Annotated in this window: 52 protein-coding genes; 32 read left to right on the top strand and 20 right to left on the bottom strand. The window is 61.2% G+C overall.

The features are described from left to right. Positions 1 to 260: 260 nt before the first annotated feature. The 4 genes from rhtA (at position 261) to AACU78_RS11375 (ending at position 3067) form a co-directional block, all read left to right on the top strand. Positions 261 to 1148, top strand: a complete 888-nt coding sequence (gene rhtA / locus AACU78_RS11390) for a threonine/homoserine exporter RhtA (protein WP_106580606.1) — start codon at positions 261 to 263, stop codon at positions 1146 to 1148. Positions 1149 to 1313: 165 nt separating this feature from the next. After that, positions 1314 to 1595 (top strand): hypothetical protein, encoded by a 282-nt coding sequence (locus AACU78_RS11385; RefSeq protein ID WP_106580605.1) that lies wholly within the window; start codon positions 1314 to 1316, stop codon positions 1593 to 1595. A 113-nt stretch (positions 1596 to 1708) separates the two neighbouring features. Continuing rightward, positions 1709 to 2440, top strand: coding sequence for an SDR family oxidoreductase (locus tag AACU78_RS11380; protein WP_106580604.1), 732 nt, complete (start codon positions 1709 to 1711; stop codon positions 2438 to 2440). A 36-nt stretch (positions 2441 to 2476) separates the two neighbouring features. Beyond that, positions 2477 to 3067, top strand: a complete 591-nt coding sequence (locus tag AACU78_RS11375; RefSeq protein WP_106580603.1) for a 2-hydroxychromene-2-carboxylate isomerase — start codon at positions 2477 to 2479, stop codon at positions 3065 to 3067. On the opposite strand, the gene AACU78_RS11370 is transcribed toward AACU78_RS11375, so the two are convergent. After that, positions 3060 to 4040: a zinc-dependent alcohol dehydrogenase family protein gene (locus tag AACU78_RS11370; RefSeq protein ID WP_106580609.1), complete on the bottom strand. Its 981-nt coding sequence runs from the start codon at positions 4038 to 4040 to the stop codon at positions 3060 to 3062. The genes AACU78_RS11375 and AACU78_RS11370 overlap by 8 nt on opposite strands. A gap of 124 nt (positions 4041 to 4164) precedes the next feature. On the opposite strand from AACU78_RS11370, the gene AACU78_RS11365 reads away from it, so the two are divergent. After that, complete coding sequence (locus AACU78_RS11365; protein ID WP_106580602.1) at positions 4165 to 5073, top strand: LysR family transcriptional regulator; 909 nt, start codon at positions 4165 to 4167, stop codon at positions 5071 to 5073. Here the strand turns inward: AACU78_RS11365 and AACU78_RS11360 are convergent. The 3 genes from AACU78_RS11360 to AACU78_RS11350 form a co-directional block, all read right to left on the bottom strand. Then, a complete protein-coding gene (locus AACU78_RS11360) occupies positions 5066 to 6874 on the bottom strand; it encodes an aminopeptidase P family protein (RefSeq protein WP_106580601.1) in 1809 nt (602 codons plus the stop codon). The two genes, AACU78_RS11365 and AACU78_RS11360, sit on opposite strands and share 8 nt — an antisense overlap. A 49-nt stretch (positions 6875 to 6923) precedes the next feature. After that, on the bottom strand, positions 6924 to 8084 hold the full coding sequence (locus AACU78_RS11355) for a cysteine desulfurase family protein (RefSeq protein WP_106580600.1): 1161 nt from the start codon (positions 8082 to 8084) through the stop codon (positions 6924 to 6926). A 233-nt stretch (positions 8085 to 8317) separates the two neighbouring features. Continuing rightward, on the bottom strand, positions 8318 to 8587 hold the full coding sequence (locus tag AACU78_RS11350; RefSeq protein WP_106580599.1) for a hypothetical protein: 270 nt from the start codon (positions 8585 to 8587) through the stop codon (positions 8318 to 8320). A 399-nt stretch (positions 8588 to 8986) separates the two neighbouring features. Between AACU78_RS11350 and msuE the strand changes: the two genes are divergently transcribed. The 4 genes from msuE (at position 8987) to AACU78_RS11330 (ending at position 13203) form a co-directional block, all read left to right on the top strand. Then, entirely contained in the window at positions 8987 to 9550 is a 564-nt protein-coding gene (msuE, locus tag AACU78_RS11345; RefSeq protein WP_106580598.1) for an FMN reductase, read from the top strand. A 9-nt stretch (positions 9551 to 9559) separates the two neighbouring features. Then, entirely contained in the window at positions 9560 to 10702 is a 1143-nt protein-coding gene (gene ssuD / locus AACU78_RS11340; RefSeq protein ID WP_106580597.1) for an FMNH2-dependent alkanesulfonate monooxygenase, read from the top strand. 198 nt (positions 10703 to 10900) lie between these two features. Beyond that, entirely contained in the window at positions 10901 to 12088 is a 1188-nt protein-coding gene (locus AACU78_RS11335; RefSeq protein WP_106580596.1) for an acyl-CoA dehydrogenase family protein, read from the top strand. A gap of 11 nt (positions 12089 to 12099) precedes the next feature. Then, the gene (locus AACU78_RS11330) at positions 12100 to 13203 is read left to right on the top strand and encodes a sigma-54 interaction domain-containing protein (protein WP_106580595.1); all 1104 of its coding nucleotides are present in this window, start codon (positions 12100 to 12102) and stop codon (positions 13201 to 13203) included. On the opposite strand, the gene AACU78_RS11325 is transcribed toward AACU78_RS11330, so the two are convergent. Continuing rightward, positions 13192 to 13557: an antibiotic biosynthesis monooxygenase gene (locus tag AACU78_RS11325; RefSeq protein WP_106580594.1), complete on the bottom strand. Its 366-nt coding sequence runs from the start codon at positions 13555 to 13557 to the stop codon at positions 13192 to 13194. The genes AACU78_RS11330 and AACU78_RS11325 overlap by 12 nt on opposite strands. 99 nt (positions 13558 to 13656) lie before the next feature. On the opposite strand from AACU78_RS11325, the gene soxR reads away from it, so the two are divergent. Further along, on the top strand, positions 13657 to 14106 hold the full coding sequence (soxR, locus tag AACU78_RS11320; RefSeq protein WP_106580593.1) for a redox-sensitive transcriptional activator SoxR: 450 nt from the start codon (positions 13657 to 13659) through the stop codon (positions 14104 to 14106). Positions 14107 to 14228: 122 nt separating this feature from the next. Here the strand turns inward: soxR and AACU78_RS11315 are convergent, their stop codons facing one another. From AACU78_RS11315 to AACU78_RS11305, 3 genes are read right to left on the bottom strand one after another with little or no spacing between them, the layout of a single operon-like run. Then, positions 14229 to 14999: a MetQ/NlpA family ABC transporter substrate-binding protein gene (locus AACU78_RS11315; protein ID WP_106580592.1), complete on the bottom strand. Its 771-nt coding sequence runs from the start codon at positions 14997 to 14999 to the stop codon at positions 14229 to 14231. A 28-nt stretch (positions 15000 to 15027) separates the two neighbouring features. Continuing rightward, positions 15028 to 15693: a methionine ABC transporter permease gene (locus AACU78_RS11310; RefSeq protein WP_106580591.1), complete on the bottom strand. Its 666-nt coding sequence runs from the start codon at positions 15691 to 15693 to the stop codon at positions 15028 to 15030. A 3-nt stretch (positions 15694 to 15696) separates the two neighbouring features. Next, the gene (locus AACU78_RS11305) at positions 15697 to 16920 is read right to left on the bottom strand and encodes an SfnB family sulfur acquisition oxidoreductase (protein WP_106580590.1); all 1224 of its coding nucleotides are present in this window, start codon (positions 16918 to 16920) and stop codon (positions 15697 to 15699) included. A 223-nt stretch (positions 16921 to 17143) separates the two neighbouring features. Between AACU78_RS11305 and AACU78_RS11300 the strand changes: the two genes are divergently transcribed. From AACU78_RS11300 to AACU78_RS11285, 4 genes are all read left to right on the top strand, one after another. Then, complete coding sequence (locus AACU78_RS11300; protein ID WP_106580589.1) at positions 17144 to 17602, top strand: VOC family protein; 459 nt, start codon at positions 17144 to 17146, stop codon at positions 17600 to 17602. 238 nt (positions 17603 to 17840) lie between these two features. Next, positions 17841 to 18716, top strand: coding sequence for an alpha/beta fold hydrolase (locus tag AACU78_RS11295; protein ID WP_106580588.1), 876 nt, complete (start codon positions 17841 to 17843; stop codon positions 18714 to 18716). 95 nt (positions 18717 to 18811) lie between these two features. Further along, positions 18812 to 20122: a dicarboxylate/amino acid:cation symporter gene (locus AACU78_RS11290; RefSeq protein WP_106580587.1), complete on the top strand. Its 1311-nt coding sequence runs from the start codon at positions 18812 to 18814 to the stop codon at positions 20120 to 20122. A gap of 78 nt (positions 20123 to 20200) precedes the next feature. Then, positions 20201 to 21115, top strand: a complete 915-nt coding sequence (locus AACU78_RS11285; protein WP_200625112.1) for a LysR substrate-binding domain-containing protein — start codon at positions 20201 to 20203, stop codon at positions 21113 to 21115. Here the strand turns inward: AACU78_RS11285 and AACU78_RS11280 are convergent. From AACU78_RS11280 to leuC, 6 genes are all read right to left on the bottom strand, one after another. Next, entirely contained in the window at positions 21096 to 22328 is a 1233-nt protein-coding gene (locus AACU78_RS11280; RefSeq protein WP_106580585.1) for an MFS transporter, read from the bottom strand. The two genes, AACU78_RS11285 and AACU78_RS11280, sit on opposite strands and share 20 nt — an antisense overlap. Next, on the bottom strand, positions 22325 to 23050 hold the full coding sequence (locus tag AACU78_RS11275; RefSeq protein ID WP_106580584.1) for a 2OG-Fe dioxygenase family protein: 726 nt from the start codon (positions 23048 to 23050) through the stop codon (positions 22325 to 22327). The genes AACU78_RS11280 and AACU78_RS11275 overlap by 4 nt, the downstream gene beginning before the upstream one ends. A 4-nt stretch (positions 23051 to 23054) precedes the next feature. After that, positions 23055 to 24425, bottom strand: a complete 1371-nt coding sequence (locus AACU78_RS11270; protein WP_256587074.1) for an ATP-grasp domain-containing protein — start codon at positions 24423 to 24425, stop codon at positions 23055 to 23057. Between the two features lie 20 nt (positions 24426 to 24445). Then, positions 24446 to 25600 carry a KamA family radical SAM protein gene (locus AACU78_RS11265; RefSeq protein WP_106580583.1) on the bottom strand — a complete coding sequence of 385 codons (1155 nt, stop codon included), beginning with the start codon at positions 25598 to 25600 and terminating at the stop codon, positions 24446 to 24448. A gap of 427 nt (positions 25601 to 26027) precedes the next feature. Further along, positions 26028 to 26642, bottom strand: a complete 615-nt coding sequence (leuD, locus tag AACU78_RS11260; RefSeq protein WP_106580582.1) for a 3-isopropylmalate dehydratase small subunit — start codon at positions 26640 to 26642, stop codon at positions 26028 to 26030. Then, on the bottom strand, positions 26639 to 28057 hold the full coding sequence (gene leuC, locus AACU78_RS11255) for a 3-isopropylmalate dehydratase large subunit (RefSeq protein ID WP_106580581.1): 1419 nt from the start codon (positions 28055 to 28057) through the stop codon (positions 26639 to 26641). The genes leuD and leuC overlap by 4 nt, the downstream gene beginning before the upstream one ends. A gap of 290 nt (positions 28058 to 28347) precedes the next feature. Between leuC and AACU78_RS11250 the strand changes: the two genes are divergently transcribed. From AACU78_RS11250 to AACU78_RS11215, 8 genes are read left to right on the top strand one after another with little or no spacing between them, the layout of a single operon-like run. Further along, positions 28348 to 29547, top strand: a complete 1200-nt coding sequence (locus tag AACU78_RS11250; RefSeq protein WP_106580580.1) for a PepSY-associated TM helix domain-containing protein — start codon at positions 28348 to 28350, stop codon at positions 29545 to 29547. After that, positions 29547 to 30083, top strand: coding sequence for a thiamine pyrophosphate-binding protein (locus tag AACU78_RS11245; protein ID WP_106580579.1), 537 nt, complete (start codon positions 29547 to 29549; stop codon positions 30081 to 30083). The genes AACU78_RS11250 and AACU78_RS11245 overlap by 1 nt, the downstream gene beginning before the upstream one ends. Then, entirely contained in the window at positions 30080 to 30409 is a 330-nt protein-coding gene (locus tag AACU78_RS11240) for a hypothetical protein (RefSeq protein ID WP_106580578.1), read from the top strand. Before AACU78_RS11245 ends, AACU78_RS11240 begins: the two co-directional genes overlap by 4 nt. Then, positions 30406 to 30966, top strand: a complete 561-nt coding sequence (locus AACU78_RS11235; RefSeq protein ID WP_106580577.1) for a DUF6162 family protein — start codon at positions 30406 to 30408, stop codon at positions 30964 to 30966. Before AACU78_RS11240 ends, AACU78_RS11235 begins: the two co-directional genes overlap by 4 nt. Before the next feature lie 20 nt (positions 30967 to 30986). After that, on the top strand, positions 30987 to 31907 hold the full coding sequence (locus AACU78_RS11230) for a metal ABC transporter substrate-binding protein (protein ID WP_106580576.1): 921 nt from the start codon (positions 30987 to 30989) through the stop codon (positions 31905 to 31907). Further along, positions 31904 to 32650 (top strand): metal ABC transporter ATP-binding protein, encoded by a 747-nt coding sequence (locus AACU78_RS11225; protein WP_106580575.1) that lies wholly within the window; start codon positions 31904 to 31906, stop codon positions 32648 to 32650. The genes AACU78_RS11230 and AACU78_RS11225 overlap by 4 nt, the downstream gene beginning before the upstream one ends. Next, positions 32647 to 33546 carry a metal ABC transporter permease gene (locus AACU78_RS11220; protein WP_106580574.1) on the top strand — a complete coding sequence of 300 codons (900 nt, stop codon included), beginning with the start codon at positions 32647 to 32649 and terminating at the stop codon, positions 33544 to 33546. The genes AACU78_RS11225 and AACU78_RS11220 overlap by 4 nt, the downstream gene beginning before the upstream one ends. After that, entirely contained in the window at positions 33546 to 34502 is a 957-nt protein-coding gene (locus AACU78_RS11215) for a metal ABC transporter substrate-binding protein (protein WP_106580573.1), read from the top strand. Before AACU78_RS11220 ends, AACU78_RS11215 begins: the two co-directional genes overlap by 1 nt. Before the next feature lie 170 nt (positions 34503 to 34672). On the opposite strand, the gene AACU78_RS11210 is transcribed toward AACU78_RS11215, so the two are convergent. After that, on the bottom strand, positions 34673 to 35386 hold the full coding sequence (locus AACU78_RS11210) for a UTRA domain-containing protein (RefSeq protein ID WP_106580572.1): 714 nt from the start codon (positions 35384 to 35386) through the stop codon (positions 34673 to 34675). 353 nt (positions 35387 to 35739) lie between these two features. Here AACU78_RS11210 and AACU78_RS11205 point away from each other — a divergent pair, with 353 nt between their 5' ends. From AACU78_RS11205 to AACU78_RS11180, 6 genes are all read left to right on the top strand, one after another. Next, positions 35740 to 36807, top strand: coding sequence for an ABC transporter substrate-binding protein (locus AACU78_RS11205; protein ID WP_106580571.1), 1068 nt, complete (start codon positions 35740 to 35742; stop codon positions 36805 to 36807). A gap of 204 nt (positions 36808 to 37011) precedes the next feature. Next, positions 37012 to 37818 (top strand): alkaline phosphatase family protein, encoded by an 807-nt coding sequence (locus AACU78_RS11200; RefSeq protein WP_106580570.1) that lies wholly within the window; start codon positions 37012 to 37014, stop codon positions 37816 to 37818. Next, positions 37797 to 38660, top strand: coding sequence for an ABC transporter permease (locus AACU78_RS11195; RefSeq protein WP_371924211.1), 864 nt, complete (start codon positions 37797 to 37799; stop codon positions 38658 to 38660). The genes AACU78_RS11200 and AACU78_RS11195 overlap by 22 nt, the downstream gene beginning before the upstream one ends. Beyond that, positions 38647 to 39447 (top strand): ABC transporter permease, encoded by an 801-nt coding sequence (locus AACU78_RS11190; RefSeq protein WP_106580568.1) that lies wholly within the window; start codon positions 38647 to 38649, stop codon positions 39445 to 39447. The genes AACU78_RS11195 and AACU78_RS11190 overlap by 14 nt, the downstream gene beginning before the upstream one ends. Continuing rightward, positions 39444 to 40433 (top strand): ABC transporter ATP-binding protein, encoded by a 990-nt coding sequence (locus AACU78_RS11185; protein WP_010565203.1) that lies wholly within the window; start codon positions 39444 to 39446, stop codon positions 40431 to 40433. Before AACU78_RS11190 ends, AACU78_RS11185 begins: the two co-directional genes overlap by 4 nt. A 30-nt stretch (positions 40434 to 40463) precedes the next feature. Further along, a complete protein-coding gene (locus AACU78_RS11180; RefSeq protein WP_106580567.1) occupies positions 40464 to 41117 on the top strand; it encodes an HAD family hydrolase in 654 nt (217 codons plus the stop codon). Between the two features lie 151 nt (positions 41118 to 41268). Here the strand turns inward: AACU78_RS11180 and AACU78_RS11175 are convergent, their stop codons facing one another. Next, complete coding sequence (locus tag AACU78_RS11175) at positions 41269 to 42231, bottom strand: zinc-binding dehydrogenase (RefSeq protein WP_106580566.1); 963 nt, start codon at positions 42229 to 42231, stop codon at positions 41269 to 41271. A 138-nt stretch (positions 42232 to 42369) separates the two neighbouring features. Between AACU78_RS11175 and AACU78_RS11170 the strand changes: the two genes are divergently transcribed. Further along, on the top strand, positions 42370 to 44451 hold the full coding sequence (locus tag AACU78_RS11170; RefSeq protein ID WP_234452694.1) for a carboxy terminal-processing peptidase: 2082 nt from the start codon (positions 42370 to 42372) through the stop codon (positions 44449 to 44451). Between the two features lie 118 nt (positions 44452 to 44569). Next, the gene (locus tag AACU78_RS11165) at positions 44570 to 46339 is read left to right on the top strand and encodes a bifunctional diguanylate cyclase/phosphodiesterase (RefSeq protein WP_106580607.1); all 1770 of its coding nucleotides are present in this window, start codon (positions 44570 to 44572) and stop codon (positions 46337 to 46339) included. On the opposite strand, the gene AACU78_RS11160 is transcribed toward AACU78_RS11165, so the two are convergent. The 4 genes from AACU78_RS11160 to AACU78_RS11145 all read right to left on the bottom strand — a co-directional run bounded on the left by AACU78_RS11160 (position 46336) and on the right by AACU78_RS11145 (position 48658). Further along, complete coding sequence (locus AACU78_RS11160) at positions 46336 to 46707, bottom strand: hypothetical protein (RefSeq protein WP_010565198.1); 372 nt, start codon at positions 46705 to 46707, stop codon at positions 46336 to 46338. The two genes, AACU78_RS11165 and AACU78_RS11160, sit on opposite strands and share 4 nt — an antisense overlap. Further along, on the bottom strand, positions 46704 to 47042 hold the full coding sequence (locus AACU78_RS11155; protein ID WP_106580564.1) for a helix-turn-helix domain-containing protein: 339 nt from the start codon (positions 47040 to 47042) through the stop codon (positions 46704 to 46706). Before AACU78_RS11155 ends, AACU78_RS11160 begins: the two co-directional genes overlap by 4 nt. Positions 47043 to 47138: 96 nt before the next feature. Continuing rightward, positions 47139 to 47594, bottom strand: a complete 456-nt coding sequence (locus AACU78_RS11150; RefSeq protein ID WP_058420139.1) for a YkvA family protein — start codon at positions 47592 to 47594, stop codon at positions 47139 to 47141. Between the two features lie 323 nt (positions 47595 to 47917). Beyond that, a complete protein-coding gene (locus AACU78_RS11145; protein WP_106580563.1) occupies positions 47918 to 48658 on the bottom strand; it encodes an FKBP-type peptidyl-prolyl cis-trans isomerase in 741 nt (246 codons plus the stop codon). Positions 48659 to 48905: 247 nt separating this feature from the next. Here AACU78_RS11145 and AACU78_RS11140 point away from each other — a divergent pair, with 247 nt between their 5' ends. Together AACU78_RS11140 and AACU78_RS11135 are read left to right on the top strand one after the other, a co-directional pair. Beyond that, a complete protein-coding gene (locus AACU78_RS11140; protein WP_106580562.1) occupies positions 48906 to 50714 on the top strand; it encodes a di-heme-cytochrome C peroxidase in 1809 nt (602 codons plus the stop codon). Positions 50715 to 50743: 29 nt separating this feature from the next. Further along, positions 50744 to 51874: a catalase family protein gene (locus tag AACU78_RS11135; RefSeq protein WP_106580561.1), complete on the top strand. Its 1131-nt coding sequence runs from the start codon at positions 50744 to 50746 to the stop codon at positions 51872 to 51874. Positions 51875 to 52029 lie beyond the last annotated feature (155 nt).

Here is a 52029-nt window from a genome sequence, read left to right as displayed (position 1 = left end):
ACTCGCTGTCGAATTCTGCGTAACTCTTTGTTTACCAAGGAGTTTTCCGTTTCGACTGCGCCGGAAGTGGGGCGAATTATAGACTTCCAGAATCTGCCGTCAACCCTTAATTTTGCTTTTCTATCAAACAACCCGAAAACTTAGTCACACCTTATATATAGGCGCCCAAGAACCAGAAACTGAGCAATATATTGCTCAAAGCTCACCGGTTGAGCATCATATGCCCTGCCTCTCCACCACGACTTTGGACAAACACCCCAATGACCACCCCACCCCGCAGCCTGGCATCGGCGTTGTTCCCGGTCGGCCTGCTATTAATAGCCATGGCGTCCATCCAGTCCGGCGCCTCGCTGGCCAAAAGCATGTTTCCCATTGTCGGCGCCCAGGGCACCACGACCCTGCGCCTGATATTCGCCAGTGTGATCATGCTGCTTCTGCTACGCCCATGGCGCGCCAAGCTCACAGCCAAGTCCCTGCGTACCGTTGTCATTTATGGCATGGCACTGGGTGGCATGAATTTCCTCTTCTATATGTCCTTGCGCACAGTGCCCCTGGGGATCGCAGTAGCGCTGGAATTCACAGGCCCGCTCGCCGTTGCGATCTACGCTTCGCGCCGGGCGGTGGACTTTCTATGGATAGGCCTCGCGATCGCCGGGCTTCTACTGCTCATACCCATAGGCGAAGCCAGCAGCGGTATCGATCTGACGGGGGCAGCCTATGCCCTTGGCGCAGGTATCTGCTGGGCGCTCTATATTCTGTTTGGCCAAAAGGCCGGCAACGACAATGGTGTCCAGACCGCAGCACTCGGCGTAATGATTGCTGCGTTGTTCGTCGCGCCCATTGGCATTGTCCACGCAGGCGCCGCGCTGCTGACGCCTGCACTCATCCCCGTCGCCCTGGCTGTCGCCATCTTGTCCACGGCGCTGCCCTATACCCTGGAAATGGTCGCACTCACTCGCCTTCCTGCCCGCACCTTCGGCACCCTGATGAGCATCGAGCCTGCATTCGGCGCGCTTTCCGGGCTGTTCTTCCTGCAAGAGCACTTGTCGCTGGCACAGTGGCTGGCCATCACCTGCATTATCCTGGCCTCTGTAGGCGCTACGCTGACGATGCGCAATGAATCCAAACCGCTGGTGCCGGCCGATTGATCGCTATCAAAGGTAGCTCTGGTATTTGCCGCTTATTTAGGCCATGTTTAGGCCGTAAATGAATGTCTTTCATGGAGAATTTCGACAAGGACAGCTGAACGCTACAATCGAGAGCGAGTAGAGCCTGCATCGAGCCTTTTTGCGAAGCGGCTATTAAGGATAGTGATGAAAAGAATATTGATACTGTTCATGGTCGTGGGCATTGCGGGCTGTGCTGCGACCACCAAGACAGAAGTGAAACGGGGCAAAAAAGGGCTGCATATCAACTGTTCAGGGCTGTCCTCCTCCTGGGACGAGTGCTACACCAGCGCAGCCAATTCATGCGGTGCCAAGGGCTACCGGGTTATCGCCAAGTCCGGTGACAACTCCGAGGAGCCTGGGGACTACCCCTTCGGCCTCAACCCTGCCGGCTACACCAGTCGCAGCATGATCGTCATCTGTAAGTGAACGCCCGAGCAGTCTTCATCCGACTGCTCCCCTTTGTGAATATCTGATCTCGACCCGGCCCTTTGCGACGTTGCGGCTACACTCCTGCTCGACTATCGAGCAACGGAGTTCCCATGACAGAAAACAACAAAATCGTATTGGTAGTGGGTGCCGGTGACGCCACCGGCGGCGCCATTGCCAAGCGCTTCGCGCGCGAAGGCTACGTGGCCTGCGTCACCCGCCGCAGCGCGGACAAGCTGCAGCCCTTGGTCGACAGCATCCAGGCGGCCGGTGGCCGAGCCCACGGCTTTGCCTGTGATGCACGCAAGGAAGACGAGGTCATCGCGCTGATCGAACAGATCGAAAGCGAGTTAGGCCCGATCGAAGCGTTCGTCTTCAATATCGGCGCCAACGTGCCTTGCAGCATCCTTGAAGAAACCGCGCGCAAGTACTTCAAGATCTGGGAGATGGCCTGCTTCTCCGGCTTCCTGAATGCGCGCGAAGTGGCCAAGCGCATGGTCACCCGCAACCGCGGCACCATCCTGTTTACCGGCGCTACCGCGGGCTTGCGCGGCGCTGCAGGTTTCGCCGCGTTCGCCGGCGCCAAGCACGGCATTCGCGCACTCGCACAGAGCATGGCGCGAGAGCTGGGCCCCAGGAATATCCATGTCGCCCACGTAGTGGTCGACGGCGCCATCGACACCGACTTCATTCGCGACAACTTCCCGCAAAAATACGCCCTGAAGGATCAGGACGGTATCCTCAACCCCGAACACATCGCCGATAACTATTGGTACCTGCACAGCCAGCCGCGCGACGCCTGGACGTTTGAACTGGACCTGCGCCCCTGGAATGAACCCTGGTAAGCACGCCTTCACAACAATAAGCAGCGAGCATCGACCATGAGTAAAACCCTGGAATTCTTCTTTGACCTCGGCAGTCCCGCCACTTACCTGGCCTACACCCAACTGCCTGCCCTGTGCGCTGCAACCGGCGCGACCCTGGTGTACCAGCCGATGCTGCTCGGAGGCGTGTTCAAAGCCACGGGCAATGCATCCCCCGTCACCGTGCCGGCCAAGGGCCGGTACCTGTTTAACGACTTGGCGCGGTATGCCCAGCGCTACAACGTGACGCTCAAGTTCAACCCGCATTTCCCCATCAATACCCTGATGCTGATGCGCGCAGTGACCGGCATGCAGCTTCACCAGCCCGAGCGCTTCCAGGGCTTCATCGACTGCCTGTTCCGCGCCCTCTGGGTCGAAGGTCGGAATATGGGCGACCCCGCTGTGGTGGCGGCGGTGTTGACCGAAGCCGGTTTCAACCCGGAAGAAGTGCTGGCCCTGGCCAATGACGAAAGTGTGAAAGCCGCCCTCAAGGACAACACGGAGCAGGCCGTTCAGCGCGGCGTGTTCGGTGCGCCCAGTATGTTTGTAGGCAACCAGCTGTTCTTCGGTCAGGACCGTCTGGATTTTGTGCGCGAAGCCCTCAGCTAATCGCTATCGCCAATCGCCCCCGAGCGCCGCTTGCGAGCAAATCGTAGGCGGCGTTTGCCGTCTGCAGGTCGAATTCATGCGGGTCCATGATCGGCTTGAGCTTGCCCGCATCGATCAACCTGGCCGCGTCAGCCAGTATCTGTCCGTGGTGCTCACGCCCTTTGCCCGTCAACAACGGCAATAAAGTAAAGACACCGGAATACGTCGCCCCGCGAAACGATAGCGGCGCCAGGCTGTGCTGCCCCCAGCCCAGGCAGCTGACCACGTGGCCGTGATACGCCTTGGCGGCTAGAAAGGAGGCATCCAGCGTCTCGCCACCGACGGTGTCATACACAATGTCAAACCCTTCACCCGCCGTATGCTGCGCTACGTAGTCTTCGACCCTGTGGTGCTGATAGTCGATAAAAGTAGCGCCCAAGCCCTCTATCGTCGCCCGGTGCCTGGCGGACCCGGTCGCATACACATCGGCGCCGCAGGCAACCGCCAACTGCACCGCGACATGCCCTACACCCCCGGCGCCCCCCTGGATCAACACCTTGTGGCCCAAGCCTACGTGCGCACGGTCCACCAACCCTTCCCATGCAGTGATCAACACCAGCGGCAATACCGCCGCTTCACGCATGCTCAGGGCCTGAGGTTTTTTTGCCAGCAGGCGTGCATCGACCACCGCGTATTCCGCCAACGAACCCTGCACGCCACCGATACCCGTCGCAAGCGCATACACCTCATCGCCCACGCGCCACTCCCGCACCGCGGGGCCAACCGCCTCGACAATCCCGGCAAGGTCCATGCCGATGACGGCCGGCAAGGGCTGACGGGCATGTGCGGCTTGGCCTGCGCGAATTTTCGCGTCCAGCGGGTTAAGGCCACTGGCCTTGATCCTGACCAGCACCTGCCCGGCACCCGCCACGGGTCTGGGCATCCTGGTCAAACGCAGCGGCGCGTCTGCAGCGTCCACAATCAAAGCGTGCATATCAGTCATGTCGGCGATCTCGATTCGTTGAGGAGTGAGGCCAATGATCGGCCCACCGACTCATGCCGATAAGACGCTAAAAAGCTATAGTGCCTATGCGCATATGGCATGAATCGGACAGCTCATGGACAAACTCAATGCAATGGCAATATTCGTTCGCGTGATCGAACGCGGCAGCTTTTCCGCCGTCGCCCGGGAAATGCAGACCACTCAGCCGACCATCAGCAAAGTACTGCGCGCCCTGGAACGCGAACTGGGCGGCAAGCTGATTGCCCGCAGCACTCGCCACTTGTCTCTGACTGACGAAGGTCAGCGCTACTACCACCATTGCCGTGAAATTCTCACAGCCGTCGATGCGGCGGAACACAGCTTCCAGACCGGCAGGGAAACCATCGCCGGCCCGTTGCGCGTCGGCTCTTCGGTGAGCTTTGGCCGCCTGCATATCGCCTCGCGGCTGAGCGGTTTCCTGCAGCACTACCCTGACGTGCAAGTCGACCTGCAACTCAGCGATCAACTTCAGGACCTGGTCAGCGAAGGCCTGGACGTGACCCTGCGCATCGGCGAACTGCGCGACAGCGGCTTGATTGCGCGGCAGATCGGCATCACCCACCGTGTCACCGTAGCCAGCCCGGCGTACCTGGCGCGGCACCCCGCCCCGCTTACCCCGCAAGCGCTCACGCAGCACAACTGCCTGCTGTTCAACCTGCTGAGCAGCCAGAATCAATGGATCTATGACAAGGACGGCGCGCGACATACGGTGCGCATCACCGGCAACGCCCAGAGTAATAACTCCGAGGCGGTGCGCGAGATGGTGCTAACGGGGCTCGGCATTGCACTGTCGCCCCTGTGGCTGTTCGCTGACGACTTGATAGCCGGCCGCGTGGTTGCGGTGTTGCAGGACTACACCCCGCTGTCACTGCCCATTTACGCGATCTCGGCGCCCAATCGCCGCCAGTCGGCCCGGGTCAAGGCGTTCGTCGACTATATGGCAGACGCCCTGGCCCAGGCGCCCGAACTGCAACCGATCAAATAGCCGCTGTACGCACCTGCAACCATTCCAGCGCAGCGCCGCTGAGCAGCGGGCTGAGCCGCTCGCGCACCTGGGCGTGGTAAGCGTTGAACCACTCGCGCTCGTCCGCCGTCAGCAGCGACGGCGCCAGGCAACGGGTGTCGATCGGGCACAGGGTCAGGGTTTCGAACTTGAGAAACTCACCAAACTCGGTCTTGCCCGCTTCACGGTTCAACACCAGGTTCTCGATGCGCACGCCCCAACGACCCGGGCGATAAGTGCCCGGCTCAATCGAGGTGATCATGCCCGGCTGCATCGCCGTTTGCGGCGCGGTGGCGGCCTGGTAGGCAATCACTTGCGGGCCCTCATGCACATTCAGGAAATAGCCTACACCGTGACCCGTGCCGTGGCCGTAGTCCACGCATTCGGCCCAGATCGGCGCACGCGCAATGGCGTCCAGCAGCGGCGACAGAATGCCCTTGGGAAACTGCGCACGCGACAAGGCAATCACGCCCTTGAGCACCCGTGTGCAGTCACGCTTCTGCTCTTCGCTCGGCGTGCCGATCGGCACCATCCGCGTGATGTCCGTGGTGCCACCCAGGTACTGGCCACCCGAATCGATCAGCAGCAAGCCATCGCCTTCGATCAGCGCGTGTTCTTCTTCAGTGGCGTGGTAGTGCGGCATCGCGCCATTGGCGTTAAAGGCCGCGATGGTGTTGAAACTCAACGACACATAACCTGGACGACGGGTACGCGCCGCCGTCAGGTGTTCATCAATAGTCAATTCGGTAATGCGCTCACGGCCCAGCGCGCTGTCCAGCCAGGCGAAGAATTCGCACAACGCCGCGCCGTCCTGCTCCATGGCTTGGCGGATATGCTCGGCGTCCGCCAGGCTCTTGCGCGACTTGGCCAGCGTGGTCGGGTTCAGCCCTTCGACCAGCTTGACGCCGGCATCGAGGTTTTCCAGCAAGCCGGCCGTGACCCGCGCCGGGTCAACATGCAAGCTCGCGCCCGACGGCACAGCCCGCAGCGCATCCGCCACTTCGCTGTAGTCGCGCAGGGTCACACCCTCTTGCTCCAGCACCGCGCGTAACTCGGCATCGACCTTGCTCAGCGCCACAAACAAGGTGGCCTGCTGCTGATTGATCAAGGCAAACGACACAAACACCGGGTTGAACGACACATCGCCGCCACGCAGGTTAAACAGCCAGGCGATGTCATCCAGGGTGGCGATAAAGTGCCAGTCGGCCCCCTTCTCTTTCAGGCTGGCTCGCAGCGCAGCGAGCTTCTCGCCACGGCTGACTGTCGCCTGCGGCGGCAGGTGTTGATAGATCGGCTGGTTCGGCAAGGCCGGGCGGTCTTGCCAGACTTCATTGAGCAAATCGATATCGGTACGCAGACGCGCGCCGCGCTCTGCCAGCTTGCCGCCCAGGGTACGCGCCGAGGCCACGGCCATGACCGCGCCATCCACCGCCACCACAGCGCCTTCGGGGGTTTGCTCAGCCAGCCATTCCAGCGGGCCGGGTTGGCCGGGCTGCAACTTCACCAGCTCGATACCGCTGCCCTTGAGTTCCTTGGTCGCCTGTTCCCAGTAACGGCTATCGGCCCAGACACCGGCGAAATCTGCGGTGACAATCAGCGTGCCCACCGAACCATGAAATCCCGACAGCCATTGCCGCCCCTGCCAGTAACCCGGCAAGTACTCGGACAAGTGCGGGTCGGCCGACGGTACCAACAGGGCGTGGATGCCCTCGCGGCGCATCAGTTCACGGGTGTGCGCCAGGCGCTGGGGAACCGTTCCATGGGTCAAAGGCTGCGTACTCATTGTGTCTCCTGCTAACCACTAATAATTGTTATGTGTTGCGAATGAAAAATCAGACCGCCCAGAACGCCGGGGCACTGGCGAGTGCGGCTTTGATCAACTGCACGGCCTGATCGATGTCCTGTTCGGTGGTAAACCGGCCCAGGCTCAGGCGAATGGTACGGCCAGCGCTGCGCGCGTCATGGCCCAGGGCCAGAAGCACGTGGGACGGCGCGTTGCTCGCAGAATTACACGCCGAGGTCGCCGAGAACGCCAGGCCGGCACTGAGTGCGGCGGAATTGAACTCACCTTCACTGAACGTCAGGCTGAGCGTATGAGGAATGCGCTGTGTGGCGCTGCCGTTGAGGCGTACGCCCGCGACTGTTTCCAACTGATCGAGCAGGCGCTGGCGCAAGGCGACGATGGTGGCCTTTTCCTCGGCGAAGGACTGCGCCGCCAAGGCAAACGCGGTGCCCATGCCCGCAATCTGATGGGTCGCCAGGGTGCCGGAGCGCAGGCCGCCTTCGTGACCACCCCCGTGAATCTGCGCCAACACTTTTTGCTGCGCTCGCGGGCCGACATACAACGCGCCGATGCCCTTGGGGCCGTACAGTTTGTGCGCAGAAAACGACATCAAATCGACCGGCCATTCAGCCAGGTCGATCGCGACTTTGCCGGCACCTTGCGCGGCATCCACATGCAGCAGCGCGCCATGCTCACGCAACCGTGCGCCGATGGCAGGGATGTCGTTCAAGGTGCCCAATTCGTTATTGACCAGCATCAGGGACACCAGAAAGGTGTCGTCACGTAACGCTTCACTCACCGCGGTGGCGCTGATCAGCCCATCGGCGTCCGGCACCAGATAAGTGACGGCCACCCCGGCTTCCTGCAACTGACGCGCGGTGTCCAGTGTGGCCTTGTGTTCGATCTGGCTGGTAATGATGTGCCCGCCCGCCACCCCGCGCGCCTGGGCCACGCCCTTGATCGCGAGGTTGTTGGATTCAGTCGCGCCGGAGGTCCAGACGATCTGCTCAGCGCTGGCACCGACCAGCTCGGCGACCTGGCGCCGCGCCTGTTCAACCGTTTGCCGGGCCGCCTGGCCGTACGCATGGGAACTGGACGCGGGGTTACCGAAATTGGCATTGAAGCCCAGACACTCGACCATCACCTGGATGACCCGCTCATCCACCGGCGTGGTGGCGGCGTAGTCGAAATACAACGGACGTTTATTCATGACGTTTAAGACTCGCAGAGCGTGTTCCCGAGAGCAACGTCTCAGGGGCATCAACCGGAACAGAGGTCGTCAGGTTTAACCGATCGAATGCCATTAAAGAAGAACAACTTTATGCAAATGTGCGTAGGAACGCTCCTGAAATTCAGCTTAACAGGCTGAAGTAGCCCAATGGCAAACAAAAAGCCCGAGGTTCCTTAGGGGAATCCTCGGGCTTTTTGCTGCTGAGCGCCGGCTCAACTGGGACGACCATGCAGCACCACGCTGCGTTCGGCGTTCATTTCGCCTTGGTGATCAAAACCGAAAGGCTTCTGTGGCTGAGCGGTCAGTGCGGCGCGCTGCTGCTGGTATTCATCAAACGACAAGCCGCGACGGCTCAGCGCTTCAAGGGCCAATTGCTTGGTTTCTTCAGCCGTGTAAGGGCGGGATTCAGGTGATGGATGGGTCGCGCAGCCGGCGAGGACGGCGCTGACAACCAGTACGGAAACAGCCAGAAAATGGTTCATGGTGGAGGCCCTGCGAAGGAGGTTTCGAGTCAATGAACACAGGCTACTCCCGCCTCTGCACGGTGAAAAATCACCCGCCGTGATAGTCGCTATCAACCGTTCAGAGACCTGCGATAGCCAGCAATGCATATTCATTTAAGATCTATAAATATGGAAATACGTTCATTTACGGAATAAACCTAACCCTCTATAAATAGCCCATCTCGAATCAACACTGTTCGCCACGCAACTGTTGCACCAGCAACAGTCATTCAACAAAACACCAGTCAGCCAACAGCTTCACTTTTCAGCAGTGAGCCTGAAGCCCACGCCCATCAAGGCTTCCAGCCGTTGGTACAGCTCTTGCTCAACACGTTCCACTTCACCCGCTAAGTACCCCTGTTGATAAAGGAACTGTTCATGACCCGTCCCCTGAATGTCGTTGCCCTCTCCGGCGGAACCTGGCGCCCGTCGCGCACCCTGGTGCTGACCCAGGCCGTGTTGGCCGAACTGGCGACGTTGCTGCCGATCCAGACCACGCTGATCGAACTGGGCGACATCGCCCGGCCATTGGGCGGTGCCCTGTCGCGTGACGAACTGCCGGCCGAGGTTGAATCGCAACTGTTGGCCATCGAACAGGCCGACCTGCTGATCGTCGCCGCACCGGTGTACCGCGGCTCCTACCCCGGCCTGCTCAAGCACTTGTTCGATCTGGTCGGCCTCAACTCGCTGATCAACACGCCGGTATTGCTCGCCGCCACCGGCGGCAGCGAACGTCACGCGCTGGTGCTCGATCATCAGCTGCGCCCGCTGTTCAGCTTCTTCCAGGCACTGACCTTGCCGATCGGTGTGTACGCCACCGAAGCCGACTTCACCGACTACCAAATAACCAGCGAGCCCTTGAAGGGCCGCATACGCCTTGCCGCAGAACGCGCAGCACCTTTGTTTGCCGCGCACTCCCCCTCTCTGCTGAAAATCGCTTAAGGATTTGTCATGGATGTTTTCTGGTTTCTGCCGACGCACGGCGACGGTCACTACCTGGGCACCACCCAGGGTGCACGCCCGGTCACCCTCAATTATCTGAAACAAGTGGCGCAGGCGGCTGACAACCTGGGCTACTACGGCGTGCTGATTCCTACCGGTCGTTCGTGCGAAGACTCCTGGGTCATCGCCTCGGCGCTGGTGCCGTTGACCGAACGCCTGCGTTATCTGGTGGCGATTCGTCCGGGCATCATCTCGCCCACCGTCTCGGCGCGCATGGCCGCCACACTGGATCGGCTGTCCAACGGTCGCTTGCTGATCAATGTGGTGACTGGCGGCGACCCCGACGAAAACCGCGGTGACGGCAGTTTCCTAGACCACAGCGAACGCTACGAAGTCTCTGACGAATTCCTGCAGATCTGGCGCCGTGTGTTGCAGGGCGAATCGGTAGATTTTGAAGGCAAACACCTGCGCGTACAGAACGCCAAGGCCCTTTACCCACCGGTGCAGAAGCCATATCCGCCGCTGTACTTCGGCGGTTCTTCAGACGCCGCCCACGACCTGGCTGCCGAACAGGTGGACGTGTACCTGACCTGGGGCGAGCCGCCCGCCGCCGTCGCGGAAAAACTCGCGGATGTGCGTGAACGCGCCGCACGCCACGGCCGCACCGTCAAGTTCGGCATTCGCCTGCACGTGATCGTGCGCGAAACCGAAGAAGACGCCTGGAAAGCCGCCGACAAACTGATCGAGCACATCAGCGACGAGACCATCGCGGCCGCGCAAAAATCCTTCTCGCGCTTTGACTCCGAAGGGCAGCGCCGCATGGCCGCCTTGCACGATGGGCGCCGCGACAACCTGGAAATCGCCCCTAACCTGTGGGCCGGCGTCGGCCTGGTCCGAGGCGGTGCCGGTACAGCATTGGTCGGTAACCCGCAGCAAGTCGCCGAGCGCATCCAGGAATACGCCGACCTGGGTATCGAGAGCTTTATTTTCTCCGGCTACCCGCACCTGGAAGAGGCCTATCGCTTTGCTGAGCTTGTGTTCCCGCTGCTGCCGGAACCCTACGCCAGCCTCGCCGGGCGCGGCATCACCAACCTCACCGGCCCGTTTGGCGAAATGATTGCCAATGATGTGCTGCCCAAAACAAAGGCCTGAGCACGCTGAAATCGGCCTGATAGGGCAACTGCTTTTCTGTGGAAGCCGGGCTTGCCCGCGATACAGGCGACTCGGTGTTTGAGTGAACCCCGGTTGATGCCATCGCAGCGGTGCGACGACTCGACAAGCCAGCGCCCACACTTGAGCTGCATTGCCAGACCTACAGCGCACGGCTTCTGAGCCAATTGAGGAAACCCCGTGACAGCCAACCCCCACAGCGTCCTGCCATCGCCACTGCAAACCGCCAAACTGCTGGCCGCCGAATTCGCCCTCACCGCTGTTGAGCGCGACGAGCGTGGCGGCACCCCGAAAGCCGAACGTGACGCCCTGCGCCACAGCGGCCTGCTGGCCCTGAGCATACCCACGCAGTACGGCGGCCTCGGCGCGCGTTGGAGCGAAACCCTGGGCATCGTGCGCGAATTCGCCAAGGTCGACAGCTCCATCGCCCATGTCTTTGGCTTCCACCACTTGATGCTCGCCACCGTGCGCCTGTTTGCCCGCCCGGACCAATGGCAACCCTGGTTCGAACAGACCGCGCGCAAAAACTGGTTCTGGGGCAATGCCCTCAACCCTCTGGACACGCGCACGGTGGTCAAGGATTTCGGCGGCTGGCGCGAATTCTCGGGCAAAAAAAGTTTTTGTTCCGGCGCCAGCGACTCGGAAATGCTCATCGCTTCGGCGGTGGATGAAAGTGCCGGCGGCAAACTGTTGATCGCGGCCATCCCCAGCGGGCGCAGCGGCATCACCTTGCACAATGACTGGAACAACATCGGCCAGCGCCAGACCGACAGCGGCAGCGCCAGCTTTGAACGGGTGCGTGTCGAAGAATCGGAACTGCTGCTCGATCCAGGCCCACTGAGCACGCCCTTCGCCTGCCTGCGCCCACTGATCGCGCAACTGACGTTCACGCACATGTTTCTCGGGATTGCCGAGGGCGCCTTTGAAGAAGCGCGCAACTACACCCTGACCGAAACCCGCTCATGGCACAAATCCACGGCCAACGATGTACGCCAGGACCCTTACGTGCTGCACCACTACGGCGAGTTCTGGGTGGCGCTGGAAGGCGTGCGCCTGCTGGTCGAGCGCGCCGCCGATCTGCTCGACCGGGCCTGGGCCAAAGGCGCCAAGCTCAGCGAGCACGAACGCGGCCAACTGGCCATCGCGATTGCCACCGCCAAGGTCGCCGCCACCCGCCAGGGCCTGGAGATATGCAGCCGGCTGTTTGAAGTCACCGGCGCGCGCTCCACCCACGCCTCACTGCGCCTGGACCGCCACTGGCGCAACCTGCGCACACAAACCTTGCACGACCCGGTGGACTACAAACTTCACGAACTGGGGGAGTGGGCGTTGAACCAGTCCCTGCCGATTCCCACGTTCTATTCCTAAAAGAGGTGCCCATGCAGCTTTTAACCTTACCGCCCTCGCCCGCCCTTGCGACCTCGATCCGCGCCACGGCCCAGGTCTTCGAAGACCCCAAATCCCAGGCCCTGCTCGACCACATCCAGCAAGTGGCGCCCAGCGAAGCGAGCGTGCTGATCATCGGCGAGACCGGCACCGGTAAAGAGCTGGTGGCACGCCACATCCATAACCTGAGCGCGCGCCGCAACCGGCCGTTCGTGGCGGTCAACTGTGGCGCATTCTCCGAGTCGCTGGTGGAAGCCGAACTGTTCGGCCATGAAAAAGGCGCGTTTACCGGTGCCCTGAGTGCCAAGGCCGGCTGGTTCGAAGAGGCCGACGGCGGCACCTTGTTCCTCGATGAGATCGGCGACTTGCCGATGGCGATCCAGGTCAAGCTGCTGCGCGTGTTGCAGGAGCGTGAAGTGGTGCGCCTGGGCTCACGCAAGAGCATTCCTATCGATGTGCGGGTACTGGCGGCTACCAACGTGCAGTTGGAAAAGGCCATCAACGCCGGGCATTTTCGCGAAGACCTCTACTACCGCCTCGACGTGGTCAGCCTGGAACTCAGCCCGCTGCGCGAGCGCCCCGGCGATATCCTGCCGCTGACCCGGCACTTCATCGAAGCCTACAGCCAGCGCCTGGGTTACGGCCCGATCACCATCAGCCGCGAGGCCGAGCACAAACTCAAAAGCTACAGTTGGCCGGGCAATATCCGCGAGCTGGAGAACGTGATTCACCACACCCTGCTGATCTGCCGGAATGGCGTGATCGAGCGCGATGATCTGCGCTTGTCGAACATGCGCATCGAGCGCCAGGACGACAGCCAGCACGGCACCGACAACAGCGCCGAAGCCCTGCTGGCGCGCGCGTTTCAAAAGCTCTTCGAGGAACAGGCCGGCGCCCTGCATGAGAAGGTCGAGGACGCGTTATTGCGCGCCGCCTACCGCTTCAGCCATTACAACCAGGTGCACACCGCCAACCTGCTGGGCCTGAGCCGCAACGTCACACGCACACGCCTGATCAAGATCGGTGAGCTGGCGGTAAACAAGCGCAGGCCCGGTGAAAACGTGCAAGGCGAGCGCATGTTGCACCTATCCATTTAGGCGACAGTGCAACGCGTTGTCATGGCTGCGCTCAAAGCTGCGCAGTACCTGGAACGAGTCAAAGGTCACCGCCGTGGCCTGGTGGGCGCGGATCAGCGTCCAGAAATCTTCCTCGCCATGCTCAAAGCATTTGAAGGCTGCCTCGCCGTCCTCGCGCGAGCGCCATTGCAGGTAGTTGAGCACCCGCCGGCCGTCGTCGCTGACCTGCACACTCGCATTGATAAAGCCGCCATGGCCCTGGGCCAGGCGCTCGCTTTGGGTGGACAAGGCCGCCACCAGCGCGAGTTGCTGCCGGGGCTCGATCTGAAATTCGATCAATTGAGTGAAGCTGCGATTCTTCTCTGATACCTGCATGAACACTCCCCTTTCTGCGTAGGCAAAATCTTGCGATTCGATGCCACGCAGGGTAAAACCTCTAGTTAAGTCAAGGTCAAGCATTGTTTCGGAGTTTTCATGCTCAACAAAGCACTCACCGTCGGCCAATTGGCCGCCCGCAGTGGCGTGGCGGTTACGGCCCTGCATTTTTATGAGTCCAAGGGGCTGATCAAGAGCCAGCGCAATGCCGGCAACCAACGGCGCTACCCACGGGATGTGTTGCGCCGGGTGGTGGTAATCAAGATCGCCCAGCGTTTGGGCATTCCGCTGGCGACAATTGGCGAGGCACTTAAAACCTTGCCGGACGAGCGCACGCCCACCACTGAAGACTGGGAACGCTTGTCGGCGCTGTGGCGAGAGGACCTGGACGCTCGGATCAACAAATTATTGCTGCTGCGCGACAAGCTCAGCGGGTGTATCGGCTGTGGGTGTTTGTCGCTGGAGGCATGCCCGCTGCGCAATCAGGATGACCAGCTCGGCGAGCGCGGGCCGGGGGCGCAGTTGCTGGAACCGACGCCACCCTCCTGACCTGCAGACTTGATCAATGTGGGCGCTGGCTTGCCTGCGATGCAGGCACCTCGGTACCCCAGGCACACCGTGGTGATGCTATCGCAGGCAAGCCTGCGCCCACATTTGATCTCAGTTGAGGCTCAGAAGCCGGGCGCGATCTGGCCTTTGTAGCGCGTCAAAATAAACTGGCGCACTTCGTCGGAGTTCAACGCCTTGGCCAGCTTCTGGATGCGCGGGTCGTTGATGTTATCCGGCCGCGCCACCAGGTACTCGACGTACAGCGACTTGCCCTTCTCCACAATCAATGCACTGTTGGTATCAATCCCCGCCTCCAGCGCGTAATTGGCGAACACAAACGCCAGGTCCACCTGGCTCACCGAGCGGGCCAGCAAGGCGCCTTCCAGTTCGCGGATTTTCAGGTGCTTGGGATTTTGCGCAATATCCCGCGGGGTGCTGAGGGTGTTGCTCGGGTCCTTGAGTTTGATCAGCCCGGCTTCATCCAGCAGCACCAGCGCGCGGCCGGTATTCACCGGGTCGTTGGGGATCGACACGGTGGCGCCGTCCTGCAATTCAGCAATGTTCTTGATCCGCGTCGAATAAGCGCCAAACGGCTCGATGTGCACGCCCACTACCGGCACCAGGTCGGTGTGGCGAGTCTTGTTGTAATCATCCAGAAACGGCCGGTACTGGTAGTAGTTGGCGTCGATGTTCTTCAGCGCCAGCTGCTGGTTGGGCTGGATAAAGTCGGTGAAGACTTTGATCTGCAGGTCCACGCCTTCCTTGGCCAGCACCGGTTTGACGAACTCGAGGATTTCCGCATGGGGCACGGGGGTCGCGCCCACCACCAACGTCTCGTTGGCGAACGCATTGAACGACAGGACAGCGGCCAAGATGGCCAGGGACTTTTTCATGAATGCTCCACGATCAGCTTTATAAGAATTAACGGCGGCTGTAGCGCGCCACCAAACGGTCACCGGTCATCTGCAGGGCCTGCACCAGCACCAGCAAAAGCAGCACGGTGACCACCATTACGTCGGTCTGGAACCGCTGGTAGCCGTAGCGAATTGCCAGGTCGCCGAGGCCACCGCCACCGATCACGCCGGCCATGGCGGTGTAGTCCACCAGCACAATGGCGGTCACGGTCACCGCCGCCAGCAGCCCGGCGCGGGCCTCCGGCAGCAGCGTGTGGCGGATCACCTGCCAGGTGCTGGCGCCCATGGACTGGGTGGCCTCGACCACGCCGCGGTCGACTTCGCGCAACGCGGTTTCCACCAGCCGTGCAAAAAATGGCGTGCAACCCACCACCAGCGGTGGGATGGTGCCCGGCACCCCGAGTGAGGTACCGACCAGCAAGGTAGTCAGCGGGATGAGCACAATCAGCAGGATGATGAACGGCAGCGAACGCAGCACGTTGACTACCACCGACAACAGCCGATACACCACCCGCGCTTCGTGCAATTGATGCTTGCCGGTCAGAAACAGCAGCACGCCCAGCGGCAACCCCAGCAACACGGTAAAACCCAGGGCGGCGCCGAGCATGCTCAGGGTTTCCAGGCAGGCTTGGCCGATGTCGGCCCAATAAATGTGCTTGAACAATTCGGCCATGGCTTATGACCAGTCGTGACGTGGCGGCTTGGTGCCATTGAGCAACCAGTTGCCTACCACGTGGTATTTCCAGCGCACCGGGTCGTGCAGCGTGTGCACCCGCGCATTGCGCCAGTGGCGGTCGAAGTTGTGTTTTTTCAGCGTCGAGCGCGTACCGCCCAGTTCGAACAATTTGTTGCTGGCTTCGATGGCAATCTCGGTGGTCAGCACCTTGGCCCGCGCTACGGCCAGGGAGGCCTGGGCGACGTTGTCTTCATTCGGCGCCGGGCGTGCCGCGTCCAGGGCCAGACCGGCGCGTTCCAACAAGGCTTCGGCAGCTTCCAGGCGAATATCCAGGGCACCGACCTGAATGATGGTCAGCGGGTCTTCACTGGCTTTTTCCACCCCGGCGTCGATCCACGGCCGGGCGAATTGCTGCACGAACTGCACGGTGTCGCGCAAGGCGGCGCGGGCGATCCCGGCATCGATGGCGGCGGTGGTCAGCTGTGCGAAAGGGCCGGCCAGGGTCGGGGAATCGTAGGATTTGTGCGTAGGAAACAGATTGAAGGCCGGCACCCGCAGGTCCTGTGCAAGCACGGTGCCGCTGGAGGTGGTGCGCTGGCCCATGCTGTCCCAGTCATCGACGACCACCAGCCCTTCGGTGCCGCGTTTTACGAAAGCCAGCTGTGCATGTTGCTGCTCATCCAGCGCCAGCACCGCCAGCCAGTGGGCGTACAGCGAACCGGTGCAATAACCTTTGCGGCCGTTGATCACATAGCCGTCGCCCGCGCGCCGAACGGTGGCCTGAATGTCCTGCACGTTCTTGCCGCCGGTTTCCGACAGCGCATTGGCAAAACGATGGCCCTGCAGCGCCAGGCCAAAAAAATGCGCCTGCTGCTCGGCAGTGCCTTGCAGGCGGATATCTTCCAGCAGGCAGTAATGGTTCTGCGGGATTTGCCCCAGCGACGGGTCGGCCGCCGAGATAATCGCAATCACCTGGGCCAGCACCGCGTAGGACACCTGGGCGCCACCAAACTCGCGCGGCACGCTGATGCCCCACAGGCCGCTGTTGGAATACAGGTCCACCACCTCGGTGGGCACCTGACGGGTGCGGTCACGTTCGGCGTCGTGCTCCAGCAGTACGGCGGCGACTTGGTGGGCGACGGCAATCGCCTGGGCTTCATCGCGGATCAGCTCGGCGTGGGGCGTGTGAATGGGGTAATCGGCAGCTACAGGCAGTACAGGCATACAACGCTCTCGGGCGAATGGTTTGCCTGGTCTATTGCAGCTTCTGTGCCGCGCCCTGAAACCGGGGGTTTGCCCACGGCAGCGAGGCCCGGAGCCGCTTGCAGCGCAGCAATCTGCCTGTTCACTGTTGCCGGGCCAACACTCGTCGGCTAGCTGCAGGCCGCGCGATACGTGGCCTATAGTGAAAAAGCCTGCCTCCACAACCACCACCAAGGAGAACGATATGAGCGTTAAACCTATCCCAGAGGGTTATCACAGCGTCACGCCCTATATGGGCATCGACAACGCGAGCGAAGCCATCGAGTTTTATAAGAAAGCCTTCGGCGCCACCCAGGTCATGCGCCTGGACATGCCCGACGGCAAAGTCGGCCACGCCGAGCTGCGCATTGGCGATTCGGCGCTCATGCTCGGCTCGCCCTGCGCAGACATGGCCCTGCGTAACCCGGCTGAGCACACTAGTGTCGGTCTGCACCTGTACGTGAACGACGTGGATGCGCAATTCGAACAAGCCGTGGCGGCCGGTGCCAGCGTGGTGTCCGAGCCCAAGGACCAGTTCTATGGCGACCGCTCGGCGAGCGTGAAAGATCCGTTCGGGCACCTGTGGTTTTTGGCTACGCGCAAGGAAAACCTGACCGAAACGCAGATCCGGGAGCGGGCGATGGCGATGTTCAAGCAAGGTTGAAATCTCAACATCAATACATATCCCATGTGGGCGCTGGCTTGCCTGCGATGCAGGCACCTCGGTAAGCCAGCAAGACCGCGGCGATGCCATCGCAGGCAAGCCAGCGCCCACAGCAGTGCTCAGTGTTTGAAAGGTTGAGGCTCCTACACACTTCATGAACACCCCCTCCACGCTTTCCCCCTTGCCCCGCACGCCGCGTGATTCCAGGATGCAGGCAATCATCACAAGGAGTCATTCCATGTTCGCCGGATTCCAAAAAGACCAGTGCCACGTCAATGGCGTGGACATCAGCTACCGCAAAGGCGGTACAGGTCCCGGTCTGCTCCTGCTGCACGGGCACCCGCAAACCCACGTCATCTGGCACAAAGTCGCCGAACAACTGGCCGAGCATTTCACCGTGGTGGCGGCCGACCTGCGCGGTTATGGCGACAGCAGCAAGCCGCTGGCTGATGGCCTGCACGCCAACTATTCGAAACGCGAAATGGCCCGCGACGGCGTCGAACTGATGCAGGCCCTGGGCTTCGAGCAGTTCTCGGTACTCGCCCACGACCGAGGCGCCCGCGTCGCGCATCGCCTGGCACTGGACCATCCCGACGCCGTGCAGCGCATGGTGCTGCTGGACATCGCACCCACCCTGTCGATGTACGCCCAGACCGACGAAGCCTTCGCCCGCGCCTACTGGCACTGGTTCTTCCTGATCCGCCCGGCGCCGTTGCCGGAAGCGCTGATCGAGAGCAACCCCGAGCTGTACCTGCGCAGCGTGATGGGCAGCCGCAGTGCCGGGCTCAAGCCGTTTACCGATGAGGCCTTCGCCGAATACCTGCGCTGCCTGCAGCTGCCGGGCACCGCTCGCGGCATCTGCGAAGACTACCGTGCCGCCGCCGGCATCGATCTTGAACACGACCAGGCGGATATCGACGCTGGCCACCACATGAACCTGCCGTTGCTGGTGATGTGGGGCGCCGAAGGCACCGTCGGCCGCTGTTTCGAGCCGCTCAAGGAATGGCAGAAAGTCGCCACCGACGTGCGTGGCAAGGCCCTGCCGGCCGGCCATTACATTGCCGAAGAAGTGCCTGAGCTGTTGCTGGGTGAAGTCCTGACCTTTCTGCGCTGAATGCTGTAACCCCGTGACCTGAAAGACCCGCCTCGCAGGCTGCTGATGGCCTGCGACGGGTTCTGCTTGCCCAAAAAACGATTGAGATAATAACAATGACACTCAAAAAACTGCTGGGAACCCTGTATGTGCAGGTGCTCATCGCTATCGCGCTGGGTGTGTTGATCGGCCATCAATGGCCGCAAGTCGGCATCGACCTCAAGCCCTTGGGCGACGGGTTTATCAAGCTGATCAAGATGATCATCGGCCCGATCATCTTCTGCACGGTGGTCTCCGGCATCACCAGCATGCACGATGTGAAACAGGTCGGTCGGGTCGGCGGCAAGGCGCTGTTGTACTTCGAAATCGTCTCCAGCATTGCCTTGCTGATCGGCATTCTCTCTGCACACCTGCTGCACCCCGGCGTGGGCTTCAACATCGATGTGAAGACCCTGGACAGTTCGGCCATCGCCGGTTTCGTCGGCCAGGCGCAGCACAGTGAAGGCGTCACCGGCTTTCTGCTGAATGTTATCCCGGGCACGTTTTTCGACGCTTTCGCCAAGGGCGAGATCCTGCCGGTACTGTTTATTTCCGTATTGTTCGGCCTGGGCCTGGTAATGGTCGGCGAAAAGGCACGGCCGCTGGTGAGCATGATCAACCAGGCCAGCGAGGTGTTTTTCCGCATCGTCGGCATGATCAGCCGCGTCGCCCCGATCGGCGCCTTCGGCGCCATTGCCTTTACCATCGGCAAGTACGGCGTGGGCTCGCTGCTGCCGCTGCTGAAGCTGGTCGGCACCTTCTACCTCACCGCGTTCTTCTTTGTCGCAGTGGTGCTGGGCAGCATCGCGCGTTACGCCGGTTTCAGCATTTTCAAACTGATGGGCTATATCAAGTCGGAGCTGTTGATCGTACTCGGCACCAGCTCCTCGGAATCGGCGCTGCCGCAACTGATCCAGAAACTTGAAAGCCTGGGTGCCTCCAAAGGTGTGGTGGGCATCGTGGTGCCTACCGGCTACACCTTCAACCTCGACGGCACCAACATCTATATGACCCTGGCCGTGCTGTTCCTGGCCCAGGCGACCAATACACACCTGCCGCTGGAACAACAACTGACCTTGCTGGCGGTGGCCATGCTCACCTCCAAGGGCGCCGGTGCAGTGGTCGGCGCCGGCTTCGTGGCATTGGCCGCCAGCCTGGCGGTGGTGCCAACGGTGCCGGTGGCGGCGATGGTGTTGATCCTGGGCGTTGACCGCTTCATGGCTGAATGCCGCTCGCTGACCAATATCATCGGCAACGCCGTCGCAGCCCTGGTGGTGGCGGCGTGGGAAGGTGAGCTGGATCGCGAGAAAATGGCGCCCATCGCCCTCAAGCGCGGCCGCCATGCGCGGGCGGCCCAGGCGGCACAGGCGAAGATCGCTGCCGAATAAGCAATAACGCCCGGGCGTGCCGGAAGGCGCGCCGATCCGGTGCTATTCTGGCGGCTCATGCCGCCACGTCTGTTTCTGATGACCCATAAGAAAGATACCGTGCCCCTACCCGAAGACCTGCGGGTGTTCCTGACCGTGATCCGCAAGGCTGGCTTTGCCGCCGCCGCCGATGAACTGGGGCTGTCGCCTGCGTATGTCAGCAAGCGCATCCAGATCCTCGAAACCACTTTGGCCACGCGCCTGCTGCACCGTACCAGCCGCCGCATCGCCTTGACCGAAGACGGTGAGCGGGTGCAGCGCTGGGCCGTGCGCATCCTCGAAGATTTTCAGCAACTGGCCGATGAGCTGTCTGACGCCCACGACAGCCCGCGTGGCCACCTGCACCTGTGCAGCAGCTTCGGTTTTGGTCGTAACCATGTGGCGCCGGCCCTGTCCTTGTTGGCCGAGCAATACCCGGACCTGGAAATTCGCCTGGACCTGTTTGACCGCGTGGTGGATATCGTCAGCGAGGGCTTTGACCTGGAAATTCGCGTAGGCGATGACATCCCCGGCCAGCATATCGGCCGACGCCTGGTGAGCAATCGCCGGGTGCTGTGCGCCGCGCCGTCCTACCTCAAGCGGCGCGGCACACCGCAGCAATTGAGTGACCTGGAGCAGCACGACTGCCTGGTGCTCAAGGAGCGCGACAACGCCTTCGGCATCTGGAACCTGGAGCGCGATGGCGCCCCTGAAAGCGTGCGCGTACGCGGACCGCTGTCCTCCAACAACGGCGAGATCGTGTTGCAATGGGCGCTGGATGGGCGCGGCGTATTGCTGCGCTCGATGTGGGATGTGAAGCCACTGCTGGAACAAGGCAAACTGGTGCAGGTGCTGCACGACTGCACCCAGAGTGCCAACGTGTGGGCGGTATACCCGACACGGTTGGCCTACTCCGGGAAATTAAGAGCCTGCGTGGAGTTTTTGCAGGAGCACTTCAAGGGCTTGTCGATCTGACGCTCCGGTGGGCGCTGTAACCCAGCCACACCGTCATGACCAGCAACGCGGTCAGCGGCAGACCATGGAACAACACAATCACCTGGGCCGGCGTCCACGTCAGGTAGAACGGCCCTACCACCAGCATGCCCACACCGAAGCCGGCCATCTGGATCAGGGTCAACAGGCTGAACAGCGGCAAGCGCAGGCTATCGGGCTCGCTTTGCGCGCGTGAGACCAACGCCACCTCGGACACACCATCGCCCAGCCCGGCCCACACCACCAGCAGCAGCGCCAGCCACAGCTCGGTTTGCTGGAAGGTCAGGATAAAGCCACTGGACATCAGCGCCACGCCCAGCATGAACAGGCGCTCCATGGCCTGAGTGCCGCGGCCCTTCAACAGCGCACTGGCAATGCGCGCTCCGACAAACTTGCCGCACGCCCACACCGCCAGCAGATAGCCCATGACGGTTTTGGCGGTGTCCGGCGAAATGTACTGCGACAACACCGGCCAGCCGACGTTATGCGCGGCGCTGCCGAGGGTGTCGAGCATGCTGATCAACAACATCGCCGCCAGCACGGGTGCGCCGCGCAGGCCTTGGGTCAGCTCGCGCCATTCAGCCGCGAGCCCGCGGTGCACGGCAACGGCGATCGAGAACAACGCGCGCAACGGCAGGATCAGGCAGGCCGCCAAAACGTAGGTGCCAATGTTGACGGCAAACACCGCCTCGAATCCGCCCGTGGCAATCAACAAACCGGAGAGCAGGCTGCCGAACACCGCACCGGTCGCCGCCGCCGACGTGATCCACGCATTGGTGCTCACCCGCTGCTCAAGCGCGACCCAGGTGGGCAGCTGGCTGTTCAGGCCAATGGCAAACAGCGAGTTGCACAAGCCAATGCCAAACGCGATAAAGGGCAGCACGTTGAGCTGATGCGCCGGTATCAGCACCAACAGCGGCAACAGCAGCAATGCCCTGGCCAGGTCCAGCCCGGCCAGTGTGCTGCGCCCGGGAAAACGCCGAAAAAACGGAATGCCGAACAGGCTGGCGACAATCCCGCCGGTGACGCGGCACGCCAGAAACACACTGACAAACACCACGCTCTGGCTGAGCCAGTAAACGTAGGTGGACAGCGCCACCAGGTTGAGGAACGCGCCAAAATCCGACACGCCGCGGGCAAAGATGATCAAGCGGGCATTGCGCGTCGACAGGGTCAGCTGTGGATCATGGCTCATGCAGGTTGCGCCTCTTCGTCAGTCGGCACGCCGCGCAGGCTCACCAGCAGCACGTCGCGCCAGGCCGGCGCCGCATCGGCATGGGGCCGCACATCGCTGGCGCGATGGTAGAGCCCACGGTCGTTGATCACGATGGTTTCCAGAAACGCCTCCATCGCCAGGTTAAACACTCGGCTTTGCTCGGCCGGCGAGGTAAATACTTCCGAAACCACCGGCACCGTGTTGCTCTGGCCAATGAAGTGCATGAACACCCAGTCCAGGCCATCCTGGTGAATTCCCGAGGTGGTCGGACTGCTCGATTGCCCATCCGCGCAAACGCGGAACTGGTGGATATCGATCGTATAAGCCTGCTCCCCCAGGTGCGGAGCAATCACCGCAAGGTCGGTGGCCAACAACTTCTGCATCAGCGGGTGCTCGATAAAGCCGTCCTCGCAATAGCTCAAATGGTTCACGCCCTGCCGATAATTGACGGCGTAGGTGACCGGCGACGTGAACGCGGTGTTGCGGTCAAGCTGCAACTGCCGCGAAGGCAATAGACGATAGCGCAGGATGCGGCGCTCGCGGTGGGTGTATGCCTTGAATGCCTCGTCCCGCACCAGATTGGCCCAGTAGGCTCGAAAGCTCTGCTCTTGCCCGGGCTCAACGCCGATCAACGCGCCGTAGTCTCGACGGTGGCAGTAGTGATGGTCGCGCAAATGCGCAGAGATCTTTGGGATGTCCATAGCGCTAAACCTTATTCTCGATGATCACGTGCAGGTTGTGCCTGATCGCGTCATGCAAGGCGTAAGCGTCGGCGGCATCGTCGACCTTGGCCCAGCACTTGAGCAAATAGTGCTCCTCGATATCGGCGTCGAGGCAGTGGCCGGCGTCCAGTTGCGCGTACTCCAGCACGGCGGCGTGGTGATCGAGAAACTGCACGCCCTCAATCCCCTTGAAGCGGCCACTGTGCTCCGGGTAAATCGCCAGCATCGCGTAGTGCTGGCTGCCGTTGGCGACCTTGTGCGCGCCGGCCTCCAGTTGCGCGTTAACCCCCGGCTCGCCCAGCAGCAGCGACATATACAGCTGGTAGGGATTGATCGCGGCCAGGTCTCGGAACGCCGCGTTGACATACAGCCCGCCCACGCGCGGGTTGATCTCAATGACCACGGGGCCTTGATCGGTCATGCGAAATTCGAAATGCACCACCGCGCTGGTCAGCCCGACCGCGCGCAGGCATGCCGTGGCGTACGTGCGGATCTGCTCGCACTGCTCGGCCGTGAAAGAGGTAGGCGGAGAAATCAGCAGGTTCTCCAGCACGGTGCCGCTGCGCTCGGTCAGCATGAGTTTCTCGTTGATCAGCAGCGCGTGGATGCGCTCGCCGACAACCACGCATTCCACGCTGCCTTCAATGCCCGGGATATAGCCTTCCAGCAGGATGCTACGCCCCGGAAGGTACTCGCGCGCCTGACCGTCGACTGCCGGCAAACGGTGCGCGCAACCGTAGAAATCCGCGTAAGCCGCCGCGCCGTGGCCGCTCACGAACTGCGCGTAATGGCTGCGCAACTGCGCCCAGTTGGAGCACTTCTTGATAAAGGCCGACGCACCGCCAAAAGGCGGTTTGGCAATGAGCGGATAGCCCACCCGCTCGGCACCTGCCTGAAGCTCCTGCTCGTTATTGCACAGTGCAAACGGCACCGAGCGCAGCCCGTGCTTTTGCAGCACGCTGCGCATCAGGTACTTGTTATTGCACGCGGCAATCGCCTGCGCACAGCTGTACACCAGCCCCAGGCGCTTGCAGGTGTTTGCAACGATGCAACCCACTTCGCCCAATGCAGACGGGTGCCCGGCCTGGCAGAAAATCGCGCGAATCAGGTAACGCCCGTCCAGCCGGCCCACCAGGTCCAGAATCGACTGTTCGCTTAATGCCTCGAGCAGAAACACTTCATCACTGTCGTCGCGCAGTCGCTGCAGGTGATGACGCCCCGCGACCCCGGCGGTTAGACAGGCCAGGCCTTGTGCGCGGGCGACCGCAAAGTGCGGCTCGCGGTAGTTGTAACGCACCGAGGCACTGTCATCGACATCAATAAAAAGAACCGCCTCTTGCTTCATGACCATCATTGCCTCTTCCATGAGTTAATTCAGGCATCCTGCCAACTGCACCAGTGCCCTTCCCAATTACGAAAACGATAATGGCGCTGCCCCTCGTGCACTTCAAAATGTGGCAAGTCTTCAGGCTTTTCAAAGTCCAGCAACGGCACCGTAAACTTGCCTTGTGCGTGCGGCAGTACATATTCGGGCAGGGCAATGTTCGACACGCGCCGTTTGAGACGATCCATAATAGCGATCGCCTGGCTGATCGAGGCTTTATATTCGGACGCCCCCGGCGAAAACGGCATGAAGTGATACAAGTAATACGGTTTTACGCCCAGACGATAAAGATTAATAAAGAGTGTATGCAAGGTGGCTTCATCATCATTCACGCCGCGCAACAATGGCATGTTGGAGAACACGATCGGCACGGCACGCTGAATACGTTTAACCGCCGCCGCAAAATCAGCCGTCAGTTCAAGCGGGTGGCAAACATGCACCCCAAATGCGTTGACGTTGTACTTCTCGAGCATGGCCACCAATTCATCGGTTACCCGGAACGGGTTGAAACTCAACGCCCGTGAATGGATTCGAATCAGCAGGTCGTCGCGGATCGAACGCAACGCCGCGAGGTTTTCTTCGAGCTTGCGGTCAGCCAGCATCAACGGGTCACCGCCGCTGAGGATCACTTCTTCAATGGCCGGGTTGCCGCGGATGTACGCCACCGAATCCTTGAACGAGTCGGTGCTGGCGTTGGCCTTCTCCGTGCCGACCTGCAAGGTGCGCAGTGCCTCAAAGCAAAATTGGCAATAGGCATTGCAGGTGTTGGTCATGCGCAGGATCACGCGGTTGTCGTACTTGTGCTGGCAAATGGGCGTTTTCATCTCATGCCCGAGTTCCCAGTTCTCCGACGTTCCGTCGTAATCGCCCGCCACCTGCTCGCTCCAGTACGGCACCACCTGGCGCCACAGCGGATGGTCGGTAATCGGGCCGCTGGTGAGTGAGCGCTTGATCAGATCAATGTAATAAGGCGTGATCTGCATCTTGCGGTCTTGCAAGTTGTGCTCGATATGCGCCGTTATTTCCTCACTCCATCCCCCGCAGGCAATGCGCAAGGCCGGTTCATCGCGCAGGGCGTGCTTTTGCTGCCAGCGCCAATCTTGCCATTGCACCGAGCGATGGGTGGCTTGATCAAAAATCGACATGAGTAGGTACTCTCTGTGTTTTAACTTATGTTATGGGCAAATAAGTACTTGCCGTCCCGGACCGGAACAACATTACTATCTGCAACAAAGACAACTGTTTACAGGCGAGCGCGTGCAATCAGGTTATTAACGTGATCACCGACACCCAGGAGACATAACCACTCACTCAACGGCCATAGTATTAACTTCCCTTTCTTATAATGTGCTGACTTCCAAGCCAGCCCCCACTTAAGCCGATGGTCTGCGGGGTGTCAACCCAATACCCTTGTGGTTTTTCCGGGATTACTCTTTCAACTGGCCACACCGCCTGTAATGGCGGGCGAAGCCGGCATTTAATGGCTGTTATTTGAAAAGTAAATAGCACACAAAAACGCCCTCTTAATTAAAAGAGGGCGCTGTGTTGGCTACTTATATAACTACGTGTTTATCAACTGAGCCAAGGGTTGGCAGCCAAATGTTCGCGTTCAAATGCTTTGATTTGCTCACTGCGCTGCAACGTGCTGCCAATCGCATCCAGGCCCAGCAGCAACGCGGTCTTGCGCAAGGTGTCGATCTGAAACGCAATGACCCGGCCATCCGCCAGACAAATTTGCTGAGCCTCCAGGTCGACACTGATCTGCGCCTGGTCCGCCTGGCTGACAGCCTGTCCGAGTGTGTGCACCTGCGCGTCGTCCAGGGTGATGAGCAACACCCCGTTGCGCTGGCAGTTGTCATAAAAGATCCCGGCAAAACTGCTGCCGATCAGCGCGCGAATGCCCATTTGTTTCAAGCCCCACACCGCGTGCTCGCGGCTGGAACCGCAGCCAAAGTTGGGCCCGACGACCATGAAGCGTGCGCCCTGCCAGCCCGGCTGGTTCAACACGAACGCGGGGTTGGGCTCGCCGGACGCCAGAAAGCGCAGATCGAAGAACAGCCCCCGGTCCAGGCCGCTGCGGTCGATGCCTTTGAGAAACTGCTTGGGCATGATCACGTCGGTGTCGATATTGGCGGCCAGCATCGGCGCGGCCTTGCCGGTGACCACAGTAAAAGGTTGCAGGCTCATGCACGGTCTCCAAAGTGGCGAATATCAGTGAGGCGGCCGGTGATCGCGGCAGCGGCGACCATTGCCGGGCTCATCAGGTGCGTGCGTGCGCCGGCGCCCTGGCGGCCTTCAAAGTTGCGATTGGTGCTGGACGCACAGCGGTCGCCGGGGGCCAGCACATCGTCGTTCATCGCCAGGCACATCGAGCAGCCGGACTGGCGCCACTCGAAGCCGGCGTCGATAAAGATCGCCGCCAACCCTTCGGCCTCGGCCTGGTCGCGCACCTCGGTGGAGCCGGGCACGATCATCGCCCGTACGTGCTCGGCCACGTGTTTGCCGCGCACCACGCTGGCGGCGTCGCGCAGGTCTTCGATGCGGGCATTGGTGCAGGAGCCGATAAACGCATGGCTGATGACGATGTCGCTCAGCGGCATGCCGGCTTCCAGGCCCATGTAGTTGAGGGCACGGCGCATGTCCTGGCGCAGGATCAGGTCGCTGACGTCCTGCGGGTCGGGCACGCGGGCGCCAATGGGGGCAGCCTGGTCGGGGCTGGTGCCCCAGGTGACCATGGGTTCCAGGGTGGTGGCATCCAGGTACACCTCCTGGTCGAACACGGCGTCGGCGTCCGAATGCAATTGGCGCCAGTCCACCACGGCCTGCTCCCATAACTCGCCCTTCGGCGCGCGGGGCTTGCCCTTGAGGTAGCTGAAGACTTTTTCGTCCGGCGCCATGAAGGCGCCGCGCGCACCGGCTTCGACCGCCATGTTGCAGATGGTCATGCGTGCCTCGACGCTCAACGCGTCGATGGTGGAACCGCGAAATTCGATGGCGTAGCCGGTGGCTCCGGAGGCACCGATCTTGCCGATCAAGGCCATGATGACGTCCTTGGACGTGAGGCCTGGCGCCAGGTCGCCTTCAACCGTCACGCGCATGCTTTTCAGGCGTTTGTAGACCAGCGTCTGCGAGGCCAGCAGGTGCTCGATTTCCGAAGTGCCGATGCCAAACCCGAATGCGCCGAGGGCGCCGTAGGTGGTGGTGTGGCTGTCGCCGGCGGCGATCACCATGCCCGGCAGGATAAAGCCCTGCTCCGGGGCGATCACATGCTCGATGCCTTGGCGTTTGTCGAGGATATCCAGCAGCTCGATGCCGAAATCGCGGCAGTTTTCTGCCAGGTACGAGACTTGCCGCGCCCCGCCTGCGTCGGGCATCGCCGCGATGCGCTTGGGCGTGGTGGGGTTTACATGGTCGACCACCGCCAGCGCCGTGCCGGGGCGCCACACCCCGCGGCCGGCGTCGCGCAGGCCGCTGAAGGCCTGGGGGCTGGTGTATTCGTTGATCACCTGGCGGTCTATATAAAGCAGGACATGGCCCTGGTCATCCAGGGGGCACACCGTGTGGGAATCGATGTGTTTGTCGTAGAGGGTTCTGGCGGTCATTTTTCTTAGGGCTCACGTTTCTTGAGGCGGGCTCAACGGTATAAATCCATCCTACGCAGCCCTTGGGCCCTATCAATGGCGACCGGGTGATGGCTTGGAACATGTTTCGTGTTCGATGAAGGCCTGCCAGCGCCTTGAATGGAAACCTGAAACATTTTCTTTCATATCCGGGTTAGGGATTTCCAAACCTCATCCGTCTTAACTTAGATACAGCCCGTCGCGTCAGCAAAAGCTACGACCGGCCTTTTCCGGGCCTCCTCCGCCCTCCTCCGATCAAGACCCGCATTCACATGTCGAAGAAGTCACGCTCAAAACTCTGGTTTCTCGTACACAGCTGGCTGGCATTGCCCATCTGGTTTTTTGTACTGATCGTCTGCGTCACCGGCACCCTGGCGGTGGTCAGCCAGGAAATCGTCTGGCTGGCCAACCCGGATATCCGCGCGAGCAAGCCGTCGGATGATGCCCACATGCTGAGCTTTGACCAGGTGATTGCTGCCATCAAGCGCGAAGAACCGCAGGTGATCGTGCAATCGATCATCCGCCCGGACGAAACGCACTTTGCGCTGAGTGTCGACCTCAGCTACCCGGACGGGCGTTCCGTGGAGGTTTACGTCAACCCGTACACCGGGGCGATCCAGGGCATCAGCCCGTCGTTCGATTTCAAGCAATTTACCCGCGCGCTGCATGGCTGGTGGCTGGTGCCGTTCACCAACGGCTTCAGCTGGGGCTGGTACCTGGTTTCGGCGCTCGGCCTGCCATTGCTGGCGTCGCTGGTCACCGGGCTGGTCGTCTACAAACGCTTCTGGAAAGGGTTTCTGCGCCCTACCCTGCGCATCCGCCACGGCGCGCGAATTTTCTGGGGCGACTTCCACCGCCTGAGTGGTATCTGGTCGATCTGGTTTATCGCGGTGATTTCCATCACCGGCACCTGGTTCTTGATCCAGGCGATTTTGGGGGACAACCAGATTTCCATCTCCAGCGAACCGATCGTCCCAGTGATTGCTCGCGAGAAAGTGCCGATGTCTGCGCCCGGCGTGCCGGCACCGAGGATCGCGCTGGACGAAGCCATCGAAATCGCCACCCAACGCATTCCAGGGCTGGACGCCACATTCGTGTTCCTGCCGCTCAACGCCTACAGCCACCTGCAAATCGGCGGGCGCGGCTGGTACCCGTTGATGTTCCAGACCGCTCAACTCAACCCCTACAGCGGTGAAATCGCGGTGTCGCACCTGCTCTCCGATCGCTCGACGCTGGAGTTCGTCACCGAATCCATGCGCCCGCTGCACACCGGCGACTTTGGCGGGCTGTGGATCAAGCTGATCTGGGCGTTCTTCGGCCTGGTGCTGAGCATGATGGTGTTGAGCGGCCTGCTGATCTGGACCAAGCGCACCGCGCTGGCCACCCTCAATGCCCTCAAGCGCGAAGCCAAGAACCAACGTGCGCCTGCTGCCGCTCCCGCCCTGCAGGCTGAAACCTCGGAGGCCAAATAATGAGCAAGGTCAGTGCAACACCGCCTTCGCCGCTGCGCGCCTTTTGGCTGAAATGGCGGTTCCATATCAACATCCTGCTGTTGCTGGTGCCGCTGGGGTTCATGCCCAAGTACTTTGCCGATGCCGCGTTGTTTCGCGGCGATACCGGCATTGGTGAGCGAGTGGTCGGTGACGTGCAGGTCGGGCCCTGGAGCCTGAAACTCGCCGAATTCCGCAATGAAGGCCCGCGTCCGGACCCGGCCGGCCCGATGAAATTCTTCAACGCTGCCCTGTGCGACACCTGCGCCGAGCAGGTCAAGGCCACCTACTTGCGTATCGGCAAGCCCCGCAGCCTGCGCGCCGCCGGAGTGATCTTCTTCGGCACGCCGTACCGCATGGGCGCCGCCCTGCCGGTGCCGGAACGCACGCCGGCCGACGCCGAACTGTGGATCACCATGGAAGGCTGGGACGGCACGATGCACCAGGGTTCCATCCCGCTGAGCCAGGCTTCGCCTGCCACCATTGCCTGGCTGAACAAGCAAGGAGTTAAACCATGACGTTGACGCGCCTGACCCGCGCCGGTGCAGCACTGTTGCTCTGCGCCGGTTTCAGTACCACCGCCCTCGCCCACAACCCGATGTGCGAATGCAAGGAAATCCCCGGCGAGCAGATCCAGTGCACCGGCGGTTTCTCCGACGGCAGCGGCGCCCCGGGCGTGACCCTGGACGTGATCGGCTACGACGAAACCATCCTGCTGCCCGGCAAGCTTGGCCAGGACTCGACCCTGACCTTCAAGAAGCCCGCCGCCGAGTTCTATGTGCTGTTTGACGCAGGCCCCGGTCACGTGGTGGAAATCGACCAAGCGGATATCCAGCCTCAATGAGCACCACACAAGTTGTACGCCCCGCCGGCGCCGGCCACGAAACCCTCTACGTGCTATTGCTGTGCCTGATCATCCTGGCGGTGGCCGGCTCGGTGATCGCCCTGCACGGTGAAACCCAGGAAGTTGCAGCGCTGCCCAGCCACCAGCTGGATGCACGCCGCGACCTCAGTGCCTCCGAGCAAGGCATCTACGCCGACCTGCGGGTGACTCTGGATGAGATCCAGCTGCTGCAACAGGAGCAAAGCGCCCTGCCGACGCCTGAACAATTGGCCGAAGAAGGGTTTGCGCCGTTTGCCCAGGACGCCAGTTCGGTCAGCCGTGGCGACCATCGCTGGCAAATGCTGGAGCCTTCGGCCTACTTGGGCGTGAGCCAGACGCCCAGCACCAGCGGCTCGCTGCTGATGCGCGTGCACGGCGCCGAGCCGGATATCTGGCTGAACCGCCAGGCCAATCTCGCCGCCCCTTCCGACCTCACTGACCAGGCGCTGATCGCGGCCGGCTGGCAACAGGTGGTCGCGCAATTCGATGCCGGCGTCACGCGCCAGCACCGTCACTGACCCGAGAAGACCGAGTGCCCATGTCCATTTCATCTCCCCTGCTGCGCCTGTTGCTGATCAGTCTGTTCAGTGTGTTGCTGGCGCCTTTGGCCAACGCCGAGGCGGCCAAACGCCTGCGCATCGGCATTACGCTGCACCCTTATTACAGCTACGTCACCAACATCGTCGGCGACAAGGCCGAGGTGGTGCCGTTGATCCCGGCCGGTTTCAACCCACACGCCTACGAGCCGCGCGCCGAAGACATCAAGCGCATCGGCACCCTCGACGTGATCGTGCTCAACGGCGTCGGCCATGACGATTTCGCCGACCGCATGATCGCCACCAGCGAGCGCCCGGACATCCCGGTGATCGAGGCCAACGCCAACGTGCCGCTGCTGGCCGCCACCGGCAATGCCGCGCGCGGTGCAGGCAAGGTGGTCAACCCGCACACCTTCCTGTCGATCAGCGCCTCGATTGCCCAGGTCAACAACATCGCCCGCGAGCTGGGCAAACTCGACCCGGACAACGCCAAGACCTACACCCAGAACGCCCGTGCGTACGGCAAGCGCCTGCGCCAGATGCGCGCCGACGCGCTGGCCAAGCTGACCAGCGCGCCCAACTCCGACCTGCGCGTGGCCACCGTGCATGCGGCCTACGACTACCTGCTGCGTGAGTTCGGCCTGGAAGTCACGGCGGTGGTCGAGCCTGCCCACGGCATCGAACCCAGCCCGAGCCAGTTGAAGAAGACCATCGACGAACTGCGTGCCCTGGACGTGAAGGTGATCTTTTCGGAGATGGATTTCCCGTCCACCTACGTCGAGACCATCCAGCGTGAATCCGGCGTGAAGCTGTACCCGCTGTCGCATATCTCCTACGGCGAATACACCCCTGAGAAGTACGAAGTGGAAATGACCGGCAACCTCAACACCGTGGTGCGGGCGATTCAGGAGTCCGGGGCATGACGGCGGCGGAACAACTGAAGGTGGCCAGCATTGGTCCGACAATCGAGTTCGACACGGTGTCGCTGACCCTGGGCCGCACCACCATTCTTGACGGTGTGAGCTTCCAGGTAGAGCCGGGCAGCATCCATGCATTGGTGGGCCCCAACGGCGGCGGTAAAAGCTCGCTGATCAAGACCCTGTTGGGGCAAATGCCGCACCAGGGCCACTTGCGCCTGCACTGGCAGGCCACGCCCGGCACCATCGGCTATGTACCGCAAGCGTTGGAGTTTGACCGTGGCTTGCCGATGACCGTCGACGACTTCATGGCCGCCATGTGTCAACGGCGCCCGGCGTTTCTCGGCCTGTCCAGGCACTACGCCGGGGCAATCGGCGAGGCGCTCGAACGGGTGGGCATGCAGGACAAACGTAAACGCCGCATGGGCGCGCTGTCGGGCGGTGAGCGTCAGCGCGTATTGCTGGCCCAGGGCCTGATTCCGGCTCCGCACCTGCTGGTGCTGGATGAACCGATGTCGGCGCTCGATGAAGCCGGCATCCAGGTCTTTGAACGCCTGCTGAATGACTGGCGCCTGGCCGGGATCACCGTGCTGTGGATCGAGCACGACCTTGAAGCTGTGGGCCGCCTGGCCGACCGCGTCACCGGCCTCAACCGTCGTGTGCTGTTCGACGCCACGCCAAAAGAAGCGCTGACCCCGGACCGCCTGCTGACCCTGTTCTCCACTCACCCCCGGAGCCCGGCACCATGAGTTATGAAGCGTTTCGTCTGATGGTCCAGGGCTGGGCCTCTTCCGGCTATCTGCCGGAAGCGCTGGCCTATGGGTTTGTGGTCAATGCCTTGCTCGCCGGTTTGCTGATCGGCCCGGTACTGGGCGGCCTGGGCACACTCGTGGTGGTCAAGCGCTTCGCGTTTTTCTCCGAAGCGGTCGGGCATGCCGCGCTGACCGGCGTGGCCGTGGGCATTCTGTTAGGTGAACCCTATACCGGGCCCTATGGTGCACTGTTCGGCTACTGCCTGCTGTTCGGCATCCTGCTCAATTACCTGCGCAACCGCACCGGCCTGGCGCCGGACACTTTGATCGGCGTGTTCCTCTCCGTGTCGCTGGCGTTGGGCGCGAGCCTGTTGCTGATTCTGGCGGGCAAGATCAACGTGCACATTCTGGAAAACGTGCTGTTTGGTTCGGTGCTGACGGTCAACGGCAATGATTTGCTGGTGCTGGCCGTGGTCGGCTCGCTGGTGATGGCGCTGGCGTTGCCGCTGTACAACCGCATCATGCTGGCCAGTTTCAACCCGCAACTGGCCGCCGTGCGCGGTGTGGCGGTGAAGACCCTGGACTACCTGTTCGTGATTCTGGTGACGTTGATCACCGTGGCGGCGGTCAAGGTCATCGGCGCGATCCTGGTGGGCGCCCTGCTGGTGATTCCAGCCGCGGCGGCGCGCCTGCTGAGCCAGTCGCTCAAAGGTTTTTTCTGGGTGTCGGTAGTGATCGCCACCGTGAGCACGCTGTGCGGCATCCTGCTGCCGATCATCTTCGACCTGCCTATTCCGTCCGGCGCCGCGATCATTCTGGTTGCCGGTATCGCTTTCGCCTTCGCCGCCATCGCGCGCGGCACCGTGCCCAGCCTCAAAGGGAATCTTGGATAATGCGCCCTTGTTTTCGCCCACTGGCCTTGGCCATCGCTTGTTTGGTCAGCACTTCGGCGCTGGCCGCCGTCGATGGTTTTAATCCCAACGACTTCAAAGTCAACCAAGGTCTCGGCCATGCCGCGCTGACCAAAGCAAAGAAGTCGGTCAAAGTCGTGGCCTCGTTGCCCATCACTTACGGCTTGGCCGAGGTACTGTTAAAAGGCACCGACGTGAAGCTTGAACGCGCCGCCCCTGCCAACCTGCCAGGTTCTCGGCAGGTGTCCTACTTCACCGGCCGTGGCGCGCAGACACTGAATACCCTCGCGTCGGACGCCGACGCCGCCATCGGCCTGCGCTCGTTGTGGCCGGATGACCCGCTGTATCCGGTGGCGCGGCGCAGCAATATCCGCATCGTCGAAATCGACGCTGCGCGCCCGGTGGACGGCGGCCTGCCGGGCATTGCCGTGCAACCAGGCAGCACCGACGGGCTGAACAGCCAGCCCTGGCAGTCAAGCAACAACATGGGGCGCATGGCCGATGTGATGGCCGCCGACCTGAGCCGGCTGGCGCCGAATGCCAAACCGACGATTGATGCCAACCTCGCCGCCCTCAAGCAACGCCTGCTCAAACTCAACGCCGACAGCGAAGCGCGCCTGGCGCAGGCCGATAACCTGAGCGTGGTCAGCCTGAGCGATCACTTTGCGTACCTGGTCAGCAGTCTGAACCTGGAAGTGGTCAGCACCGATGCACGGCCGGACGCCGACTGGACGCCCGAAGCGCTGCAGGGGTTAACCGCCCGCTTGAAGGACAGCGACGTGGCCGTGGTGCTGCACCATCGTCAACCGAGCGAAGCAGTGAAAGCAGCAGTGACGGCATCCGGTGCGCAGCTATTGGTGTTGAACGTCGACGGTGCGGACCCGGTGGCGGAGTTGGAAGGTAACGTGGATCAGGTGATCAAGACACTGATGCCATAGGCGAGCGATTCTTCAAGTCGATCTCGGTTCAAGTGTGGGAGCTGGCTTGCCTGCGATAGCATCAATGTTATTTGCCTGATGTACCGAGGCGCCTGCATCGCAGGCAACCCAGCTCCCCCATTAAGCTCGCGGTGCATCCGCTGACTGTCGGCCAGCCCAGCACCCGAATGTCACACCACATCCACGCCGACGTGAATCGCATCATGGCGCCAGAACTCCAGGTCGCAGTCGATCAACCGCTGGTGCTGGTCATAGTTGACCCGGGCAATGCGCAACCCCGGGCTGCCCACCGACACGCGCAACGCGGCGGCGGCCTCCACCGGCAGTGACGTCGGCACGATTTCAAAGCGCACACGGCCATAGTGCAGGTCGTACTTGCGCGCATACAGTTCGGTCATCGACTGATTCAGATCACACCCCAGAATCCCCGGAAAGTACTGCGGGTTCAGGTAGTGCTCCACATACAACACCAGGCGCCCATCAATCCGCCGGCCTCGGCAGATCTGGATCACACTCGACAGCGCCGGCAACTGCAACCACGCGCACACTGCTGCCGACGCCGGTTGCAGCCGCGCAGAAATCACTTCGGTGGACGCCACCCGGCCCTGATCCCCAACCATCGCGTGAAAGTGGCTGCGTTGCATCAGGTTGTAGGCCAGCCGCGGCGGCGAAACGAACCAGCCACGGCGCTCCTCACGGTAAATCTGGCCTTGGGCTTCCAGCTGTAACAAGGCTTCCCGCACGGTAATGCGAGTGGTACCGAACAACTCGCTGAGCTTGCGCTCGGCGGGCAATTTACTCGCGGGCGGCAACAGGCCGTGGTCGATCTGCTCTTGCAGCGCCAGGCCGATGGATGTCACCGCCTTGATTGCCTCATCACGCATCAACGTTACCTATCTGGACTAGACCAGCACCGTTCAGGTGCACAAACCGCTCCGTAAATGGGCTTTTGCTACTGCGTGCCAGCCTAGGCATTACAGATGACCGACAGATGACAGTCCCTGTCCACGCCCTGCACCACACCCTGCAATACATCGGCCAAGTCCAGGGCCTGCGGGCACTTGGGCATGGTCTACGCTAAGCCTGCACTGCGCGACAAAAGCGATTAAAAAACGACATCGACATGAAACTGTCATGCACCGAGCCTAGATTGGCTCAGGTATTGCTCTGACCTAGACCAACACCACCGCAAACGTTCATAAAAACGCCGCGTTGAAAACGCCCAAAGGAGCTTCGGATGAAAAAGCTTTTCCTGGCATCACTGTTAGGCTCGACCATTGCCATGTGCACCGCCGCCATGGCTGCTGATACCGATCTAAAGACTCTGGAAGCCGCCGCGAAAGCCGAAGGCGCCGTCAACAGCGTCGGCATGCCCGATGACTGGGCCAACTGGAAAGGCACCTGGGAAGACCTGGCCAAGACCTACGGCCTCAAGCACATCGACACCGACATGAGCTCGGCCCAGGAAATCGCCAAGTTCGCCGCCGAGAAAGACAACGCCAGCGCCGATATCGGTGACGTCGGCGCCGCCTTCGGCCCGATCGCGGTGAAACAGGGCGTGGCCCAACCGTACAAGCCGAGCACCTGGGCGCAAGTGCCGGACTGGGCAAAAGATAAAGATGGCAACTGGGCCCTGGCCTACACCGGCACCATCGCCTTTATCGTCAATAAAAAGCTGCTGCACGGCTCCGAAGCCCCAACAAGCTGGGCTGACTTGAAAACCGGCAAATACAAAGTTTCCATCGGTGACGTGAGCACCGCCGCCCAGGCCGCCAACGGCGTGCTCGCGGCAGCCCTGGCCAACGGTGGCGACGAGAAGAACATCCAGCCTGCGCTGCTGATGTTCGCCGACATCGCCAAGCAAGGCCGCCTGTCGCTGGCCAACCCGACCATCGCCACCATGGAAAAAGGCGAAGTCGAAGTGGGCGTGGTCTGGGACTTCAACGGCCTGAGCTACAAAGCCAAGATGGCCAACCCGGATGACTACGTGGTGCTGATCCCATCGGACGGCTCGGTGATTTCCGGCTACACCACCATCATCAACAAATACGCCAAGCACCCGAACGCCGCCAAGCTGACCCGTGAGTACATCTTCAGCGACGCCGGCCAGACCAACCTGGCGCGCGGCAACGCCCGTCCGATCCGTGCCGAGCACTTGACCTTGCCGGCTGACGTGCAGGCCAAGCTGCTGCCGAACGAGCAATACAAGAAAGTCACGCCGATCAAGGATGCCGACGCTTGGGAGAAGACCTCCAAGGCACTGCCGCAAAAATGGCAGGAAGAAGTCATCATCAATATGCAGTAAGGCTTCAACCCACATTGGCTCTCCACTGGAGATCCAATGTGGAAGCGGGCTTGTGTGGGAGCGGGCTTGCTCGCGAAAGCGGTGGTTCAGAGAAAGAAGTGTTGCCTGACACACCGCTTTCGCGAGCAAGCCCGCTCCCACATGTTTGATCCCGTTCAGCCAGCGAAATTGAGTCGAACCTACCGTCGCGGAGCCCCAGCCCCTATGAAGCACAACGTCATCCTTGTGGTGCTCGACGGCCTGAACTACGAGGTTGCCCGACATGCCATGGGGCATCTCCAGGCCTATATCGGCGCAGGACGCGCAGCGCTTTACAAACTGGACTGTGAACTGCCGGCCCTGTCCCGGCCGTTGTATGAATGCATCCTCACCGGCGTGCCACCGATCGACAGCGGCATCGTCCACAACAATGTCTCGCGCCTGTCCAACCAGCGCAGCATTTTCCATTACGCCACCGACGCCGGCCTCACCACAGCGGCGGCGGCTTACCACTGGGTCAGCGAGTTGTATAACCGCACGCCCTTTATTGCCGCGCGTGATCGCCATACCGACGACAAGGCGCTGGCGATCCAGCACGGGCATTTCTACTGGAATGACCACTACCCGGATTCGCACCTGTTCGCCGACGCCGAAAGCCTGCGCCGCAAACACGCGCCGAATTTCCTCGTGGTGCACCCGATGAACATCGATGACGCCGGCCACAAGCACGGCCTCGATACCTCGCAATACCGCAACAGCGCACGCTCGGCCGACATCATCCTCGCCGATTACCTGCAAGGCTGGCTCGACGCCGGCTACCAGGTGCTGGTGACCGCCGACCACGGCATGAACAACGATCGCTCGCACAACGGCCTGCTGCCCGAGGAGCGTGAAGTGCCCCTGTTCGTGCTGGGCTCGGCCTTCAACTTCGACCCTTCTGCCCGACCCAAGCAAACCGAACTGTGCGGCACTGTCTGCGAACTGCTCGGGGTGCCCCACGACAAACCTGTATGCCGGGAGCTGTTGAAGTGAATTCCCTAACCCGTGGCAAATGGCTGGCGATCCTCTGCCTGGTGCCCTTTGCGCTGTTCTTTATCGTGTTTGAAATCGCCCCGCTGGTGTGGGTGTTGGTCAACAGCCTGCAATCGGAGGAGTTTGGCTGGGGCGTGGCCAACTTCATCAAGATCTTCAGTTCGAAGTTCTACCTGCAAGCCATCCAGTACAGCCTGGAGATCAGCTTCTACTCCAGCGTGTTCGGCATCATCATCTCGGTGCTCGGCAGCTATTCGTTGCGCCGCGTCGATGGGCCGTTGCGCAATTTCGTCACCGCCTTCGCCAACATGACCAGCAACTTTGCCGGCGTGCCGCTGGCCTTCGCCTTCATCATCCTGCTGGGCTTCAACGGCAGCATCACGATCATGCTCAAGCAGGCCGGGATCATTCAGGACTTCAACCTGTATTCCAAAACCGGCCTGATCATTCTGTACACCTACTTCCAGATTCCATTGGGCGTGCTGCTGCTCTACCCGGCCTTCGATGCGTTGCGTGAAGACTGGCGTGAATCGGCCTCGCTGCTGGGCGCCAGCGGCTGGCAGTTCTGGCGACACATCGGCTTGCCGGTGCTCACCCCGGCGCTGCTCGGCACTTTCGTGATCCTGCTGGCCAATGCTCTGGGCGCCTATGCCACGGTGTACGCGCTGACCACCGGCAACTTCAACGTGCTGCCGATCCGCATCGCGGCGATGGTCTCCGGTGATATTTCCCTGGACCCGAACATGGCCAGTGCCCTGGCCGTGGTGCTGGTGGCGCTGATGACCGTGGTCACCGTGGTTCATCAACTGCTGCTCAAGAGGAGCTACCATGTCTCGCGCTGAAGCCGGCTCGGCCTCCCTCTACCATCGCGTAGTGGTGTACCTGTTGTTTGCGATTTTGGTGTTGCCGCTGGTGGGCACCTTTGTCTACTCCATTGCCAGCAGCTGGTCAGCGACGATCCTGCCGGCCGGCTTCACAGTAAAATGGTATGTGCAGCTGTGGAGCGACCCACGCTTTCTGGCCGCCTTTGGCCAGTCGCTGCTGGTGTGCGTGGGTGCGCTGATCCTGTCAGTGGTGCTGATTCTGCCGCTGCTGTTCGTGGTGCATTACCACTTCCCCCGGCTCGACGCGCTGATGAACATCCTCATCCTGCTGCCCTTCGCGGTGCCGCCGGTGGTGTCGTCGGTGGGCCTGCTGCAACTCTACGGTTCCGGGCCGCTGGCGATGGTGGGCACGCCGTGGATTCTGATCGGCTGCTACTTCACCGTGGCCCTGCCGTTCATGTACCGCGCGATCACCAACAACCTGCAAGCGATCAACCTGCGCGACTTGATGGACGCCTCGCAATTGCTCGGCGCGAGCACCTGGCAGGCGGCAATCCTGGTGGTGCTGCCGAACCTGCGCAAGGGCCTGATGGTAGCGCTGCTGCTGTCGTTTTCGTTCCTGTTCGGTGAGTTCGTGTTCGCCAACATCCTGGTGGGCACCCGCTACGAAACCCTGCAGGTGTACCTCAACAACATGCGCAACAGCAGCGGCCACTTCACCAGTGCCGTCGTCATTTCCTATTTCTTCTTTGTGCTGGTGCTGACCTGGGCCGCCAATATCTTGAACAAGGACAAAAGCCAATGAGCTTCGTCAGCGTCCAACACCTGCAAAAAGGCTACGCCGGCACCCCGGTGTTCAGTGATATCAACTGCGAGATCGCCAAGGGCGAATTCGTCACCCTGCTCGGCCCGTCCGGTTGCGGCAAGTCGACCTTGCTGCGTTGCATCGCCGGCCTCACGTCAGTGGACAGTGGCAAAATTCTGCTGGATGGCCAGGACATCGTTCCCCTCAGCCCGCAGAAACGCCACATCGGCATGGTGTTCCAGAGCTACGCGCTGTTCCCCAACATGACCGTGGAGCAGAACGTTGCCTTCGGCCTGCGCATGCAAAAGGTCAACGCCGACGACAGCCATAAGCGCGTGCAGGAAGTGCTGCAACTGGTGGAGCTCAAAGAGCTCGCCGGCCGCTACCCGCATCAGATGTCCGGTGGCCAGTGCCAGCGCGTGGCCCTCGCCCGCTCGCTGGTGACCCGCCCACGCCTGTTGCTGCTCGATGAGCCGCTGTCGGCGCTGGACGCGCGGATCCGCAAGCACCTGCGCGAACAGATCCGCCAGATTCAGCGCGAATTGGGGCTGACCACGATTTTCGTCACCCATGACCAGGAAGAAGCCCTGACCATGTCCGACCGCATCTTCCTGATGAACCAGGGCAAGATTGTGCAAAGCGGTGATGCCGAGACGCTCTACACCGCGCCAGTGGATGTGTTCGCCGCCGGTTTCATCGGCAACTACAACCTGCTCGACGCCGACAAGGCCAGCCAATTGCTGCAACGCCCGATCAGTGGGCGCATTGCGATTCGCCCGGAGGCCATCGAACTGAGCCGCAGCGGCGAACTCGACGCACTGGTGCGCAGCCACAGCCTGCTGGGCAACGTGATTCGCTACCGCATCGAGGCACGCGGCGTGGAATTGGTGGTGGATGTGCTCAACCGTTCCGCCGACGACCTGCACCCGGATGGCCAGCGCCTGGCACTTTCCATCGACCCCAGTGCGTTGTGTGAAGTAGCCTGACGCCACGATTTATTTCAGAGAGCATGACGGATGGCATTGGTAATTTTTGATTTGGACGACACCTTGATCCACGGCGACTGCGCCACCCTGTGGAGCGAGCAGATGGGCCGCCTGGGCTGGGTCGACCCTGAGTCATTCATGCGCAAGAACAACGAATTGATGGACGCCTACGGCCAGGGCAAGCTGCGCATGGAAGCCTTCATGGACTTCAGCCTGGAACCCATGATCGGCCGCACGCCGGAAGAGATCGAGCACCTGGTAGAGCCGTGGGTCGAGGACGTCATCGAGCCGCTGATCTACAGTGACGCCACCAAGACCATCGCTCGCCACCGCGCGAACGGCGACCGGATTCTGGTGATTTCCGCGTCGGGCACCCACCTGGTCAAACCGATTGCGGCACGTATTGGTATTGATGAAGTGCTGGGCATCGACCTGGAGGTCAGCCATGGCGTGTACAGCGGCCATACCGTGGGTGTACTGACGTACCGTGAAGGCAAGATCACGCGGTTGCTGGAATGGCTGGAGCAAGAAAGCGAGACGCTCGACGGCGCGTATTTCTACTCGGATTCACGCAATGATTTGCCATTGCTGCTGAAAGTGGATCACCCGCAGGTGGTGAACCCGGACCCGGTGTTGCGTGAGCATGCGCAAAAGGCCGGCTGGCCGATTCATCACTGGGTGTGACACTGCGCTCGTTGAATTGAAATCCAATCCACTGTGGGAGCGGGCTTGCTCGCGAAAGCGGTTTGTCAGTGAAGAATGTTTCATCTGACACTCCGCCTTCGCGAGCAAGCCCGCTCCCACACTTTGATCTCATTTCAGCCGGAGACGGGTGTCAGACCAAACTCTCGTCAATCACCAACACCAACTTCCCGGAAATCTGATTGGTCGCCAACTCGGCAAACGCCGCCTCGGCATCCTTGATCGGGAAGGTCTTGGCCAGTTGCGGGCTCAAGCGTCCCTCGGCAAACAGCGGCCATACCTGCTGGCTCAAGTCACTGAACAGGTCTGCCTTGAACTGATCGCTGCGGCTGCGCAGGGTCGAGCCGAGCAGCTGAATGCGCTTGCCCAGCACCTGCGCCAGGTCGAGCTGCGCGTCGCGCCCGCCCATCAAGCCGATCAATACCCAACGGCCGTCCAGGGCCAGCAGCTTGAGGTCCAGCGCGGCGTAGTTGCCACCCACCGGGTCGAGGATCACATCGAACGGCCCGAAATCGCTTAGCCCTTCAATGCCGTCAGTACGTACCACGCCGCCCTGGGCACCGAGTGCCTCGCAGTACGCCAGGCGCTGCGCCGAGCCGACGCTGACCCAACACGGGCTGCCAAACGCCTTGCACAGCTGGATCGCCGCCGAGCCCACGCCACTGGCGCCGGCATGCAGCAAGACTTTTTCACCGGGCTTGAGGCCCGCCAGCTGGAACAGATTCAGCCACGCCGTGCTGTACACCTCGGGCAGAGCCGCTGCTTCGGTCAGCGACAAACCTTCCGGCACCGGCAGTACATGGCGCGCATCCACCACCACTTCTTCGGCCATGCCGCCACCGGCGAGCAATGCGCAAACGCGGTCACCGACCTGCCAGGACGACCCCGGCCCGACCTCACTGATAACCCCGGCGCACTCAAGACCCAGCACGTGGCTGGCGCCAGGCGGCGGCGGATAGAGCCCGGCGCGCTGTAATAAATCGGCGCGATTAAGGCCCGCAGCCGCCACACGAATGCGAACTTGGCCTACATCGCAGGTAGGGCTGGGTTCTGTCAGCCACTCCACATGACCTTCAACGCCTTGCAATGCTTTCACAGTGCCTCCATAGTGAGTCTGGACTGAGCCCGTAGCTGTAGCGCCGGGCTTTTTGCATTATGCGACCGGATCATATGGAACCGGCTCCCTCAAAGACGGCCTAATATGCGTTATCAATTGCCCCCGCGTCGAATCAGCATGAAGCATCTGTTCCCCAGCACCGCCCTCGCTTTTTTCATTGGTCTCGGCTTCGCGTCGATGTCGACCAATACGTTCGCAGCCAACAGCTGGGACAACCTTCAGCCTGATCGCGATGAGGTGATTGCAAGCCTTAACGTCGTCGAGTTGCTCAAGCGCCATCACTACAGCAAGCCGCCGCTGGACGACGCGCGCTCGGTGATCATCTACGACAGCTACCTCAAGCTGCTGGATCCGTCGCGCAGCTACTTCCTGGCCAGCGATATCGCTGAGTTCGATAAGTGGAAGACCCAGTTCGACGACTTCCTCAAAAGCGGCGACCTGCAGCCCGGCTTCACCATCTACAAGCGTTACCTGGACCGCGTCAAAGCGCGTCTGGACTTCGCCCTGGGTGAGCTGGACAAAGGCGTCGACAAGCTCGACTTCACCCAGAAAGAAACCCTTCTGGTGGATCGCAAGGACGCGCCTTGGCTGACCAGCAGCGCCGCCCTTGACGACCTGTGGCGCAAACGCGTCAAGGACGAAGTATTGCGCTTGAAGATCGCCGGCAAAGAGCCCAAGGCCATTCAAGAGCTGTTGACCAAGCGCTACAAGAATCAGCTGGCACGTCTGGACCAGACCCGTGCCGAAGATATCTTCCAGGCCTACATCAACACCTTCGCGATGTCCTACGACCCGCACACCAATTATCTGTCGCCAGATAACGCGGAAAACTTTGATATCAACATGAGTCTGTCGCTGGAGGGCATCGGTGCCGTCCTGCAAAGCGACAATGACCAGGTCAAGATCGTGCGTCTGGTGCCGGCAGGTCCGGCAGACAAGACCAAGCAGGTCGCCCCGGCCGACAAGATCATCGGCGTGGCCCAGGCCGACAAAGAGATGGTCGACGTGGTCGGCTGGCGTCTGGACGAAGTGGTCAAGCTGATCCGCGGGCCAAAAGGCAGCGTGGTGCGTCTGGAAGTGATTCCGCACACCAATGCACCGAACGACCAGACCAGCAAGATCGTGTCCATCACCCGTGAAGCGGTGAAGCTTGAAGACCAGGCCGTGCAGAAGCAGATCCTGAACCTCAAGCAGGATGGCAAGGATTACAAGCTGGGCGTGATTGTGATCCCGGCCTTCTACCTGGACTTCAAAGCGTTCCGTGCCGGTGATCCGGACTACAAGTCCACCACCCGCGACGTGAAGAAAATCCTGACCGAACTGCAGAAGGACAAAGTCGACGGCGTAGTGATCGATCTGCGCAACAACGGCGGCGGTTCCCTGCAGGAAGCCACCGAGCTGACCAGCCTGTTTATCGACAAAGGCCCGACCGTGTTGGTACGCAACGCTGACGGCCGTGTCGATGTGCTTGAGGACGAGAACCCGGGTGCCTTCTACAAAGGGCCGATGGCGTTGCTGGTCAACCGCCTCTCGGCTTCGGCCTCGGAAATTTTCGCAGGCGCGATGCAGGACTACCACCGTGCGCTGATCGTCGGCGGCCAGACCTTCGGTAAAGGCACCGTGCAGACCATTCAGCCGCTTAACCATGGCGAGCTGAAACTGACCCTGGCCAAGTTCTACCGGGTTTCCGGGCAGAGCACCCAGCATCAGGGCGTGCTGCCGGATGTCGACTTCCCGTCAATCATCGACACCAAGGAAATCGGCGAGAGCGCCCTGCCTGAAGCCATGCCGTGGGACACCATCCGCCCTGCGATCAAGCCGGCGTCGGACCCGTTCAAACCGTTCCTGACGCAGTTGAAGGCTGACCATGACGCGCGCTCCGCCAAGGATGCCGAGTTTGTGTTCATCCGCGACAAACTGGCCCTGGCCAAGAAGCTGATGGAAGAGAAAACCGTCAGCCTCAACGAAGCCGATCGCCGTGCGCAGCACACCAGCATCGAAAATCAGCAACTGGTACTGGAAAACGCCCGCCGCAAGGCCAAAGGCGAAGACCCGCTCAAGGAACTGAAGAAAGAAGATGAAGATGCGCTGCCGACCGAGCCGGAAAAAACCAAGCCGGAAGACGACGCCTACCTGTCTGAAACAGGCCGGATCCTGCTCGACTACCTGAAAATCAGCAAACAGGTGGCCAAGCAGTAAATGATGGCAATTTAGTGTGATCGCTCCTCGGAGTGTCATCATATAGACATCATTCTGTCGTGAAATGAAGGACCGCAGGCGCCAAGCCTGCGGTCCTTTTTTTTCGATCGAGATCGCCATGACCATGACCGAACAGCTGAATGCATTGGGCTCTATCCTGGCTCAAGGCAGTTTGCACAGCCTGTTCCAACCGATCATTTGCCTGTCCGAACGGCGCATCCTCGGCTACGAAGCCCTCAGCCGTGGCCCTTCTAATAGTCCATTGCACTCCCCGGTCGCGCTGTTCTCAGTGGCCGGGCATGCCGGGCGCCTCAGTGAGCTGGAGATGGCCTGCCGCGAAAGCGCGTGTCGACGGTTCAGCGAACAGAAACTGCCAGGCAAGCTGTTCCTGAATATCTCGCCGGAATCCTTGATGGAGACCGCGCATCAACCGGGGCGCACTTTGCAATTGCTGCGCGACTTCGGCATTCCCCCCAGCCAAGTGGTGATCGAACTCACCGAGCAGACCCCCACCGACGACTTCGATCTGCTGCAAACCGCACTGCACCATTACCGCGACATGGGCTTCGCCATTGCCCTGGATGACCTGGGCGCCGGCTATTCCAGCCTGCGGTTGTGGTCGGAGCTGCGCCCTGACTACGTGAAGATTGACCGGCATTTTATCGACGGCATCCATCAGGACGCGCTCAAGCGTGAGTTCGTCGGCTCCATCCTGCAAATCGCCAGGGCGTCGCGGGCACAGGTCATTGCCGAAGGTATTGAGCTACCCGAAGAACTGGCGGTGTTGACCGAGATGGGCGTGGACCTGGTGCAGGGCTACCTGCTTTGCCGCCCGCAGGAGCAACCGCCCCAGGAAGCACGCCTGATGCTGCCCAAGCAGGACAACGCCAACCTCGCCCTCAGCGAAGAAGGCAGCGACCTCAGTGCCCTGCTTAACGAGCAGCCGGCGGTGGATCAGGACACTGCTACCGCCCAGGTGCTGGAGTCGTTCCGCCGCCAGGCCAATCTCAATTCGCTGGCGGTGCTGGACGGGCGTGGCCACCCGGTCGGCATCGTGCACCGGCATTCGTTATCCGACGCGCTGCTCAAGCCCTTCGCCACCGACCTGTTCGCGCGCAAGCCCATCAGCCGTTTGATGAGCGATGACTTTTTGGCAGTTGAATTGAGCCAATCGCTCCAGCAAGTCAGCCGCCTGCTGACCAGCCGCGCGCGGCAACGGATTGAAGAGGATTTCATCATCACGCTCAATGGCGATTACCTGGGCCTGGGGCGGGTGATCGATGTGCTCAAGCTGATCACCGAGCTGAAGATCCAGCAGGCGCGTTACGCCAACCCGCTGACGCTGCTGCCGGGCAACGTGCCGATCCAGCAATGCCTGACGCGGCTGTTGCAGCAACAACGAGAGTCAGTGATCTGCTACGTGGATATCGACAGCTTCAAACCGTTCAACGATATCTACGGTTACGGGCGCGGGGATGAGGTCTTGCTGTGCCTGGCGCAGTGCCTCAACGACCGGGTTGACCCCAGCCGCGACTTTGTCGGGCATATAGGTGGCGACGATTTTTTGCTGGTGCTCGGCCCACAGGATTGGCGCAAGCGGCTTAACCAGTTGCTGGATGATTTTCACACCCAGTGCCGACGCTTCTACCGCGCCGAACACCTCGACGCCGGCTGCTTTGTGGCATTGAACCGCCAGGGCGCGCGTCAGGAATTCGCCTTGCTGTCGCTGTCGATCGGCGTGGTGCATTTATATCCACAGGCCTGTGGGCAACTCGATGCCAGCCAGTTGGCGGAGCTGGCCTCGCAGGCCAAGCACCACGCCAAGGATGTGGCGGGCTACAGCATTCATGTGATCGACAGCATGGACATGCTGGCCCAGACGCTTTAAGCCTCGGCAGATTCCGGATAATCGTACTCGAACACGCGCACCACTTCCGAGGCGTGCCAGGATGCGGCGGCCACGCCATCGGACGGCCCGCTGAAACGCCCCAGGCGCTCCACGCATTCAAAGAAACCGGTACGCGGCAGCCGACTGGCACCCTGGCTGATCACCAGTGAGCTGCGCAATGGTTGCTCGGCCTTGGCGTCCAGCGCGGCCAGGTGCTCAAGGGCGGCGGCCAGGGTCTGCATCGCCGGCGTGGGAAATTGCAGGCGCTCCAGCAGCGCGCGGTAGGTCAGCAGATGACGCTGGCGGCGCGCCTGATCCAGTTCGTTGAGTAATCCATCCCAGTGTTGACGGCTGATACGTAGGCTCAAGATTCATCCCTCCAACCTGCAACGCCCAATTCCCAGGCCAGGCTGCGGCGAATGGCGGCATCCGGCTGGCGTTCACCACTTTCAATCAATCCGAGATACGAGGGGCTGATACCCACGGTGCGGGCCAGGGTTTCGATGGCCAGTCCCCGGGTTTCACGCAGGCCGCGCAGGTCCGCGAGCGGGCGCAAAGCCTGATCGGGGGCGACCTGAGCGTCAGAAGAAGGAGGGAGTGCTGGTTGTTGCTGACCGGCGCCTTTTAGTAGCGCCTGGTACTGGTCCCATGGCAACACCGCGTACTCGGGTTCGCCATTGCGTGAAATTATCTGAATATCCATGACTGCCCCGTAGGATAACAACACTCACTAAGTAAGCTCTTTCCTTAGGAGTGTAATCCTAACAGCCACAAAGGTCGCAGGGGGATATCCGTGTGATCAGTTTTTTTGCGGGTTTTCCTCAGCCAGCAGCGCAGGCGTCGCAGGCAGGCGCTCAACCACCGCGAGCTTTTCCGGGCGCTGGGCGTCGCGCCAGGCGCGAAAGGCGCTCAGTTCGCCGTCCAGGGTCTTCATGACCCATGCCAGCACGGCGATGTCATCGAGCATGCCAAATACCGGGATAAAGTCCGGGATCGCGTCAATCGGGCTGAGGAAGTACATCAAGCCCGCCACTACTGAAATCAGCGCCTTGGGGCTAATCGCCCGGTATTCGCCGCGCCAGTAGGCCAGGCACAGGGCCTGAAGCAATTTGAGATCATCCTTGAGCTTACCCAGGCGGTTGCCCTGGCTTGAGCCTTTTGCGGCGACGGCAAACAGCAGCGTTGGCAAACGCCCACGGCCAAGCAGACGCGCGGCCATGGGCAGGAAACGGGTGAAATTGAACGGTGGTTTCATCTGTCACTCCAGTTCCAGGCGACATAAAAGGTTATCCACACAAATTGTGGATAACCTTGTGAACAGAGCCTGTTTTATCGGCTGAAAGCCACGGACTACAAGGCTTGCAGTCAGATCGGGCGTTTTTTGCGCACATAAAAAAAACCCAAGATTTCATTGACTTGGCGTTGATGTGCGGCTACCCGTGCTCGAGTCTTATATCAGACTGTTTCAGCTTGCAGGGGTTCGTTTGAATTTACGTCGGGTGTGAATCAGGCGGATTTACCGGGCCGCAGATACGACAACGCCCCGTCGAAACGGGGCGTTGTCTGTTCAGGCGCCGATTACTTCTTGGCGGCTGGAGCAGCAGGTGCGTCAGGGGCTTCAGCCTTGGCTGGGTCCTTGATGGCCAGCAGTTCCAGGTCGAATACCAGCACGGAGTTGGCTGGAATCGCCGGGCTCGGGCTCTGAGCGCCGTAGGCCAGGTCAGACGGGATGTACAACTCGACCTTCTCGCCAACGTGCATCAGTTGCAGGCCTTCGACCCAACCCGGGATCACGCCGCTGACCGGCAGGTCAATCGGGCTACCGCGATCAACGGAGCTGTCAAAGGTGGTGCCGTTGGTGAGCTTGCCGGTGTAGTGCACAGTTACCACGTCGGTTGGCTTAGGCTGAGCGCCATCGGCCTTCTTCACGATCTTGTACTGCAGACCGGAAGCAGTGGTCACTACGCCGTCTTTCTTGGCGTTTTCTTCGAGGAATTTCTTGCCGGCGGCTGCCGACTCTTCGCTCATTTTAGTCATACGTTCTTCTGCACGCTTCTGCAGTGCGGCAAACGCTTCAACCAGTTCGTCGTCTTTCAGCTTCTGTTCTTTCTTGCCGACGGCATCTTCGATGCCTTGGGCTACCGCTTTGGAGTCCAGGTCATCCATGCCTTCCTGGGCAAGACTTTTGCCCATGTTCAGGCCGATACCGTAGGAAGCTTTCTGCGCCGGGGTTTTCAGCTCTACGCTGGTCTGCGAATCACAACCCGCAAGTACCAGGCTAACCAGGGCCACCGCCGCCGCCAACCGATGCTGTTTCATGCTATTTCCTTGTTCGTGCGCCAAAAGGGCATTCGAGTAAAGTCGCGAGCTTATCAGGCGGCCACGACCAATGGCTACCGGCATGTGAGCAGGAAACTTCCGATAAGTTCACGTGTTTAAAAGCATTTTCATTCATGATGGAGGCCCGCGACGGATCGCGGGACTGCCTGCAACCAGGCTCATGGCCACTTGCCGCACCTATGGCGTAGTGGCATAACAACGCGACAACTCGACAAGGATAGTTATCTTGCGCATTTTTTCCCGTGTTTTGCTTCTGATATTGCTCGCACTCGGCCTGCTGTTAGCCGTCGTGCTCTATTACACCATCAACCCCAAGCTGCCCGACTACGTGCCCGTGCAGCAGGTGCGCTACCAGGATCAATGGAGTGCCGCCGATCGCCAGACCTACTACTTCACGCCTCAGGGCACTCAAGTTAAAGGCCTGCACTACGACTGGTTCACCGCCCTGGAGCTGCCGTTCTCCGAACAGCGTTTTGCCACGCCCGAGTACCTGGCGCGCTTTGGGTTTCTGGTAGACCCCAAGCAGGTCCCTACCGCGCAGAACCCCGGCAATCTGCCAGTCGGTTTTGCCCGCCACCAGAATGCCGGCAGCGCGGTTGAATACCTGGATATCACCTGCGCCGCCTGCCACACCGGCGAGCTGCACTTCAAAGGCCAGGCCCTGCGCATTGATGGCGGCTCGGCCCAGCACGTGCTGCCCTCCAGCGTGCCCACCTTGCGCGGCGGCAGCTTCGGCCAGGCACTGGTGGCCAGCCTGGCCGCCACTTATTACAACCCATGGAAATTCGAGCGCTTTGCCCGCCAGGTGCTGGGGGATCGATACGACGCCGAACATGGCCAGCTGCGTCAAGACTTCAAACGGTCGCTCAACCAGTTCCTCAAAGTCGCCTGGAATGACACCCACCGCGGCCTCTACCCCACCGAAGAAGGCCCGGGCCGTACCGACGCGTTTGGCCGCATCGCCAATGCCAGCTTTGGCGACGCTGTCTCGCCGGACAATTACCGCGTTGCCAATGCCCCGGTGGACTACCCGCACCTGTGGGATATCTGGACCTTCGACTGGGTGCAATGGAACGGTTCGGCCCAGCAACCCATGGCGCGCAACATCGGTGAAGCCCTCGGCGTCGGTGCGACACTGGACTTCTTCGACAGCGCCGGCCAGCCCCTTCAAGGCCAAGCGCGCTACCCTTCCAGCGTGCGCGTGCGTGACCTCAACCTGATCGAAGAAACCCTGCAACGCCTCAAGCCGCCCACTTGGCCGGAAGACCTGTTCGGCGCCATCGACAAACCCCTCGCCGCTCAGGGCCGCGCGTTGTTCGCCGAGAACTGCGCCGGTTGCCATGTGCCCGCCGTCAGCCAGGTCAATGGCCGCCCGGTGCAGCAGTTGAAAATGCTCCCCGTTGAATACATCGGCACCGACCCCGGCACCGCCAGCAACATCGCCGACCAGCGCTACGACCTCAGCGCGCTGCAATGGGACCCGGCGGAACTGGCCACGCTCAACGTCGAAATGCACCCTACGCCGACCGCGCCGCTGGACCTGCACAACCTGTCGGTGGCGCAAGGCCTGGCCTACGTCACCGCCTTTGTCGAAGACCACGCCTACCGCGCCGCCGGCGTGACCCCGGCCGAGCGGCCAAGCCTGGACGGTTTCGGCCTGCCTATCGGTGTGCGCGAGGTACGCGCCTACAAAGCGCGGCCACTGGCCGGCGTGTGGGCCACGCCGCCATTCCTGCATAACGGCTCGGTGCCGACGATCTACCAATTGCTCTCGCCTCAGGACGAGCGCAGCACCACCTTCTATAAAGGCACGTTCGCCTACGACCCGCGCCACCTGGGCTTTGAAACACAGGCGTTCAAGAATGGCTTCCGGTTCGATACCAACGTCACCGGCAACCACAACAGCGGCCACGAATTTCGCGCCGGCCAACGTGGCAATGGCGTGATCGGCCGCGGCCTGCAGCCGCAGGAACGCTGGGCGCTGCTGGAATACCTCAAAGTACTGGGCGGCCCGCTGGAGCAACAGTTGCCATGACTATTGGATCTGACTACAAGGAATCTTCGATGCTCGCGCGTCTGTGGCTGCGCCTCGGCGCGTTTTTGGGTAAAACCCTGTTATGGCTGGTGGGCCTGGGGCTGCTGGGCTGGCTGATCGCTGCCGCCTGGTTTGCCTGGCAGCACAGCGGCCCGGTGTCGCCGGACGAGCAGATCCCGCCCGGTGAAGCGGCCATGACCCAGGGCATCATTCAGACAGCCGTGCGCATCGTCGATCAGCACCGCGAAGGCACGCGTTACCTGCGCGACGCGCATGCCAAGGCTCACGGCTGCGTGAAGGCGCACGTCAGCGTAGTGGCGGATCTTGACCCGGCATTGCGCCAAGGCGTGTTCGCCGAGCCGGGCAAAACCTGGCAGGCGTTGATGCGTCTGTCCAATGGCAATGCCTACCCGCAATTCGACAGAATCCGCGATGCGCGGGGCATGGCGCTCAAGCTGCTGGATGTTCCGGGCAAACAGTTGATGGCGGATCAGCAGGCGCGCACCGAACAGGATTTCGTGATGTTCAGTCATCCGAATTTCTTCGTCAGCGATGTGGAGGAGTATGCGCAAAACATCGGCGCCCAGGCCGACGGCAAGAAGGTCCTGGCGTTCTTTCCCAAGGCAGACCCGCGTAGCTGGCAGGTGCGCCATTTGTTTATCGCGCTGGCCACACTGTCGCCTGCGCCGGCCAGCCCGACGCAGACGACTTACTTTTCGGTGTCGCCCTACAAGTTCGGCGCAGCCAATGCCAAGTTTCGCGTAGCGCCTGACCCGCTCAGTTGCCCGGAGTATGTGTTGCCCAAGCAGAACCAGGACCTGCCGAACTTTCTGCGCAGTGCCTTGAGCCAGCAGCTGTCGACCGACCGTGTGCCGGCGTGTTTTGTGTTGCAGGTTCAGCGGCAGAATCCGCAGAAATTCATGCCGATCGAAGACACCAGCATTGAATGGAAGGAGAGCGATGCGCCGTATGAGACCGTGGCGACCGTGCGGGTTGAGGCGCAGGATTTTGATACGCCGGCGTTGAATCTTGCTTGTGATAACCAGTCGTTTAATCCGTGGTTCGGGCTTGAGGCGCATCGACCGATTGGGGGGATTAATCGGTTGCGCAAGGCGGTGTATGAGGCTGTGAGCGACTATCGGCATAGTCGTAATTTGTGAGGTGTCGGGGGTGGGTACATATCCGTTTTTTGGGTGATGGCGGGTATGGGTTCCGCCCTTACGGCGGGTCACTTTGGAAAAGCCCCAAAGTAACCAAAGGGCTCTTGCCCCACCACTCGGCACCTCGCTTGGGCTCGGTGTGCCCGAACGAAGGC

Origin of the sequence: Pseudomonas sp. R9.37 (assembly GCF_963878885.1) — a bacterium.
Lineage (GTDB): Bacteria > Pseudomonadota > Gammaproteobacteria > Pseudomonadales > Pseudomonadaceae > Aquipseudomonas.
The sequence above is the reverse complement of the archived record's forward strand: the minus strand, read 5'-3'. Positions and strand labels throughout refer to the sequence as shown.

What these genes read in the sequence shown, in the direction of transcription:
- AACU78_RS11155 (WP_106580564.1), bottom strand. Translation starts at nt 47,042, where the DNA reads ATGGATATTCAGATAATTTCACGCAATGGCGAACCCGAGTACGCGGTG.
- AACU78_RS11240 (WP_106580578.1), top strand. Translation starts at nt 30,080, where the DNA reads ATGACGTTGACGCGCCTGACCCGCGCCGGTGCAGCACTGTTGCTCTGC.
- AACU78_RS11220 (WP_106580574.1), top strand. Translation starts at nt 32,647, where the DNA reads ATGAGTTATGAAGCGTTTCGTCTGATGGTCCAGGGCTGGGCCTCTTCC.
- AACU78_RS11285 (WP_200625112.1), top strand. Translation starts at nt 20,201, where the DNA reads ATGACCCATAAGAAAGATACCGTGCCCCTACCCGAAGACCTGCGGGTG.
- AACU78_RS11145 (WP_106580563.1), bottom strand. Translation starts at nt 48,658, where the DNA reads ATGAAACAGCATCGGTTGGCGGCGGCGGTGGCCCTGGTTAGCCTGGTA.
- AACU78_RS11200 (WP_106580570.1), top strand. Translation starts at nt 37,012, where the DNA reads ATGAAGCACAACGTCATCCTTGTGGTGCTCGACGGCCTGAACTACGAG.
- AACU78_RS11245 (WP_106580579.1), top strand. Translation starts at nt 29,547, where the DNA reads ATGAGCAAGGTCAGTGCAACACCGCCTTCGCCGCTGCGCGCCTTTTGG.
- AACU78_RS11315 (WP_106580592.1), bottom strand. Translation starts at nt 14,999, where the DNA reads ATGAAAAAGTCCCTGGCCATCTTGGCCGCTGTCCTGTCGTTCAATGCG.
- AACU78_RS11380 (WP_106580604.1), top strand. Translation starts at nt 1,709, where the DNA reads ATGACAGAAAACAACAAAATCGTATTGGTAGTGGGTGCCGGTGACGCC.
- AACU78_RS11270 (WP_256587074.1), bottom strand. Translation starts at nt 24,425, where the DNA reads ATGATGGTCATGAAGCAAGAGGCGGTTCTTTTTATTGATGTCGATGAC.
- soxR (WP_106580593.1), top strand. Translation starts at nt 13,657, where the DNA reads ATGCTCAACAAAGCACTCACCGTCGGCCAATTGGCCGCCCGCAGTGGC.
- AACU78_RS11135 (WP_106580561.1), top strand. Translation starts at nt 50,744, where the DNA reads ATGCTCGCGCGTCTGTGGCTGCGCCTCGGCGCGTTTTTGGGTAAAACC.
- AACU78_RS11225 (WP_106580575.1), top strand. Translation starts at nt 31,904, where the DNA reads ATGACGGCGGCGGAACAACTGAAGGTGGCCAGCATTGGTCCGACAATC.
- AACU78_RS11295 (WP_106580588.1), top strand. Translation starts at nt 17,841, where the DNA reads ATGTTCGCCGGATTCCAAAAAGACCAGTGCCACGTCAATGGCGTGGAC.
- AACU78_RS11150 (WP_058420139.1), bottom strand. Translation starts at nt 47,594, where the DNA reads ATGAAACCACCGTTCAATTTCACCCGTTTCCTGCCCATGGCCGCGCGT.
- AACU78_RS11265 (WP_106580583.1), bottom strand. Translation starts at nt 25,600, where the DNA reads ATGTCGATTTTTGATCAAGCCACCCATCGCTCGGTGCAATGGCAAGAT.
- AACU78_RS11290 (WP_106580587.1), top strand. Translation starts at nt 18,812, where the DNA reads ATGACACTCAAAAAACTGCTGGGAACCCTGTATGTGCAGGTGCTCATC.
- AACU78_RS11170 (WP_234452694.1), top strand. Translation starts at nt 42,370, where the DNA reads ATGAAGCATCTGTTCCCCAGCACCGCCCTCGCTTTTTTCATTGGTCTC.
- AACU78_RS11385 (WP_106580605.1), top strand. Translation starts at nt 1,314, where the DNA reads ATGAAAAGAATATTGATACTGTTCATGGTCGTGGGCATTGCGGGCTGT.
- AACU78_RS11235 (WP_106580577.1), top strand. Translation starts at nt 30,406, where the DNA reads ATGAGCACCACACAAGTTGTACGCCCCGCCGGCGCCGGCCACGAAACC.
- AACU78_RS11280 (WP_106580585.1), bottom strand. Translation starts at nt 22,328, where the DNA reads ATGAGCCATGATCCACAGCTGACCCTGTCGACGCGCAATGCCCGCTTG.
- leuC (WP_106580581.1), bottom strand. Translation starts at nt 28,057, where the DNA reads ATGACCGCCAGAACCCTCTACGACAAACACATCGATTCCCACACGGTG.
- AACU78_RS11190 (WP_106580568.1), top strand. Translation starts at nt 38,647, where the DNA reads ATGTCTCGCGCTGAAGCCGGCTCGGCCTCCCTCTACCATCGCGTAGTG.
- rhtA (WP_106580606.1), top strand. Translation starts at nt 261, where the DNA reads ATGACCACCCCACCCCGCAGCCTGGCATCGGCGTTGTTCCCGGTCGGC.
- AACU78_RS11355 (WP_106580600.1), bottom strand. Translation starts at nt 8,084, where the DNA reads ATGAATAAACGTCCGTTGTATTTCGACTACGCCGCCACCACGCCGGTG.
- AACU78_RS11325 (WP_106580594.1), bottom strand. Translation starts at nt 13,557, where the DNA reads ATGCAGGTATCAGAGAAGAATCGCAGCTTCACTCAATTGATCGAATTT.
- AACU78_RS11230 (WP_106580576.1), top strand. Translation starts at nt 30,987, where the DNA reads ATGTCCATTTCATCTCCCCTGCTGCGCCTGTTGCTGATCAGTCTGTTC.
- AACU78_RS11375 (WP_106580603.1), top strand. Translation starts at nt 2,477, where the DNA reads ATGAGTAAAACCCTGGAATTCTTCTTTGACCTCGGCAGTCCCGCCACT.
- AACU78_RS11370 (WP_106580609.1), bottom strand. Translation starts at nt 4,040, where the DNA reads ATGCACGCTTTGATTGTGGACGCTGCAGACGCGCCGCTGCGTTTGACC.
- AACU78_RS11310 (WP_106580591.1), bottom strand. Translation starts at nt 15,693, where the DNA reads ATGGCCGAATTGTTCAAGCACATTTATTGGGCCGACATCGGCCAAGCC.
- AACU78_RS11330 (WP_106580595.1), top strand. Translation starts at nt 12,100, where the DNA reads ATGCAGCTTTTAACCTTACCGCCCTCGCCCGCCCTTGCGACCTCGATC.
- AACU78_RS11185 (WP_010565203.1), top strand. Translation starts at nt 39,444, where the DNA reads ATGAGCTTCGTCAGCGTCCAACACCTGCAAAAAGGCTACGCCGGCACC.
- AACU78_RS11250 (WP_106580580.1), top strand. Translation starts at nt 28,348, where the DNA reads ATGTCGAAGAAGTCACGCTCAAAACTCTGGTTTCTCGTACACAGCTGG.
- AACU78_RS11195 (WP_371924211.1), top strand. Translation starts at nt 37,797, where the DNA reads ATGCCGGGAGCTGTTGAAGTGAATTCCCTAACCCGTGGCAAATGGCTG.
- AACU78_RS11275 (WP_106580584.1), bottom strand. Translation starts at nt 23,050, where the DNA reads ATGGACATCCCAAAGATCTCTGCGCATTTGCGCGACCATCACTACTGC.
- AACU78_RS11180 (WP_106580567.1), top strand. Translation starts at nt 40,464, where the DNA reads ATGGCATTGGTAATTTTTGATTTGGACGACACCTTGATCCACGGCGAC.
- AACU78_RS11210 (WP_106580572.1), bottom strand. Translation starts at nt 35,386, where the DNA reads ATGCGTGATGAGGCAATCAAGGCGGTGACATCCATCGGCCTGGCGCTG.
- AACU78_RS11205 (WP_106580571.1), top strand. Translation starts at nt 35,740, where the DNA reads ATGAAAAAGCTTTTCCTGGCATCACTGTTAGGCTCGACCATTGCCATG.
- AACU78_RS11305 (WP_106580590.1), bottom strand. Translation starts at nt 16,920, where the DNA reads ATGCCTGTACTGCCTGTAGCTGCCGATTACCCCATTCACACGCCCCAC.
- AACU78_RS11360 (WP_106580601.1), bottom strand. Translation starts at nt 6,874, where the DNA reads ATGAGTACGCAGCCTTTGACCCATGGAACGGTTCCCCAGCGCCTGGCG.
- AACU78_RS11215 (WP_106580573.1), top strand. Translation starts at nt 33,546, where the DNA reads ATGCGCCCTTGTTTTCGCCCACTGGCCTTGGCCATCGCTTGTTTGGTC.
- AACU78_RS11365 (WP_106580602.1), top strand. Translation starts at nt 4,165, where the DNA reads ATGGACAAACTCAATGCAATGGCAATATTCGTTCGCGTGATCGAACGC.
- ssuD (WP_106580597.1), top strand. Translation starts at nt 9,560, where the DNA reads ATGGATGTTTTCTGGTTTCTGCCGACGCACGGCGACGGTCACTACCTG.
- leuD (WP_106580582.1), bottom strand. Translation starts at nt 26,642, where the DNA reads ATGAGCCTGCAACCTTTTACTGTGGTCACCGGCAAGGCCGCGCCGATG.
- AACU78_RS11165 (WP_106580607.1), top strand. Translation starts at nt 44,570, where the DNA reads ATGACCATGACCGAACAGCTGAATGCATTGGGCTCTATCCTGGCTCAA.
- AACU78_RS11350 (WP_106580599.1), bottom strand. Translation starts at nt 8,587, where the DNA reads ATGAACCATTTTCTGGCTGTTTCCGTACTGGTTGTCAGCGCCGTCCTC.
- AACU78_RS11300 (WP_106580589.1), top strand. Translation starts at nt 17,144, where the DNA reads ATGAGCGTTAAACCTATCCCAGAGGGTTATCACAGCGTCACGCCCTAT.
- msuE (WP_106580598.1), top strand. Translation starts at nt 8,987, where the DNA reads ATGACCCGTCCCCTGAATGTCGTTGCCCTCTCCGGCGGAACCTGGCGC.